This is a genomic window from Agromyces archimandritae (assembly GCF_018024495.1).
In the GTDB taxonomy this organism is placed as follows: domain Bacteria; phylum Actinomycetota; class Actinomycetes; order Actinomycetales; family Microbacteriaceae; genus Agromyces; species Agromyces archimandritae.
The window spans coordinates 1,599,367-1,656,718 of record NZ_CP071696.1 but is presented as its reverse complement, the minus strand read 5'-3'; the positions used below and the strand labels follow the sequence as shown (position 1 = coordinate 1,656,718).

47 protein-coding genes and 1 pseudogene (1 of these 48 cut by a window edge) are annotated in these 57,352 nt (G+C 72.9%); 22 read left to right on the top strand and 26 right to left on the bottom strand.

What is annotated here, in order from left to right:
* Positions 1-307, bottom strand: the 5' portion of a protein-coding gene (locus G127AT_RS07440) for a universal stress protein (RefSeq protein ID WP_210901528.1). The gene continues 194 nt to the left of window position 1, outside the view; the window shows 307 of its 501 coding nt (coding positions 1-307); the start codon lies at positions 305-307; its stop codon lies off the left edge, out of view.
* Between the two features lie 37 nt (positions 308-344).
* On the bottom strand, positions 345-2,831 hold the full coding sequence (locus tag G127AT_RS07435; RefSeq protein WP_210901526.1) for an MMPL family transporter: 2,487 nt from the start codon (positions 2,829-2,831) through the stop codon (positions 345-347).
* Between the two features lie 110 nt (positions 2,832-2,941).
* Here G127AT_RS07435 and G127AT_RS07430 point away from each other — a divergent pair, with 110 nt between their 5' ends.
* Positions 2,942-3,508 (top strand): TetR/AcrR family transcriptional regulator, encoded by a 567-nt coding sequence (locus G127AT_RS07430; protein ID WP_210901524.1) that lies wholly within the window; start codon positions 2,942-2,944, stop codon positions 3,506-3,508.
* On the opposite strand, the gene G127AT_RS07425 is transcribed toward G127AT_RS07430, so the two are convergent.
* Positions 3,509-4,078 carry an IclR family transcriptional regulator gene (locus tag G127AT_RS07425; RefSeq protein ID WP_210901521.1) on the bottom strand — a complete coding sequence of 190 codons (570 nt, stop codon included), beginning with the start codon at positions 4,076-4,078 and terminating at the stop codon, positions 3,509-3,511.
* Here G127AT_RS07425 and G127AT_RS07420 point away from each other — a divergent pair.
* The 3 genes from G127AT_RS07420 to G127AT_RS07410 are packed head-to-tail and all read left to right on the top strand — an operon-like array spanning position 4,061 to position 5,766.
* Positions 4,061-5,080, top strand: coding sequence for an amidohydrolase family protein (locus G127AT_RS07420; RefSeq protein WP_210901519.1), 1,020 nt, complete (start codon positions 4,061-4,063; stop codon positions 5,078-5,080). The genes G127AT_RS07425 and G127AT_RS07420 overlap by 18 nt on opposite strands.
* A gap of 60 nt (positions 5,081-5,140) precedes the next feature.
* Entirely contained in the window at positions 5,141-5,392 is a 252-nt protein-coding gene (locus G127AT_RS07415; RefSeq protein WP_210901517.1) for a ribbon-helix-helix domain-containing protein, read from the top strand.
* On the top strand, positions 5,389-5,766 hold the full coding sequence (locus G127AT_RS07410) for a type II toxin-antitoxin system VapC family toxin (RefSeq protein ID WP_210901515.1): 378 nt from the start codon (positions 5,389-5,391) through the stop codon (positions 5,764-5,766). The genes G127AT_RS07415 and G127AT_RS07410 overlap by 4 nt, the downstream gene beginning before the upstream one ends.
* A 43-nt stretch (positions 5,767-5,809) precedes the next feature.
* On the opposite strand, the gene G127AT_RS07405 is transcribed toward G127AT_RS07410, so the two are convergent.
* Complete coding sequence (locus G127AT_RS07405) at positions 5,810-7,039, bottom strand: acetyl-CoA C-acetyltransferase (RefSeq protein WP_210901513.1); 1,230 nt, start codon at positions 7,037-7,039, stop codon at positions 5,810-5,812.
* A gap of 138 nt (positions 7,040-7,177) precedes the next feature.
* Between G127AT_RS07405 and G127AT_RS07400 the strand changes: the two genes are divergently transcribed.
* Complete coding sequence (locus tag G127AT_RS07400; protein ID WP_425305876.1) at positions 7,178-8,533, top strand: ISL3 family transposase; 1,356 nt, start codon at positions 7,178-7,180, stop codon at positions 8,531-8,533.
* Positions 8,534-8,764: 231 nt separating this feature from the next.
* Here the strand turns inward: G127AT_RS07400 and G127AT_RS07395 are convergent, their stop codons facing one another.
* Entirely contained in the window at positions 8,765-9,991 is a 1,227-nt protein-coding gene (locus tag G127AT_RS07395; RefSeq protein WP_210901511.1) for an acyl-CoA dehydrogenase family protein, read from the bottom strand.
* Positions 9,992-10,084: 93 nt separating this feature from the next.
* On the opposite strand from G127AT_RS07395, the gene G127AT_RS07390 reads away from it, so the two are divergent.
* The 5 genes from G127AT_RS07390 (at position 10,085) to G127AT_RS07370 (ending at position 15,819) form a co-directional block, all read left to right on the top strand.
* The gene (locus tag G127AT_RS07390; protein ID WP_210901509.1) at positions 10,085-10,807 is read left to right on the top strand and encodes a QsdR family transcriptional regulator; all 723 of its coding nucleotides are present in this window, start codon (positions 10,085-10,087) and stop codon (positions 10,805-10,807) included.
* A gap of 28 nt (positions 10,808-10,835) precedes the next feature.
* The gene (locus G127AT_RS07385) at positions 10,836-11,312 is read left to right on the top strand and encodes an acyl-CoA thioesterase (RefSeq protein WP_210901507.1); all 477 of its coding nucleotides are present in this window, start codon (positions 10,836-10,838) and stop codon (positions 11,310-11,312) included.
* A gap of 361 nt (positions 11,313-11,673) precedes the next feature.
* The gene (locus G127AT_RS07380) at positions 11,674-12,876 is read left to right on the top strand and encodes a phosphotransferase family protein (RefSeq protein WP_210901503.1); all 1,203 of its coding nucleotides are present in this window, start codon (positions 11,674-11,676) and stop codon (positions 12,874-12,876) included.
* Positions 12,876-14,078, top strand: a complete 1,203-nt coding sequence (locus G127AT_RS07375) for an acyl-CoA dehydrogenase family protein (RefSeq protein ID WP_210901501.1) — start codon at positions 12,876-12,878, stop codon at positions 14,076-14,078. Before G127AT_RS07380 ends, G127AT_RS07375 begins: the two co-directional genes overlap by 1 nt.
* Positions 14,079-14,172: 94 nt before the next feature.
* Positions 14,173-15,819 carry an AMP-binding protein gene (locus G127AT_RS07370; RefSeq protein WP_210901500.1) on the top strand — a complete coding sequence of 549 codons (1,647 nt, stop codon included), beginning with the start codon at positions 14,173-14,175 and terminating at the stop codon, positions 15,817-15,819.
* 489 nt (positions 15,820-16,308) lie between these two features.
* On the opposite strand, the gene G127AT_RS07365 is transcribed toward G127AT_RS07370, so the two are convergent.
* The 13 genes from G127AT_RS07365 to G127AT_RS07305 all read right to left on the bottom strand — a co-directional run bounded on the left by G127AT_RS07365 (position 16,309) and on the right by G127AT_RS07305 (position 30,363).
* Entirely contained in the window at positions 16,309-17,736 is a 1,428-nt protein-coding gene (locus G127AT_RS07365; protein WP_210901497.1) for a GntP family transporter, read from the bottom strand.
* A gap of 82 nt (positions 17,737-17,818) precedes the next feature.
* Positions 17,819-18,709, bottom strand: a complete 891-nt coding sequence (locus G127AT_RS07360; protein ID WP_210901496.1) for an NAD(P)-dependent oxidoreductase — start codon at positions 18,707-18,709, stop codon at positions 17,819-17,821.
* 80 nt (positions 18,710-18,789) lie between these two features.
* The gene (locus tag G127AT_RS07355; protein WP_210901495.1) at positions 18,790-20,250 is read right to left on the bottom strand and encodes a four-carbon acid sugar kinase family protein; all 1,461 of its coding nucleotides are present in this window, start codon (positions 20,248-20,250) and stop codon (positions 18,790-18,792) included.
* Between the two features lie 410 nt (positions 20,251-20,660).
* Complete coding sequence (locus G127AT_RS07350) at positions 20,661-21,470, bottom strand: FadR/GntR family transcriptional regulator (RefSeq protein ID WP_210901492.1); 810 nt, start codon at positions 21,468-21,470, stop codon at positions 20,661-20,663.
* Positions 21,471-21,813: 343 nt separating this feature from the next.
* Positions 21,814-23,094, bottom strand: coding sequence for an ABC transporter substrate-binding protein (locus G127AT_RS07345; RefSeq protein WP_210901491.1), 1,281 nt, complete (start codon positions 23,092-23,094; stop codon positions 21,814-21,816).
* A 5-nt stretch (positions 23,095-23,099) separates the two neighbouring features.
* Positions 23,100-24,377 carry a branched-chain amino acid ABC transporter permease gene (locus tag G127AT_RS07340; protein WP_210901490.1) on the bottom strand — a complete coding sequence of 426 codons (1,278 nt, stop codon included), beginning with the start codon at positions 24,375-24,377 and terminating at the stop codon, positions 23,100-23,102.
* Positions 24,374-25,252: a branched-chain amino acid ABC transporter permease gene (locus tag G127AT_RS07335; RefSeq protein ID WP_210901488.1), complete on the bottom strand. Its 879-nt coding sequence runs from the start codon at positions 25,250-25,252 to the stop codon at positions 24,374-24,376. Before G127AT_RS07335 ends, G127AT_RS07340 begins: the two co-directional genes overlap by 4 nt.
* Entirely contained in the window at positions 25,252-25,989 is a 738-nt protein-coding gene (locus G127AT_RS07330; protein WP_210901486.1) for an ABC transporter ATP-binding protein, read from the bottom strand. The genes G127AT_RS07335 and G127AT_RS07330 overlap by 1 nt, the downstream gene beginning before the upstream one ends.
* Positions 25,986-26,816 (bottom strand): ABC transporter ATP-binding protein, encoded by an 831-nt coding sequence (locus G127AT_RS07325; RefSeq protein WP_210901485.1) that lies wholly within the window; start codon positions 26,814-26,816, stop codon positions 25,986-25,988. Before G127AT_RS07325 ends, G127AT_RS07330 begins: the two co-directional genes overlap by 4 nt.
* A gap of 383 nt (positions 26,817-27,199) precedes the next feature.
* The gene (locus tag G127AT_RS07320) at positions 27,200-27,934 is read right to left on the bottom strand and encodes a glucose 1-dehydrogenase (RefSeq protein ID WP_210901483.1); all 735 of its coding nucleotides are present in this window, start codon (positions 27,932-27,934) and stop codon (positions 27,200-27,202) included.
* Complete coding sequence (locus tag G127AT_RS07315) at positions 27,931-29,022, bottom strand: NADPH:quinone oxidoreductase family protein (RefSeq protein WP_244857827.1); 1,092 nt, start codon at positions 29,020-29,022, stop codon at positions 27,931-27,933. Before G127AT_RS07315 ends, G127AT_RS07320 begins: the two co-directional genes overlap by 4 nt.
* Positions 29,015-29,599: a TetR/AcrR family transcriptional regulator gene (locus G127AT_RS07310; RefSeq protein WP_210901481.1), complete on the bottom strand. Its 585-nt coding sequence runs from the start codon at positions 29,597-29,599 to the stop codon at positions 29,015-29,017. The genes G127AT_RS07315 and G127AT_RS07310 overlap by 8 nt, the downstream gene beginning before the upstream one ends.
* A gap of 26 nt (positions 29,600-29,625) precedes the next feature.
* Positions 29,626-30,363 carry an SDR family oxidoreductase gene (locus G127AT_RS07305; RefSeq protein ID WP_210901477.1) on the bottom strand — a complete coding sequence of 246 codons (738 nt, stop codon included), beginning with the start codon at positions 30,361-30,363 and terminating at the stop codon, positions 29,626-29,628.
* A gap of 148 nt (positions 30,364-30,511) precedes the next feature.
* Between G127AT_RS07305 and G127AT_RS07300 the strand changes: the two genes are divergently transcribed.
* Positions 30,512-31,342: an LLM class F420-dependent oxidoreductase gene (locus G127AT_RS07300; RefSeq protein ID WP_210901475.1), complete on the top strand. Its 831-nt coding sequence runs from the start codon at positions 30,512-30,514 to the stop codon at positions 31,340-31,342.
* Here G127AT_RS07300 and G127AT_RS07295 read toward each other — a convergent pair.
* The 4 genes from G127AT_RS07295 to G127AT_RS16300 form a co-directional block, all read right to left on the bottom strand.
* On the bottom strand, positions 31,339-31,572 hold the full coding sequence (locus G127AT_RS07295; RefSeq protein ID WP_210901473.1) for a hypothetical protein: 234 nt from the start codon (positions 31,570-31,572) through the stop codon (positions 31,339-31,341). The two genes, G127AT_RS07300 and G127AT_RS07295, sit on opposite strands and share 4 nt — an antisense overlap.
* Positions 31,569-32,657: an ATP-binding protein gene (locus G127AT_RS07290; protein WP_210901471.1), complete on the bottom strand. Its 1,089-nt coding sequence runs from the start codon at positions 32,655-32,657 to the stop codon at positions 31,569-31,571. Before G127AT_RS07290 ends, G127AT_RS07295 begins: the two co-directional genes overlap by 4 nt.
* Before the next feature lie 118 nt (positions 32,658-32,775).
* A complete protein-coding gene (locus G127AT_RS07285) occupies positions 32,776-33,705 on the bottom strand; it encodes an ROK family protein (RefSeq protein WP_342344063.1) in 930 nt (309 codons plus the stop codon).
* Positions 33,654-33,935, bottom strand: coding sequence for a helix-turn-helix domain-containing protein (locus G127AT_RS16300; RefSeq protein ID WP_342344062.1), 282 nt, complete (start codon positions 33,933-33,935; stop codon positions 33,654-33,656). Before G127AT_RS16300 ends, G127AT_RS07285 begins: the two co-directional genes overlap by 52 nt.
* Before the next feature lie 59 nt (positions 33,936-33,994).
* On the opposite strand from G127AT_RS16300, the gene G127AT_RS07280 reads away from it, so the two are divergent.
* From G127AT_RS07280 to G127AT_RS07270, 3 genes are read left to right on the top strand one after another with little or no spacing between them, the layout of a single operon-like run.
* Complete coding sequence (locus tag G127AT_RS07280; protein ID WP_342344061.1) at positions 33,995-35,104, top strand: carbohydrate ABC transporter permease; 1,110 nt, start codon at positions 33,995-33,997, stop codon at positions 35,102-35,104.
* On the top strand, positions 35,101-35,973 hold the full coding sequence (locus tag G127AT_RS07275; RefSeq protein ID WP_210901469.1) for a carbohydrate ABC transporter permease: 873 nt from the start codon (positions 35,101-35,103) through the stop codon (positions 35,971-35,973). The genes G127AT_RS07280 and G127AT_RS07275 overlap by 4 nt, the downstream gene beginning before the upstream one ends.
* Positions 35,970-38,426 (top strand): beta-xylosidase/alpha-l-arabinosidase, encoded by a 2,457-nt coding sequence (locus G127AT_RS07270; protein ID WP_210901466.1) that lies wholly within the window; start codon positions 35,970-35,972, stop codon positions 38,424-38,426. The genes G127AT_RS07275 and G127AT_RS07270 overlap by 4 nt, the downstream gene beginning before the upstream one ends.
* A gap of 523 nt (positions 38,427-38,949) precedes the next feature.
* On the opposite strand, the gene G127AT_RS07265 is transcribed toward G127AT_RS07270, so the two are convergent.
* Positions 38,950-39,981 carry a LacI family DNA-binding transcriptional regulator gene (locus G127AT_RS07265; protein ID WP_244857825.1) on the bottom strand — a complete coding sequence of 344 codons (1,032 nt, stop codon included), beginning with the start codon at positions 39,979-39,981 and terminating at the stop codon, positions 38,950-38,952.
* 405 nt (positions 39,982-40,386) lie between these two features.
* A complete protein-coding gene (gdhA, locus tag G127AT_RS07260) occupies positions 40,387-41,736 on the bottom strand; it encodes an NADP-specific glutamate dehydrogenase (RefSeq protein WP_210901922.1) in 1,350 nt (449 codons plus the stop codon).
* A gap of 376 nt (positions 41,737-42,112) precedes the next feature.
* Here gdhA and G127AT_RS07255 point away from each other — a divergent pair, with 376 nt between their 5' ends.
* The 3 genes and pseudogenes from G127AT_RS07255 (at position 42,113) to G127AT_RS16070 (ending at position 46,054) form a co-directional block, all read left to right on the top strand.
* The gene (locus G127AT_RS07255) at positions 42,113-43,126 is read left to right on the top strand and encodes an acetylxylan esterase (protein ID WP_210901465.1); all 1,014 of its coding nucleotides are present in this window, start codon (positions 42,113-42,115) and stop codon (positions 43,124-43,126) included.
* 158 nt (positions 43,127-43,284) lie between these two features.
* On the top strand, positions 43,285-44,472 hold the full coding sequence (gene xylA / locus G127AT_RS07250; protein WP_210901463.1) for a xylose isomerase: 1,188 nt from the start codon (positions 43,285-43,287) through the stop codon (positions 44,470-44,472).
* 11 nt (positions 44,473-44,483) lie between these two features.
* A pseudogene (locus G127AT_RS16070) lies at positions 44,484-46,054 on the top strand (xylulokinase).
* A 1,010-nt stretch (positions 46,055-47,064) separates the two neighbouring features.
* Here G127AT_RS16070 and G127AT_RS07240 read toward each other — a convergent pair.
* Positions 47,065-48,972 (bottom strand): FAD-binding protein, encoded by a 1,908-nt coding sequence (locus G127AT_RS07240; RefSeq protein ID WP_280527613.1) that lies wholly within the window; start codon positions 48,970-48,972, stop codon positions 47,065-47,067.
* Between the two features lie 52 nt (positions 48,973-49,024).
* Here G127AT_RS07240 and G127AT_RS07235 point away from each other — a divergent pair, with 52 nt between their 5' ends.
* Complete coding sequence (locus G127AT_RS07235) at positions 49,025-49,588, top strand: TetR/AcrR family transcriptional regulator (protein ID WP_244857824.1); 564 nt, start codon at positions 49,025-49,027, stop codon at positions 49,586-49,588.
* Between the two features lie 530 nt (positions 49,589-50,118).
* Here the strand turns inward: G127AT_RS07235 and G127AT_RS07230 are convergent.
* Positions 50,119-50,916 carry an SDR family NAD(P)-dependent oxidoreductase gene (locus G127AT_RS07230; RefSeq protein ID WP_210901459.1) on the bottom strand — a complete coding sequence of 266 codons (798 nt, stop codon included), beginning with the start codon at positions 50,914-50,916 and terminating at the stop codon, positions 50,119-50,121.
* 82 nt (positions 50,917-50,998) lie between these two features.
* Here G127AT_RS07230 and G127AT_RS07225 point away from each other — a divergent pair, with 82 nt between their 5' ends.
* From G127AT_RS07225 to G127AT_RS07210, 4 genes are all read left to right on the top strand, one after another.
* Positions 50,999-51,697 carry a TetR/AcrR family transcriptional regulator gene (locus tag G127AT_RS07225; protein ID WP_244857822.1) on the top strand — a complete coding sequence of 233 codons (699 nt, stop codon included), beginning with the start codon at positions 50,999-51,001 and terminating at the stop codon, positions 51,695-51,697.
* Positions 51,698-52,108: 411 nt separating this feature from the next.
* Complete coding sequence (locus G127AT_RS07220; protein ID WP_210901457.1) at positions 52,109-53,662, top strand: hypothetical protein; 1,554 nt, start codon at positions 52,109-52,111, stop codon at positions 53,660-53,662.
* A 268-nt stretch (positions 53,663-53,930) separates the two neighbouring features.
* Positions 53,931-56,417, top strand: coding sequence for an LLM class flavin-dependent oxidoreductase (locus G127AT_RS07215; RefSeq protein ID WP_210901455.1), 2,487 nt, complete (start codon positions 53,931-53,933; stop codon positions 56,415-56,417).
* Between the two features lie 416 nt (positions 56,418-56,833).
* On the top strand, positions 56,834-57,235 hold the full coding sequence (locus tag G127AT_RS07210) for an arsenate reductase ArsC (protein WP_210901454.1): 402 nt from the start codon (positions 56,834-56,836) through the stop codon (positions 57,233-57,235).
* The last annotated feature ends 117 nt before the right edge of the window (positions 57,236-57,352 follow it).

The window sequence follows — 57,352 nt, the reverse complement described above, 5'->3', positions numbered from 1 at the left end:
CGAGCGCATGGGCCGGCTCGCCGACGAGGGCGCGCGCCTCGGCATCCACCCCGCCCGCGAGCTCGCGGACATGCTCGGCGTATGCGGCATCCGGGGTCTCTTCGCGCTCGTCGGGCAGGTCGGGGTCGACGGATGCCGAACGCACCGAGCCGTCGGGGTGCTCGTCGACGGCGTACCGGGCCGGGTCGACCGTCGCGACGACGAGCGCGGCGTCGAAACGGCGGGCGAACTCCGCGGCGCGGACGACGACGGGGTCGTGCCGCTCGCCGGCGAGGACGCCGACGACCACGGGGCCGGATGCCGTCATACCCTCATTCTGCCCCCGGCTGCCGGATCCTGCGCCGCTATGCCGCGGGCGTCGCGTGGTGCCGCCGCTCGAGGGCTGCACCCTCGACATCCACATCGGGCAGGATGCGATCCAGCCACTTCGGGATCCACCACGCCGACCGGCCCAGCAGGTGCATGAGCGCCGGCATCAGCAGCATCCGCACGACGAACGCATCCACGAGCACGCCGAACGCGAGGCCGAAGCCGATCGAGCGGATCATCGTCGACTCGGCGAACACGAACCCGCCGAACACCGAGATCATGATGAGACCCGCCGCGATCACCACCGACCGCCCCGCGCGGAAGCCGCGCGCGACCGCGAGCCTGGCCGGAGCCCCGTGCACGTACGCCTCGCGCATGCCGGTCGCGAGGAACAACTGGTAGTCCATCGCGAGGCCGAAGAGGATGCCGACGAGGATGACGGGCAGGAAGCTCAGGATCGGGCCGGTGTGGATGCCCAGGGCATCCGCCCCCCACCCGAACTGGAACAGAGCGACGACCGCGCCGTACGTCGCGAACAGCGACAGCACGAAGCCGCCGGTCGCGATGAGCGGCACCAGGATCGAGCGGAACACGAGGATCATGATGAGCAGCGAGATGCCGACGACGACCGCGAGATAGAGGGGCAGCACGTCGAGCAGGTTCTCGGAGATGTCGATGTTGATCGCCGCCTGGCCGGCGACGCCGAGCTCGATGTCGCCGTCGATCGCGGGCAGCTCCCGCAGCTCCCGCACGAGGGCGTCGGTGGATGCCGCGTTCGGCCCCTCCGCCGGGATCACCTGGAAGGCGGCGAGCTCGCCGTCCTCCGACACGGCGATCGGGGCGACGGCCGTCACATCCGGCTGCTCGGACAGGGTGCGGGCCACCTCGAGCTGCGCGGCATCCACCGCGTCGTCGTCGAGACCGGACGGCAGGGACGCCGTCACCAGCAGCGGGCCGTTCGCACCGGCCCCGAACGACTCCTCGGTCGTCATGAACGCCCGGTAGGAGGCGGAATCGGCCGGCTCGGAAGACCCGTCGGGAAGGCCGACGCGCATGTCGAGGGCCGGCACCGCGATCGCCAGCAGCGCCGCCGCCGACACCAGCACCGTGCCGATCGCACGCCAGGTGCGCATCGGCTTCGCCTTCGCATCCTCGTGATGCACCTGCCCGATGCGGGCGCGGGCGCGCTTGCCGAGCACGCGGATGCCGAGGAGCCCCAGGATCGCCGGCGTCATGGTGACCGCGATGAGGACGGCGATGAGCACGCTGATCGCACCGACCGTGCCCATCAGGCCGAGGAACGGCACCCCGGTGACGTTCAGGGCGAGGAGGGCGACGATCACCGTGGTGCCGGCGAAGACGACCGCGTTGCCGGCGGTGCCGTTCGCGAGCCCGATCGACTCGATCGGTTCGGCGCCCTCGAGCAGCTGCTTGCGATGCCGGTTGATGATGAACAGCGAATAGTCGATGCCGACGGCCAGGCCCAGCATGACCCCGAGGATCGGGGTGACGGATGCCATCTGCACCACCCCCGAGAACGCCAGCGCACCGAGGGCGCCGATGGCGACGCCGACGAGCGCGGTGACGATCGGCAGGGCGGCGGCGATGATCGAGCCGAGCATGACGAGCAGCACGACGGCGGCGAAGGCGACGCCGACGACCTCGCCGACGCCGATGATCTTCGGCACGCCCTGGGCGATGTCGGTCGAGAACGACACGGTCACCCCGTCGATCGGCTCGGATTCGAAGTGGTCGATGACCGCATCCTTCGAGGCCTGCTCGAGTTCGAGGCGGGGTTCGGTGAAGGCGACGTTCACGAGCGCGGCCGAGCCGTCTTCGGAGACCATGCGGATGCCGTCGGCGAAGCCGAGCAGTTCTGCGCCGTCGTCCAGGCGCTGCTGCTGCGTCTCGAGCTCGGCGCGAGCATCGTCCAGCTCGGCCTGCTGGCCGGCGACGGCCTCGCGCTGCGCGTCGAGCGCGGCCTGCTGGGCGTCGAGCTCGTCGGTGGGGAAGCCGGCGGCCGTGGCCTGCTCGCGCCCGGCGTCGAGCTGCGCCTGCGCGTCGTCGAGCTGGGCGAGGCCCGCGTCGAGCTGTGCCTGCCCGGCATCCAGCTGCGCCTCGCCGTCGGCGATCTGCGTGCGGCCGTCGGCGAGCTTCGCAGCCTGCTCGGCCCGCTCCGCCTCGGTGTCGAAGGGGTCGACGACCCCCGAGACGTCCGGCAGCCCGTCGGCGTCGTCGACGAGTGCGCCGATCGCGTCCTTCTGCGCCTCGGTGAACGCTTCGCCGTCCTCCGTCTCGAACACGACGGTTCCGGATGCCCCGGCGAAGTCGGGCAGCTGCTCCTCGAGCTCGGCGATGACCTCGCCCGAGGCGGTGCCGGGGATGTCGAAGCTCGTCGCGAGCCCCTTGAACCCGATGAGGAAGCCGCCGGCGGCGATCGCGAGCACCGCGATCCACGACCCGATCACGACCCAGCCGCGGCGTGCCGCGAAGGTGCCGAGCCGGTAGAGCAGTTCCGCCATTGGGGGGTCCTTCCGAAAAGGTCGGGTGTGGATGCCGTGGGTCGCGCAGCCGCGAGCGCAATCAGAATACGAAACGTCGCGTCTCGTTGACTGAACGTAGGATGTGAGGCATGGCGGAGGGACGGCGCGGTGCCGCGCGGAGCGAGACGGCTCGCCTCGCGATCCTCGAAGCGACCGCCCGCCAATTCGCCGGCAGCGGCTTCGACCACCTCACCATGGAGGGCATCGCCGCCGACGCCGGCGTCGGCAAACAGACCATCTACCGGTGGTGGCCCTCCAAGGCCGCGCTCGTGGCCGAGGCCCTCATCGAGGGCATGCTGCTGCCCGACCGCTTCGTGCCCGCCGACACCGGAGACATCCGCCGCGACCTCGCCGACTGGCTCGACGACCTCTTCGCCTTCGTCGGCGACCCCGCCCACGACACCCTCGTGCGATCCCTCTTCGCCGTCGCCATCGAACACGCCGACGTCGGCACCCGGCTCCGCGAGAACCTCGGCACCTCCCTCGTCGCCGCCCGCATGGACTCCGCCGTCGCCGCCGGCCAGATCCCGCCCGACGCCCCCCGCACAGAGATCGTCGAACTCCTCGTCGGCGGCGTCGTGTTCCGCATCCTGAACCGCACCCCGATCACCCCCGACACCTCCGGACGCCTCGTCGCGGCGGTGCTGGGAGCCTGATCAGGCGGCGGCCTCGCCGATGAGCCGGGCCGCCTCCTTCACCGCCCGGCCGGCGTCCGCCGGCGTCGGCGCCAGCGCATCCGCGAAGAGCAGCGATACCGCACCCGTCCAGTCGTGCGAGGCGAGGCTCAACGGGGCGGACGCCGCGACCGTGCCCGGCGCAACCTCGGCGTGGCTGACGGCATAGCCCACATGCCGGGCGGCGGTCACCGCCCGCCGCTCCCCGGGCCGGTGCGGCAGGGCGGCCGCCGCGGCGATCCCCGACGCGCCCCGGCTCAGCGCATGCCGCTGGCCCTCCCTGTGGGCGACGCGCACCCCCGAACTCGTCGGTTCGACCGACACCAGGCAGACGACCTCCTCGCCGTCGACGACATTCAGGATCGCCGTGCAGCGCAGCTCCTCCGCGAAGCGCCCGAGGATCGGCTTCGCGATTCCGCGGACCTCGATGCCGACGCGCCGCGAGAGCGAAAGCAGCCGGATATCGGAATGCTGTTCCCGAATGCGGAACGTCGCTCCTAGGGTCGGGCGCAAGCCGAACAGAAAGCAGACGACATGCGCATCGACCTCCACTCGCACTTCTACCCGAAGGAATTCTTCGACATCATCGAGGAGGCGGACTCCGACTTCTCGTTCGGCGTCGGAACCGACGGGATGCGGTTCATCGCCTACCAGGGAGCCCGGTTCTTCGGGCTGACCGAGCCGATGTCGCGCATGGACCTCCGGCTCGAGGCGATGGATCGCGCCGGCGTCGACGTGGCCGTCATGTCGGTCGGGCCCCTGCCGCAGTTCATCAAGGACCGCGACCAGCAGATCCGCGCGGCCAAGTTCCTGAACGACCGCTACGCCGAACTCATCGCGGAGAACCCCGACCGGCTCGGCGCCTACGCGACCGTGCCGATGGCGGATCCGAAGGCCGCGCTCGCCGAGGTCGATCGCATGGTCGACGGCGCCGGGTTCAACGGCGTCATCCTGCCGAGCAACATCGCCGGCGACTACTACGACGATCCCCGATTCGAGCCCTTCCTCAGCGAGGCGAACGATCGCGGGCTCACCCTCTTCATGCATCCGCTGCTCGCGCCCGCGAACAACACCCTGCGCGACTTCGTGATGGGCCCGATCCTCGGTTTCATGTTCGACACGACGATCTCGGTCGCGAGGCTCGCCTACTCGGGAACCCTCGACCGGTACCCGAACATCACATGGCACATCGGGCACGCCGGCGGCGCCGTCGCCTGGCTCATGGAGCGGATCGACAACGGCTACCGCGACTACGCCGAAGACCGCAAGCACATCGACCACCTGCCGAGCGAGTCGATCAAACGCCTCTACTTCGACACCGTCACCTTCAACCCGCACAACCTGCGCTTCCTCCGCGACATCGTCGGCACCGACCACATGGTGCTCGGCACCGACTTCCCGCACCCGCTCGGCGGCATCGAGAAGGGCGTCGCCTCGATCGAGGCGATGGAGGTGCCCCGGCACGAGAAGGAGCAGATCTTCTCGGGCACCGCGCTCAGCATCCTGAACAACGCCGAACGGCTGGGGCAGGCGCAGCTCGTCGCCGCGGTCTGACGGTTCACGGACGGCGGGCCGCTCGGGTGTGCGCGGCCCGCCGTGATGTAGGATTACATCATGTTGCGCACGCAGATCTCGCTCACGGATGAGGACCGCGCCCTGCTCGACGCCGAGGCGGCCCGGACCGGCCGATCCATCTCCGCGCTGATCCGCGACGCCGTCGAGCGCACGTACGGGTCGGCGAGCGATGTCGACGAAGACATCGAGGCGATCGACCGGGCGTTCGGAGCCTGGCAGGACCGCGATATCGACGGCGCGGCATACGTCGAAGGCCTGCGTTCGGGAGATCGCCTGGCCGGCGCCCGATGAGCATCCTCGTCGACACCTCCGTGCTCATCGACGTGCTCCGGGGCATCCCCGAGGCGGCGGGCGTGCTGCGCGATGCGCGGGCCGATGGGCCCCTGCACGCGAGCGAGATCACCCGACTCGAAGTGCTCGCCGGGATGCGCCCGCGCGAAGAGGCGGCGACCCGCGAACTGCTCGACGTGCTGAACTGGCGCCCTGTGGACGACCGGATCGCCGAAGTCGCCGGCGAACTCGGCCGCGCGTGGCTTCCCGGCAACCGCGGCATCGATTCCGCAGACCTCGCGATCGCCGCCACCGCCATCGTGCTCGATGCCCGGTTGTTCACGCGGAACGTCAAGCACTTCCCGATGTTCCACGGCCTGACCGCCCCGTACTGACGCAGCCGACCCGTCTACCCGCGCTCTGCGCCGCTTCGCTCGGTCACACCCGCTCGAGCACCAGCGCCATGCCCTGCCCGCCGCCGACGCACATCGTCTCGAGGCCGTAGCGGCCGCCGCCCTCGCCGAGCGCGTTGATGAGCGTCGAGGTGATGCGCGCCCCGGTCATGCCGAACGGATGCCCGACGGCGATCGCCCCTCCGTGCACGTTCAGGCGCTCCGGGTCGATGCCGAGCTGCCTGGCCGAGGGCACGACCTGGGCGGCGAACGCCTCGTTGATCTCGACGAGGTCGACGTCGTCGATGCTGAGGCCGGCCCGCTCGAGCGCCTGCCGCGACGCCTCGACGGGGCCGAGGCCCATGATCTCGGGGGAGAGGCCGCTGACCCCGGTCGAGACGATCCGGGCCAGCGGCTGCAGCCCGAGCTCGTCGACGATGCGATCGCTGACGACGACCACGGCGGCCGCGCCGTCGTTCAGGGGGCAGGCGTTGCCGGCGGTGACCGTGCCGCCGGGGCGGAACACGGGATCCAGGGCGGCGAGGGTTTCGACGGTGACGCCGGCGCGCGGGCCGTCGTCGGCCGCGACGACGGTGCCGTCGGCGAGCGTCACCGGGGTGATGTCGCGGCCCCAGAATCCGCTCGCGATGGATGCTTCGGCGCGCTGCTGGCTGCGTGCGGCGAACGCGTCCTGCTCGTCGCGGCCGACGCCGGTGAGCTCGGCGACGTTCTCGGCGGTCTGCCCCATCGCGATGTACGCGTCGGGCAGCTCGCCGGCCTCGCGGGGGTCGCGCCACGGCATCCGCCCCGGCTCGCTCGCGGCTCGCGCCTCGGTGCGTGCGAGGGCGTCGGCGAAGCGCGGATTCCGCACATCCTCGCCCGGGATGAAGTCGCTGGAGCCCCGCATCGTGTGCGTCACCGATTCGACGCCGGCCGACACGAACACCTCGCCCTCGCCCGCCTTGATCGCGTGGAACGCCATCCGCGTCGTCTGCAGGCTCGACGAGCAGTACCGGTTCACGGTCGTGCCCGGCACCCCGTCGAGGCCGAGGAGCACGGCGACGATGCGCGCCATGTTCATGCCCTGCTCGCCGCCGGGCAGGCCGCAGCCGAGCATGAGGTCTTCGACGCGGGCCGGGTCGAGGCCGGGCACCTTCGCGAGGGCGGCATCGACCATCTGCGCGGCGAGGTCGTCGGGGCGGATGCCGGCGAGGGACCCTTTGCGGGCGCGGCCGATGGGGGAGCGGGCGGTGGCGACGATGTACGCCTCGGGCATGGTCGGTCCTTTCAGGGCTCTGCGCAGTCTGGGTGGGGGCGGGTGAGTTTGGCGGGCGTGTTGTGGCGTGGTGAGGCGGGTCGAGGTCCGGAGGATCGGTAGCGACCAAACTGCCTGTCTGTCCGGAGACCTCGACCCGTGCCCGATGCTACCCACTGCGCTGATGCGCGCCCAGGTTCCTCTGCTGCTTACTGTGATCGTTGCGACCTGCTCGTCGGGCTCGACGGGCTCCGCGTCACCGGGGTCGAGCACCGCAGTGACGGTGTACTCGTCATCGATGTCGAGTCGCCGCCGGGGCCGGTGGGCTGCCCGGGGTGCGGGGTGGTCGCGGAATCGGCGGGACGGAAGGCACTTGTTCTGAAGGACGCCCCGATGGGCACTCGGCCGGTGCGGGTGAGGTGGCGAAAGCGCCGCTGGCGGTGTCGCCAGGACGGATGCGAGGTGCGCGCGTTCACGGAGCAGAACCCGGCTGTTGCCGCCCCGAACGCGATCTTGACGGCCCGCGCGGTGGCCTGGGCGGTGACGCAGATGCGACGTGAGAACGCGTCGGTGCGCGGTGTCGCTCGGCAGCTGCGGGTCGCGTGGGGCACCGTCTGGACGCACGTGGAAGCCGAGTTGCAGCGGCGCGAGAAAGACCCGGGCCGGTTCGATGGCGTCGAGGTGCTCGGCGTGGACGAGCACCTCTGGCACCACGTCTCCACCAAGCCCGTCGCCGAGGGCGGCCGAGGCCCGAAAGAACTGACCGGGATGGTCGATCTCACCCGCGACGCGTCCGGTCACGTCAGGGCGCGGCTGCTCGATCTGGTGCCGGGCCGGTCCTCGAAGGCATACGCCGACTGGATCAAGGAACGCACGCCGGAGTTCCGGACCGGCGTCAAGATCGCCGCTCTTGACCCGTTCGCCGGATACAAGAAGGCCCTCGACGACGAGCTCGACGATGCCACCGCTGTGCTGGATGCGTTCCACGTCGTCAAGCTCGGCACCGCTGCGGTTGACGAGGTCCGCCGCCGAGTCCAGCAGGACACCCTCGGACACCGCGGCCGCAAGGGCGACCCGCTCTACGGGATCCGCAACATCCTCCGCGCCGGAAGAGACCGACTCACCGACAAGCAAAGGAGCCGACTCGAAACCGCGTTCGCCCGACAGGAAGAGCACATCGAGGTCGAAGTCGCCTGGCACGCCGCTCAGCAACTCCGCGACGCCTACAAGCACCCAGACCTCACGGAGGGACGCAAGATCGCGCTGGCCGTTCTCGGATCATTCCCCTCGTGCCCGATCCCGGAGATCGCCCGGCTCGGGAAGACACTGAACCAGTGGCGTGACGCATTCCTCGCGTACTGGGCGACGAACCGGTCATCCAACGGTGGCACCGAAGCCGTGAACGGACTCATCGAGCTCGCCCGCCGGGTCGCCCGCGGATTCCGCAACTACGACAACTACAGACTCAGAATGCTCCTCATCGCCGGCGGCCTCGATACCCCCGCCCCCACCTAAAATCCGAAGAGCCCCTTTCAGGGGTGGATGCAGGGGTGTGGATGCGGGTGGGCGGGGTCTCGATACGGCGCTGCGCGCCTACTCGACCGGCGGGTGTGCGGAGGTGGGCGGGGTCTCGATACGGCGCTTCGCGCCTACTCGACCGGCGGGTGCGCGGGGGCGGGGGGCTCGATACGGCGCTGCGCGCCTACTCGACCGGCGGCGCTTCGCCGGGTGTCGCGACGCTCGCGCTCAGACGAACGCGGCGTGCCCGGTGATCGCCCGGCCGACGATGAGGGTGTTCATGTCGTAGGTGCCCTCGAAGGTGTACACGGCTTCGGCGTCGGCGAAGTAGCGGGCGACGCCGTGGTCGAGCTGGATCCCGTTGCCGCCGAGGATCTCGCGGCACCAGGCGACGACTTCGCGCATCCGGGCGGTCACGAACGCCTTCGCCATCGCCGAGTGGTGGTCGCGCTGCGCGCCCTCGTCCTGCATCGCCGACACCCGTACGCACAGGGCGATCGAGGCGGTGATGTTCGACAGGGCGTTCGCGAGCTTCTCCTGCACCAGCTGGAACGATGCGATCGGTCTGCCGAACTGGGTGCGCTCCTTCGCATAGGCGAGGGCGGCCTCGTAGGCGCCGACGGCGACGCCGATGCCCTGCCAGGCGACCTCGGCGCGGGTGAGGCGCAGCACGATCGCGACATCGCGGAACGAGTGGATGCCGGGCAGGCGGTCCGACTCGGGCACGACGACGTCCTGCAGGGTGATGTCGGCGTTCTCGACGCCGCGCAGCGACTGCTTGCGTTCGATCTTCGTCGCCGTGAAGCCGGCGGCCGGCTGCCGCACGAGGAAGCCCTTCACCTGCTCGTCGGCGGTGTCGCGCGCCCAGATGACGACGACGTCGGCGAAGGTCGCGTTGCCGATCCACCGCTTGGCGCCGTTCAGCACCCACTCCTCGGTGCCGTCGGCCGCCGTGCGGCGGGTCGCGGTGGTCTCGAGGCCCTTGGCGGTGTCGGATCCGTGCCCAGGCTCGGTGAGGCCGAAAGCGCCGATGAGTTCGCCGCGGGCCATCACGGGCAGCCATTCGGCTTTCTGCTCGGGCGAGCCGCCGACCTCGATCGCGTTCATCGCGAGGCCGGAGTGCACGCCGATGAAGGTCGCCGTGGAGGGGTCGGCGCGGGCGATCTCGAGGGCGATCCAGCCGCGGGCGACCGAACTCGAGGCGAAGCGGGCGACCTCGGGGATCGCGGAGCCGAACAGGCCGAGCTCGGCCAGCTGCGGGATGAGGTGGCGGGGGCTTCGCGCCTCCTCCCAGAGCCGGTCGGCGTCGGGGCGCACCTCGGCGTCGAGGAAGGCGCGGATGCGGCCGATCTGAGCCTGCTCTTCGGGTGTGAGCTGCTGCTGGAATGCGTAGAAGTCGGCGTCGAGCAGGGGCGCGGGTGCGCCGATGCCGGCGAGGGTGTCGGTGAGCGTCATCGGTCTTCCTCCGATCGTCGGTGATCACGACGAGTATGCAACACTTTCGGAAATGATGCACCCCTGAGCGGATGCCGGGATACGATGTGCGGCATGGCCGAACCCGCCGCATCGCCCGCCGCCGAGGAGCGCGCCGCGGCATCCACCCCCGGCGGCACGCGCCGACCCGCCGGCCCGCCCACCGGCCGGCCCGGCCGCGAAATCGCACGCATCGGCCTCGAACAAGCACCCTCCTGGCTCTCCGAACGGCTCGCGAGCGGCACCCACGCCGACGCCGTCCGCGCGTTCGACGCCGCCCGTGCCGCCTTCATCGAGGGGCGCCGCATCGACATGAGCGCGCTCGCGGCATCCCTCGGCGTCGACCGCAGCTCCCTGTTCCGCTGGGTCGGCAACCGCGACGCGCTGCTGTCGGAAGTGCTCTGGTCGCTCGCCGCCCCCACCCTCGTGCAGGCCGAAACCGCAGCCGCCGGCCTCACCGGCGCCGAACGCGTCGCCGCCGTCCTCACCCGCTTCGTCGACGACCTCATCGGCGCCGACTACTTCCGCGACTTCCTGCGCCGCGAACCCGCCCGCGCCCTCCGCCTCCTCACCACCAAGGAGAGCCAGATCCAGCGCCGCTACGTCGCCACCGCCGACTGGCTCGTGCGCCGCGAACTCGGCGACGCGCCCCTCGGCGGCGCCATCGACCCGCCCGCGCTCGCCTACCTGCTCGTGCGCGTCTCGGAATCGTTCAGCTACGCCGACCTCATCGCCGGCGACCCGCCGAGCACCGAACGCGCCCGCACCGCGTTCCGCGTGCTGCTGCGGGTCGACTGACGGCATCCACCCCGCCCGGAAGGCCACCGTGACCGACTACCCCGTCCGCATCCCCTTCGAGACCCGCTGGCGCGATAACGACCAGTACGGGCACGTCAACAACGTCGTCTACTACGAGGCCATGGACACCGCCGTGAACGCCTGGATGATCCGGCACGCCGGCCTCGACCCCGCAGGCGGCGGCCCCATCGCCCTCGTCGTCGCCTCGAACTGCCGCTACCTCGCGCCAGCCTCGTTCCCCGAGCCGCTCGAGGTCGGCGTCTCGGTCGGCCGGCTCGGCACGACGAGCGTGACCTGGGCGCTCGGGATCCTGCGCGCGGCCGGCGGGGTGCCGCACGGTGCGGTGCCGGGCGTTTCGTCGGACGGTTCGGATGCGTCGGGCGAGACGATCGCGACGGGCGAATTCGTGCACGTCTTCGTGGATGCCGCCACGCGCCGCCCCGTGCCGGTGCCCGCCGGGGTGCGCGAGGCCTTCGCCGCCTACGGGATGCTCGACCGGGCGTAGCGGCCGGGCCGGCGCTCCGGCGCCGCGGCTGCTGCGCACCGGGTCCGCGCACCGGGTCTGCGAGTGCGGCGGCCTCTGCGCACCGGGTCTGCGCACCGGGTCTGCGAGTGCGGCGGCCTCTGCGCACCGGGTCTGTGAGCGCGGTGGCTTCTGCGCAATGCAGGAACTCGCTCGGCGTGTCGCGCCGCCCATGCGGCGGAGTCGGCCGCGACACGATCGCGTTCCTGCATTGCGCAGGGGTGCAGGGGTGCAGGGGGTGCCGGGGTGCCGGGGTGCGGGTGGCGGCGGTCGCGGGCATACCGACCGCGCGGTATGCTGTGGGGCGAGAGGCGCGCCGCCGGCGCGGGAGAGGTGGTCGAGGATGACCGAAGTGCCCGGACTCGACGTCGATGGGCTCGCGCGCTGGCTCGACAGCGCGCACCCGGAGTTGGTCGACGGCGCAGGGCCGAAGCCCGCGGAGGCCGACGGTGCGGCGGGAGCGGCCGACCTCGCGGAGGCCGGGGCCGGGGCGAGCGACGGGGGCGCGGCGCCCCACGGCATCCGCACCCTGCGGGCGAGCGTCATCGCCGGGGGCCGGTCGAACCTCACCTACCGCATCGACGGGGCGCGCATCCCGCTCGTGCTGCGGCGGCCGCCGCTCGGGCACGTGCTCTCGAGCGCGCACGACATGGCTCGCGAACACCGCGTCATCACGGCGCTCGCCGGCACGGCGGTGCCCGTTCCGCGCACGGTCGACCTCGTCGACGACACGGCGGCCGGCGAGGTCACCGGCACCCCCTTCTTCCTCATGGAGCGCGTCGACGGAACCGTCCTGAATGACCCCGCGCAGAACGCCGCATACACCCCGGCGGGCCTGCACACCCTCGGCATCGAGCTGGCCGAGACCCTCGCCGAACTGCACGGCATCGACCCCGCGAGCGTGGGCCTGGCCGACTTCGGCCGGCCCGCCGGCTACCTCGCCCGGCAGCTGTCGACGTGGCGGCGCCAATACGACGCCTCGCGCTCGCGCGAGCTGCCCGGCCTCGACCGTCTGCAGGAGCGGCTCGGCGAGACCGTTCCCGATGAGGGTGCGGGTGCGGATGCCGCGGGCTCCGGCATCCGCTCGGGCATCGTGCACGGCGACTACCGCCTCGACAACGCGATCGTCGCCGGCCCCGCAGGCGCGCCGCGCATCGCCGCCGTCCTGGACTGGGAGATGGCGACCCTCGGCGACCCGCTCGTCGACCTCGGCATGCTCGGCCTGTACTGGAACATCGCCGACATCCCGGGCGGCGCATCCGTCGCTGCGAGCTCCGTCGACCCGGCCGCCGGGTACCCCGTCTTCGACGAACTCGTCGACGCGTATGCGGCGCGCGCCGGCATCCGCACCCCCGACCTCGGGTGGTATCGGGCGTTCGCGGCATACAAGCTCGCCGTCATCCTCGAGGGCATCCACGTCCGGTTCCGGGCAGGCGAGACCGTCGGGGCCGGGTTCGACCGGATCGGGGAGCTCGTCGCACCGCTCGCCGAAGAGGGGCTCGCGCATGCGGCGAAGCTCCCGGCATCCACCGCGGGGAGGATCTGATGGACTTCGCACCCGACGCCCGCACCGAGGAGCTCACCGAACGCCTGCGCGCGTTCATCGAGGACCGCGTCACGCCCGCCGAGGCCGAGCTCGACGCCGAACTCGCCGCGACGCCCGGCGAATGGGGCCTCCGGCCCGTCGTCGGCCGGCTGCAGGCCGAGGCCCGCGCCGCCGGGCTCTGGAACCTCTTCCTTCCCGGCGACCGCGGCGCCGGCCTCACGAACCTGCAATACGCGCCCCTGGCCGAACTCACCGGCCGCAGCCCCCGCCTCGGGCCCGTCGCCGTCAACTGCGCAGCCCCCGACACCGGCAACATGGAACTCCTCGCCGAATTCGGCACACCCGCCCAGCAGGCCGAATGGCTGGAACCCCTGCTCGACGCGCGCATCCGCTCCGCGTTCTGCATGACCGAACCCGCCGTCGCCTCCTCCGACGCGACGAACATCGCCACCCGCATCCGCCGCGACGGCGACGAATACGTCATCACCGGCCGCAAATGGTGGTCGACGGGCGCGATGAACCCCGACGCGCGCCTCTTCATCGTCATGGGCAAAACCGACCCCGACGCCCCGCGGCACCGGCAGCAGTCGATGATCCTCGTGCCGCGCGACACCCCCGGCGTGCGGATCGTGCGCCCCCTCACCGTCTTCGGCTACGACGACCGCGACCACGGCGGCCACGCCGAGATCGACTTCGACGAGGTGCGCGTGCCGGCCGCGAACCTGCTCGGCGGCGAAGGCGAGGGCTTCGCGATCGCGCAGGCGCGCCTCGGGCCGGGGCGGATCCACCACTGCATGCGCGCCATCGGCATGGGCGAACGCGCCCTCGACCTCGTCCGCGACCGCGCCGGCGAACGGGTCGCGTTCGGGCGGCCCCTGGCCGAACAGGGCGTCGTGCGCGAGTGGATCGCCGAAGCCCGCATCGAGCTCGAAGCCCTCAGGCTGCTCGTGCTGAAGACCGCCTGGCTCATGGACACCGTCGGCAACCGCGCCGCGATGACCGAGATCCAGGCGATCAAGATCGCCGTGCCGCGGGCCGTGCAGCGCATCCTCGACCGCGCCATCCAGGTCTTCGGCGCCGCCGGCCTCTCCGACGACACCCCGCTCGCCGAGATGTTCGCCGGCGCTCGGGCGCTGCGCCTGGCCGACGGACCCGACGAAGTGCACCTCTCCGCGCTCGGGAAGGCCGAGCTCCGACGCTAGACCGTGCACGGGCATCCACCCGGCCGCCGACGCGCCCCCGCAGCGCACGCATCACGCACCACCCCACATCAACGACGATGGAAGGAACACCGAGATGACCCACCGACCAGACCAGGCCATCGACGGCGACGGCTACGGAACCCTCTCGGCGGCGAGCATCCTCGCCGAGACCGCCCGCCGCACCCCCGCCGCCCCGGCGCTGCACTTCATGGGCGCCACCATCCCCTACGGGCGGCTGTGGGACGAGGCCCGCGCCTACGCCGGCGCCCTGCAGGCCCGCGGCATCGGGCCCGGCGACCGCGTCGCGATGATCGTGCCGAACGTGCCCGACTTCGCCCGCGTCTACTACGCCGCCCTCGCGCTCGGCGCGATCGTGGTGCCCGTGCACCTGCTGTTCAAGGCCGAGGAGATCGAGTTCGTGCTGCGCGACTCGGGCGCCGACCTCGTCGTCGTCGCAGCGCCCATGCTCGCCGAGGCGGCTCCGGCGGCTGCGGCGGCGGGCGTTCCGCTCGTCACAGTGCTGCTGCCGGTGGATGCCGCGGGCGCCGCGCCCGGCGGCGCAGGCGCAGACGGGGGCGCTCCGGCATCCACTGCGGCCGGCGCCCTGCCCCGCCTCGAAGCCGAAGCCGCCGCCGCGACCCCCATCGCCCGGATCGTGCCGACGCGGCCCACCGACGCCGCGACGATCCTCTACACGAGCGGCACCACCGGCACGCCCAAGGGCGCCGTCGGCTCGCACCTCGCGATCGTCGAACAGGTGCACACCGCCCTCATCGACTCCTTCGACATGCGTGCCGACGATGTCGTCTTCGGCGGGCTGCCGCTCTTCCACGCCTTCGGGCAGACGTCGGTGATGAACATCTCGTTCCGCCGCGGCGCATCCGTCATCCTGCTGCCGAAGTTCGACCCCGACGCTGCGCTCGAACTGCTGAACGCCCACCGCGCGACCGTGTTCACCGGCGTTCCCACCATGTTCGTCGGCATGCTCGAAGCCGCCGGCCGTTCGGAGGCCCGCCCGCCGTTGCGCTTCGCCGTCTCGGGCGGGGCGGCCCTGCCCGTCGCCGTGCTCGAAGCGTTCGCCGCCGCCTACGGCGCCGAAGTGCACGAAGGCTACGGCCTCACCGAAACCGCCCCGACCGTATCCTTCAACACCGTCGCCGAACCCATCCGCCCCGGCACGGTCGGCCGGCCCCTCTGGGGCGTCGACGTCGCCGTGGCCGACGACGCCGTCGAAGGGCGCATCGCGCTGCTCGAGGAACCCGGCGCCCTCGGCGAGATCGTCGTGCGCGGGCATAACCTCATGAAGGGGTATCTCGGCCGGCCCGATGCCTCTGCCGAGACCGTCGTCGACGGATGGTTCCGCACCGGCGACCTCGGCAGTGTCGACGCCGACGGCATCGTCACGATCACCGACCGCAAGAAGGACATGATCGTCCGCAACGGCTACAACGTGTACCCCACCGAGGTCGAAGCGGTGCTCGCCCGCCACCCCGACGTCGCCATGGCGGCCGTCTTCGGCATCGCCGACGCCGTGCACGGCCAGGAGGTGCACGTCGCCGTCGTCGCCCGCGAAGGCCGCGCCGTCGACGCGGACGCCGTGATCGCGTTCGCGAAGGAACGCATCGCCGCCTACAAGTACCCCCGCGTCGTGCACCTCGTCGAGGAGCTGCCCATCGGGGCGAGCGGCAAGGTGCTGAAGCGCGCGCTCGTCGAGCGCTTCGCGGCGGTGCCGGCGGAGTAGGGGCTGGGGGGTCCGGTACCCGGGGCCGCCGCGTAGGAGTGCCGACCTCCCGTTCGGTGCCGCGTAGGAGTGCCGACCTCCCGCTGGAGTGCCGGGAGGTTGTCACTCCCGCGGGAGATCGGCACTCCTAGCGGGGTGGATGCCGCGGCGGCGCCCCGCGGCATCCACCGCCCCACGGCATCCACCGCCCCACGGCATCCACCGCCCCACGGCATCCACCGCCCCGCGGCATCCACCGCCCCGCGGCATCCACCGCCCCGCGGCATCCACTGCGCCGCAGCATCCACCGTGCTCTCTCGTTCCGGGGGTCGAACCCTGCCATCAACGCGCGGAAAACCCTCGGAACGTGGCGGGATATGACCCCCGGAAGCAGGGGTCGAACGCGGAACGGGCGCCGCGGCCGCGCGCCGCAGCGAGCGCGGAAACAGAGGCCGAACGCGAACGGGCGCGCCCCGCCGAAGCGGAGGCGCGCCCGTCATGCGCGAGCGGTCAGCTCATCGGGATGACCGCGTACAGCAGCCACGTCAGCAGGAAGCCGGCGACGCCGAGCACGGTCGTCAGCGGCGTCCAGGTGCGCAGACCGTCCTTGACCGAGAGGCCGAGGTAGCGGGTCACGACCCAGAAGCCCGAGTCGTTCACGTGGCTGAGGCCGAGGCCGCCGTAACCGATCGCGACCGCGACGAGGGCGGTGTGGATCGGGTCCAGGCCGAGCACCGCGACCGTCGGCAGCATGAGGCCCGCCGTCGTCGCGATCGCGACCGTCGCCGAACCCTGCGCGGCGCGCATGATGAGCGAGATGAGGAACGCGGCCAGCAGGATCGGCATGCCGCTGGAGGCGAGGACCTCGGCGACCGCACCGCCGATGCCGGTCTCGGTGAGGATGCGGCCGAACGCGCCGCCGGCACCCGTGACGAGGATGATGACCGCAGCACCGGGCAGCGCCGACTCCATGACCTCGCCGAGCTTGCCGGCCGACCAGCCGCGGCGCACGCCGAGGAAGAACATCGCCGCGGCGATCGCGACCATGAGCGCGAAGATCGGCTGGCCGATCATCGACAGGAAGCCGTGCCAGAACGAGCCGGTCTCGAACGCCGGCGCGACGGCCGTGCCGAGCATGATGAGGACGAGCGGCAGCAGGATGAGCAGCAGCACCGTCCAGGCGCTCGCCGGCTTCTCGCCGTCGCGGAGGCCCGCGTTCGGGGAGGCCGCCTCTTCGGTGCCGAAGGCGTCGAACATCGCCTTCGTGGCCGGCAGCATCGCGTACTCGCGGCGGTTGACGACCTTCGCGGCATAAAACGACAGCACCGCGAGCGGCACCGAGATCGCCAGCGACAGGATCGTGACCCAGCCGATGTCGGCGCCGAGGATGGTGGATCCGCCGACGATGCCGGGGTGCGGCGGCACGGCCACGTGCACGGCGAGCATGATGCCCGCGACCGGCAGGCCGAACTTGATCGGGTTCAGGCCGGCGACCTTCGAGAACGCGAACACGATCGGCACGAGGATGATGAAGCCGGCGTCGAAGAACACCGGGATCGCGAGGATGCCGGCGGCGATCACGAGCGCGATGCCGACCCGCTTCGGGCCGAGCCATCCGGTGAACTTGCCCGCGAGCGCATCCGCCCCGCCGGAGAGTTCGATGATCTTGCCGAGCATCGATCCGAGCGCCACGAGCACGGCGACCGAGCCGAGCGTTCCGCCGACGCCGGCGATGATCGCCTGGATGATGCCGAGCTGCTCGGGTGCGTCGTCCGTGGCCGGGATCGTCGTCATCGGCAGGCCCGCGGCCAGGCCGACGAGGATCGACACGAGGATCAGGGCGTAGAACGCCTGCATTTTGAACCTGATGATGAGCAGGAGCAGCAGGCCGAGGCCGGCGAGCCCGATCAGGATCAGGGCGGGAAGAGGAAGCGTCATCGGCTCGTCTCTTTCTCTTTCGGGTTGTGGGGGTGGGGTGTGGATGCCGGGGCGCGATGCCCGGGCGGGTGCGCCGAAGCGCCTACGGGCGCCGCTCGGGAGCGACGACGCGGATCACGGCGGAGTCGTCCTGGGCGCCGAGGCCCTGGGCTTCTCCGAGGAGGAAGAGCTGCTCGGCGGCGGCGGCCACCGGCGTCGACAGGTGCGCACGGCGTGCGGCGTCGCCGACGATGCCGAGGTCCTTGACGAAGATGTCGAGGCGGCTGAGCACCTCGGCGCCGCCCTCGTCGTAGGCCTGCAGGGCGCGGGGGCCGCGGTTGCCGAGCATGAACGAGTTCGCGGCACCGGCCGTCAGTGCCTCGAGGGTCTTCTCGCGGTCGAGCCCGAGGGCGTCGGCGAGGGCGAGGGCCTCGGCGGCGGCGGCGATGTGCACGCCGCACAGCAGCTGGTTGACGGTCTTCAGCGCCTGCCCGTCGCCGGGCTTGTCGCCGACGATCGAGAGGGTGGATGCCAGCTGCTCGAGCACGGGCCGCGCCGCCTCCAGCGCGGTTGGGCGGGCGCCGACGACGATGAGCAGGTCGCCCTCGCGCGCACGGAGCGGTCCGCCCGAGAGCGGGGCGTCGACGAGGTCGGCACCGTGCTCGGCGAGCCGGGCGGCGATGTCGGCGATGCCGTCGGTGCCGACGGTGCTCGTGAGGATGACGACGGATCCCCGGTCGAGATGGTCGGCGAGGCCGCCCTCGCCGAAGAGCAGCGCGTCGAGCTGGGCGCCGTTGCGCACGGCGACGAGCACGGCATCCGCACCCGAGATCGCCTCGACGGCCGAGGCGGCGGGCGCGACGCCCGACTCGGCGGCGAGGGCGACGCGTTCGGCGGCGATGTCGAAACCGCGCACCTCGAAGCGCTCGGCGAGGCGGGCGGCCATCGGCAGCCCCATGGCGCCGAGACCGATGACGGCGACGGTGGAGGTCATGGTGTTCCTTTCGGGGGTGGATCCGGGATGGTGCGGCCGGTCGTGTTCGTCGCGGCGGGTGCGGCGGCGCGGCCGGCGGGTCAGCGTTCTTCGGCGCCGGGTTCCGTGCCGGTGCCGGGGTCAGCGTCGGCGCCGGCCGTGTCGGCCGGGCCGGCGAGCTTCGCGACGACCGCCGCGAGCGAACCCTCGTCGCCGACGTTGCCGGCGAAGACGATGTACGGGATGCCGACCGCCGGGCCGGTCTCCGGCTGCCACAGTGACACGATGCCCGGCAGCATCGGGCCGAGCACCGTGGCGCGGCGGATCTCGAGGGCTTCGCTGGCGACATCGCTCGACGTGATCCCGCCCTTGGCGATCACGAAGCGCGGTGGGGCGAGTTCCAGCACGCGCCGCACCAGTTCGACGACGCCGCTCGAGACGCGGCGGGCGATGTCGAGGCTCGCGGCGCCGTCGGCGCCGGTGATGAGTTCGCGGCTCGTGTGCACGATGACGGTGCCCTGCTCGAGGGCGGCCGCGGTCGCCCGGGCCTGCTCGTCGAGGTGCGCCTCGCGGCGCTCGTCGATGAGGCGGCGCACGTCGAGCTCGATCGTCGCCGTGCCCGGGCGGGCCCGCTTCAGTTCAGCGAGCTGCGCCGTCGTCAGCGGCACATGGCTGCCGACGACGACCAGGCCGCCGCGTTCATGCGCGAACGGGATGTCGGCGGGCTCCACGGGGCGCGCGATGTCCTGCCCGATGTGGGCGCGCGCATACGGCGGGCCGACGCGCAGCAGCACCTCGGCGTCCAGCCGGTGCAGGGCGAGGGCGACGACGCGCAGATCGGACTCCTCCACGGCATCCACCGCGACGATCGTGCCCGGCGCGAGCGCACCCAGGAACGCCTCGACATCGTCGACGCCGCCGCGGATGATGTCGATCGTGAGGGGCGCCACGGCATCCGCCGCGATGCGCCCGTGCGTCTTCTCGGCCACCCACTCGTCGAGGCTGCTCGCGGCGAAACCGAACGTCGCATCCGCCGCGAACGGGGTCTCGCCGACCGGCGTCGCCTCGCCGTCGACGACCCAGTAGTGCACCGAATCGACCGTGATGCGCCCCGCATCGGGGAACGCCGGCACGAGCAGCGTCAGCGCCGGCCGCTCGCCGCCGTGCGCGACGATCTCCTCGGCGAGCACATCGGTCTCGAGGGGGAAGTGGCCGCGCAGCGTCGAATCGCTGCGGGAGACGAAGGTGACCTGCTTGCCGGCCGCGCGGGCCGCGGCCAGGGCGACGGCGACGACCTCGCGATTGCGGCGGGCGGCCTGGCGCTCGCCGAGGGAACGGCTGTTCGTCAGCACGTAGACCGCCGGTGCACCGGTCGCGAAGGCGCCGTCGAGGTCGGCGCGTTCCCAGCGGGTGAGCACGGGCAGACCGGCCACGGACTGCGTGCCGGTGGGGTCGTCGTCGAGCACGACGAGCACGGCATCGGGATGCTGGGCGGCACGCACCTCGGCGGCCGTGACGGCCACGGGCTCGGGGAGGGGTGCGAGCAGGGTGTCGAGGCGCATGGAGCACTCCTTCGTCACTCGGGGTCTTCGGGGTGTGGATGCCGTGGCGCGCGGTGCGGGCGGGTGCTCGCGCCGGTCGCGGGCGGTTCGCGCGACGTTCGCGCTCGGCAGAAATCCGATATCAGATATCGAGTGTACCCGACGCGCGGCGCGCCGCCCTCGCTCCCTCCCTCCGTCCGTCCGTCCCTCCCTCCCTCCCTCCTCCGTCATGTACGCGGAACGCGCCGTGCTCTTGCGCAATGCAGGAACGCACACGTGTCGCGGCCGGTTCCGCCGCATCAGCGCCGCGACACGCCGAGTGCGTTCCTGCATTGCGCAAGAGACGGAAGGAGGAGGGGGTGAGGGACGGGGAGAAAGAGCGAAGGGTGGCGGGATGCCGGGTGCCGCGCGGACCTGGAGCGCGCGCCCGCTCAGCGGGCGGTGGAGGAAGCCGCGGCGCGGCCGTGGATGTAGGTGAGGAGGTCGTCGCGGGTCTGGCGCATGTGGCTCGCCATGGCATCGCGGGCGGCATCCGTCGACCCCGACCGGAGCGCCTCGAGCACCGCGCCGTGCTCGAAGATCGCGTGCTCGCGGATCTCGGCGACGGCGCTGGTCTCGCTGCGGGTCGCCTCGAGCATGCTCGTGAGCGGCCGCATCGAGGCGATGAGGATGCGGTTGTCGGCCGCGGCGAAGACGACGTCGTGGAACGCGAGGTCGGCGGCGACGAACGCGGGAACGTCGGTCGCGGCGTGGCCGGCGCGCATGAGGCCGAGGAGTTCCTCGAGCCGGGCGAGGTCGTCGTCGCTGCGACGGGATGCCGCGAGCTCGGCCGCCCCGGTCTCGAGCATCACGCGCAGCTCGAGCAGCTCGAGCGAGGAACGCTCGCGCGCCCCGGCGCTGCGGGCGTGGCGGACGACGGCTTCGAGGCCGGTCCATTCCTCGACGGGCGCGATGCGGTGCCGGCTGCCGGGCACGCGCACGATGACGCCCTGCGCCTGCAGCAGGCGCACGCCCTCGCGCATGGTGAGGCGCGAGACGCCGAACTCCTCGGCCAGCTCGGCCTCGGGCGGCAGGGGCGCCCCGGCGACGAGGCGCCCGGCGATGATCGCGTCGAGCAGCCCGTCGACGACGGATTCGGTGCGGGTGATGCGTTCGGCCATCGTCACCGACCGGCTGCCGTCGCGCCGGCCGATGGATGCCGCGGGCCCGCCACCGGGTGCGCGGTCGTCGCCGTGCACCACCGTGGGACGGGGGAGGCGGGCACGGTCACAGGCACTCCGCCATTCTACCGAGCGCCGGTGCCGGCGCCTTGCCCGCTGCATGGCCTGCGTCGCGATGGCATTCGTGCGCAATGCAGGAACGCGCTCGGCGTGTCGTGCTGCGCATGCGGGAGTCGGGGCCGCGACACGGGAGCGTTCCTGCATTGCGCAGAGACGCGAGCCGGGGGCGGTGGATGCCGGGGGCGGTGGATGCCGGGGAGGGGGTGGATGCCGGGGGCGGTGGATGCCGGGGCGCCCCGGGCAATGCGCTGCGCCCCGGCATCCACCGACCGGGCAGGAGCCGGGCCCCCCGGCATCCACTCGCTCAGGCGGCGGGCACGCCCGCGTTCTCGAGCGGCACCGGCGCCGGATCCACCGCGGAGACCTCGCCGCCCTCCACCTCGTAGGCGGCGTCGACGAAGTCCTGCACGCCGGCATCCACGATCGTGATGCCCGCGCCGTTCCAGGCGGCGTGCGAGGTCTTCGAGAAACCGAGCGGCAGGATGCCGTTGCCGGCGAGATCGCCGGATTCGAGGGCGGCGACGAGGGCCTCGCGGGTCGGGTCGTCGCCGGCGGCGGCGAGGGCTTCGGCGAAGAGGTAGCCGACGCTCATGCCGTAGACGGTGTTGCCGTCGAAGTCGGCGCCGCCGTTGTAGTCGTCGTTGATCTGCCGGAACAGTTCCACCCATTCGCCGTCGGGGCCGAACGGCAGGTAGTTCGCGCTGACGAAGCCCTGCAGCAGTTGCGGTGCGGCCTCGCCGAGGAAGCCGGCGAGCGTCGGATAGTCGCCGCCGGACGACGACGAGAACCACATCGGGAACCAGCCGAGCTTCGCGGCGGTGCCGATCGCGAGCGCCGAGAAGCCGTTCACCGTGGCGAGCATGTTGATCTCGCAGCCGGCGGCCTGCATGGCGCCGATCTGCGCGCTCACGTCCTGGTTCGATACCGAGTACTCCTGCACTTCGGCGACGCCGCCGACCCCGAGCGCGAGCTCGACGCCCTCGAGGAACTCCTCGCCGAAGTCGTCGTCCTGCCCGAGCACGCACACCTTCGCACCCGGGTGCTCGTCGGCGGCGTACTGCGCGAGCACGGCCCCCTCGACGACGTAGTCGACGTTGAACGCGAACGTCATCGGGTACGTCTCGGGGTCGTTCCAGCTCGTCGACCCCGAGGCGACGAAGAGGTCGGGCACGGCGTTCTGGTCGAGGTAGTCGAGCACGGCGGAGTGCGTCGGCGTGCCGAGCCCGTTCAGGATCGCGAACACCTCGTCCTCCTGCACGAGCTCGCGCACCACGGTCTGGGTGTTCGCGGGGTTGTAGCCGTCGTCCTTCACGAGGTATTCGATGGTGCGGCCGTTGATGCCGCCCTGGTCGTTGACGTAGTCGAAGTACGCCTTCGTCGCGGCCGAGATCGTCGAGTATCCGGCGGCGGCCGGGCCCGTGAGCGGGTGGTGGGTGCCGACGGTGACGGTGTCGTCGGTGACGCCGGGGGTGTCGGCGGCGCCGGCGCCGGGCGTGCTGCAGGCGGTGAGGGCGAGGAGCAGGGCGGTCGCCCCGGCTGCCCCTCCGAGCCCGGCGAGGCGCCGGGCGGTGCGGTGCTGTGACATGGGATTCACCTCTCGATGTGGGTGGGTTCGGTGGTGCGGGGTGCGGATGCTTCGGGAGCGGTGGATGCTTCGGGCTCGGTGGATGCTTCGGGTTCGGGTGCGGATGCCGCCGGTCGCGGCCCGCCGGCGGGCACCGCGGCACTGCGCGGTCGGCGGCGGCGCGCCAGGGCATCCACTGCGCGCCGTGCGACGCCCGCGAGCCCTGCGGGCCGCCACGCGACGACGACGATGAGGATCGCGCCGAACACGAGCACGGCGAGGTTTCCGTTCAGGCGCTGCCCGAGGTCGGCGGGCAGATCGAGGGCGGCGGTGAGGGCCCCGACCGCCCACGGCAGCAGCACGATGATCGCCGAGCCGGACGCGGCGCCGCCGAGGCTGCCGAGGCCGCCGACGACGACCGCGACGACGAGCAGCAGCGAGAACGCGAGCGTGTACGCCCCGGGGCTGACCGCCTGCGTGACGAAGCACAGCACGGCGCCGCCGGCACCGGCGGTCACGGCGCTCCACGCGAACGCGGCGACCTTCACCCGCCCGGTCGCGACGCCCGCGAGGCGTGCGGCGGTCTCGTCGCCGTGGCCGGCGCGCATCCGCAGCCCGAGCCGGCCGTGCCTGACGAGCGCGAGCGCGGTCGCGCACACCGCCGCGACGAGGATCGCGACCCACGCCTGCCACTGCTCGACCGCGATGAGCGCCCGCAGGGCTTCGGGAACGCCGTCGAAGGCGATCCGCACACCCTGGTCGCCGCCGAGCACCGGTGCGAACACCGCCGCGAACGCGGGCAGCGCGATCACGAGCACGAGCGTGACGCCGGCCAGGTATGGCCCGCGCAACCGGGCCGCGGCCAGGCCGAGCGCGAGCCCGAGCGCCGCCGACACGGCGACGGCCCCGAGCATCCCGAGCCCGAACCGGGCGGCGCCCTCGATGCCGGCCTCCGTCGCGGCGTTCGTCGTGATCGCATAGCCGTAGCCGCCGGCGGCCATCAGCGCGGCGTGCCCCAGCGAGAGCTGCCCCGTGAGGCCGATGAGCAGGGTCAGCCCGGCCGTCGCGCAGAAGTACGCGGCGATCAGCGCGAGTTGGTAGTTGCGGTACGGGTCGAGGAGGAAGGTGCCCGCGATCGCGAGCACGGTGAGGCCCGCGGCGGTCAGCAGCAGTCGGCGAGTGGATGCCCTGGGGCGCCGCTCCGGGCGGACCGCGGAACCGGCATCCACCGCGGGCGTCGCCGTGGCGGCATCCGCACCCGAGGTCGCCGCCCCGGCATCCACTCTCGTGTCGTGCTCGCTCATGCCGCCCGCACCTCCCGCGCCGAGAACACGCCGCCGGGCCGCACGAGCAGCACCGTCACGAGCTGCACCAGCACCGCGATGGGCGCGACGGTCGCGCCGAGCGTTCCGGTCACGACCGTCATCACCACCCCCACGACGAGGCCGCCGATGAGCGCGCCGGCCGGCGAATCGAGCCCGCCGACCACGGCGACCGTGAACGCGTACACGAACAGCAGATCCGCCGAATGCGGGGTCAGCCCGAGCTCCGTGGGCACGAGCAGCAGGGCCGCGAGGCCGGCGACGGCGGCCGCGAGCATCCACCCGATGGTGAGCATGCGCCCCACCCGCACCCCGAGCAGGCGCGACACCTCGGGCGCCAGCGCCGACGCCCGCAACTGCAGACCGAGCGAGGTGCGCGTGAACAGCACCAGCAGCCCCGCCATCACCCCGAGCGCGACGAGCAGCACGAACAGGTCGTACGGGCTCAGCACCGGCACCCCGCCGACCACGATCGGCCGCGTGTCGAACGGCGCCGGCATCGGCCGCGCCTGCGGGCCGAACGCGATGCCGAGGGCCGACTGGATCACCATCACCAGCCCGATCGCCATGATGACGCCGGCCAGGGGTGCGGATGCCGGGGCGAACCGCATCACGCCCCGCTCGACCGCGAACCCCGTGAGCGCTCCGGCGGCGATCGCGGCCGCCAGGCCCACCCAGTACGAACCGCTGAGCGCCGTCGCCGCGAACGCGACGTAACAGGCGACGACCGCCATCGCACCCTGTGCGAAGTTCACGATGCGCGCCGCCCGCCAGATCAGCACGAGCGACAGCGCGAACAGCGCGAACACGGCGCCGCGGGCGAGGCCGGTGGCGAGGAGGAAGAGGAGTCGGTCCATCAGAATCCCAGGTAGGCGTGGCGGAGGGCGGGGTCGGCGGCGAGCTCGGACGCCGGGCGGTCGGCGACGATCTCGCCGAGTCCGAGGACGATGCCGCGGTCGGCGATCGCGAGGGCGCTCGCCGCATTCTGCTCGGCGAGGAGCACCGTGAGGCCCGTGCGATCGGCCGTCTCGCGGAGCACACCGAGCAGCTCGGCGACCACGAGCGGCGCGAGGCCGAGGCTCGGCTCGTCGAGCAGCAGCAGCCGGGGGCGCGCGACGAGGGCGCGGGCGAGGGCGAGCATCTGGCGCTCGCCGCCCGACAGTTCGTGGCCGGCGGCGCGACGACGCCGGGCGAGGGGTTCGAACAGCGCGTACATCGCCGCCGTCGCCGCGCGCCGCTCGCGGGGCGGCAGGCGCAGCGCGCCGAGCCGCAGGTTCTCGTCGACGGTGAGCTCGGCGACGACGCTGCGCCCCTCGGGCACGAGGGCGAGGCCGGCGCGGGTGCGATCCTCGACGGGGAGGGCGTCGATCGGGCGGCCGGCGAACCGCACGGCACCGCCGCTCGGTCGGAGCTGGCCTGCGACGGTGCGCAGCAGGGTCGTCTTGCCGGCGCCGTTCGCGCCCAGCAGGGCGACGAGCTGCCCCTCGTGGATGCCGAGGCTCAGCGCCTCCAGCACCGGCGCCGCCCCGTAGCCGACGGTCACGGCGTCGAGCTCGAGGAGCGGGGCGGGGGTGTTGCGGGTGTCGGCGTTCATGCGCGCACCGCCGTTCCGGGTGCCGGTGTTTCGGGTGTCGGCGTTCCGGGTGCCGCCGTTCCTGACGTCGGCGGTCCTGGCGTCGGCGGCACGCCGAGGTAGGCGGCCTCGACCGCCGGATCGCGCTGCACCTCGGCCGGCGCCCCGCTCGCGATCACGCGCCCGAAGTCGAGCACGACGACGCGATCGGCGAGCCCCATGACGAAATCGACGTGGTGCTCGACGAGCAGCACGGCGCATCCACCCGCCGACACCCGCCGCACCGCCTCGGCGAGCTGCGCCATGTCCGCCCCGCCGAGCCCGCCGGCCGGCTCGTCGAGCAGCAGCAGGCTCGGCCGCGTGACGAGGGCGCGCGCGAGGGCGACGCGTTTGCGTTCGGGGTACGGCAGGGCGTCGGCGGGGCGGTGCGCATCGGCATCCATTCCGAGTTCGGCGAGCATCGTCATCGCGCGCTCGCGCTCGGAACCGCGCGCCGCGCGCACCCCCGCGAGCGGAACGAGCACCTGCTCGAGCACCGTCATGCCCGCGTAGAGGCCGAGGCCCTGCAGGGTGCGCGAGACGCCGCGGCGCAGGAGTCGGGTCGTGGATGCCGGTGCGGGCCGCCCCCCGATGCGGATCGTGCCGGCGCGCGGCCGCACGAGGCCGCTGATCGCGTTGAACACCGTCGTCTTGCCGGCGCCGTTCGGGCCGATGAGGGCGACGATCTCGCCGTCGGCGACCTCGAAGCCCACCCCGTCGAGGGCTCTCAGCCCGCCGAAGGCGACCGTGAGCCCCTCGACCGCGAGCCGCGGCGGGGTCGGGGTGGTTTCGTGTGGAGCGTCGGACATCGGCACCTCTTCGTGTCGGATTCACTGCCCAGGACTGCGAACGCTCCCCACAGTACCGCAAAAACCGACCAGACGGTATGTCGGTGTTGCGCACCATGATCGTCCCGCCGATCCACGTGCCCCTGCACCTCTGTCCCCGCGCAATCTCCCCGTGCGCAATGTCGCCGTGCGCAATCTGTCCTTGCGCAATGCAGGAACGCACCCGGCGTGTCGCCGGTGCCCATGCGGCAGCGCCGCCCGCGACACGGTTCCGTTCCTGCATTGCGCAAGGGAGGTTGCGTAGGAGAACGGGCTGCGAGCGGAGTCAGGGGCAGCGGCACGGAGAGCGCGGCGGGAGCGCGGGGGCGCGGCAGCGGGCGGACGGCCCGCGCCGCGGGCGCCCCTCAGCGGTGGGCGATCGCCGCCGTCATGCCGCCGTCGACGACGAACTCGGCGCCCGTCGTGTAGGCGGAATCGTCGCCGGCGAGGAAGCGGATCGTTCCGGCGACGTCGGCCGGCAGCGCCGCCCGGCCGAGCGGGATGACGAGGTCGTCGGGGTCGATGCGCGTCGTCATCTCGGTGAGGATGAGGCCCGGGTGCACCGAGTTCACGCGGATCCCGGCCGGCCCGAGCTCGACGGCGAGCGACTTCGTGAGGCCGCGCACGCCGAACTTCGAGGCGGTGTATCCGTGCAGGGCGGGGCTTCCGCGCAGGCCCTCGACCGAGGAGATGTTGATGATGGATCCGCGCCCGGCGGCCTTCATCGCCGGCACGACGGCGCGGCAACCGAGGAAGGTGCCGGTGAGGTTCACCTCGATCACCGCGCGCCACTTGGCGAGCGTGAAGTGCTCGATGGGTGCCGCGTTGGCGATGCCGGCGTTGTTCACGAGCACGTCGATCGCGCCGAAGGCGTCGAGTGCGGATGCCGTGACGCGCTCCCACTCCTCTTCCGAGGTCACGTCGAGGCGCTCGAAGCGCGCCCGGGCTCCGAGCTCGGCGGCGAGGGCCGCTCCTTCTTCTTCGAGGAGGTCGGCGATGACGACGTTCGCCCCGGCGTCGTGGAGGATGCGGGCGTACTCGGCGCCGAGCCCGCGGGCGGCGCCGGTGACGATGGCGGTGCGCCCGTCGAGCGCGCTCATGCAGCGCCCGCCCCGGTCGCGGCACCGGTGGCGGCGCCGGAAACCCCGCCGGCGGCATCCACCGCCGACGCGGCGGAGCCGGCCGAGCGAGCACCGGCATCCACCCCCGCCACATCGATGACGAGGCGGCCCGTCGTCGCCCCGCCCGCGAGGCGCTGGATCGCCGCAGGCGCTTCGGCGAACGGCACGAGCTCGACGAACGGGCGGATCGCACCGGCATCGGCGAGGCGGGCGAGTTCGGCGTGCGCGGCGTCCACGAGATCGGGCCGCCGCTGCTGGTAGAGCGCCCAGTGCAGGCCGAGCACGGCGTAGTTCTTCACGAGTGCATGCTCGGGGCGCACCTGCTGGATCGTTCCGCCGGCGAAGCCGACGACGACGATGCGGCCCTCGAAGGCGATCGTCTTCGTCGACGCGGCGAAGGCGTCGCCGCCGACCGGGTCGAAGACGACGTCGACGCCGCCGGGGGCGGCCGCCTTGATCGCGGCGACGAGGTCGCCGTCGCCGCGGACGATCACCGTGTCGGCCCCGGCCGCACGGGCGACCTCGGCCTTCGCGGCACTCCCGACGACGCCGATGACGCGTGCACCGGCGGCGGCGCCGAGCTGCACGGCCGCGGTGCCCACCCCGCCGGCGGCGGCGTGCACGAGCAGCGTCTCGCCGGCGGCGAGGCCGGCCCGCCGGTGCAGGCCGAACCAGGCCGTCTGGTACGCGATGGTGAGCGCGGCGGCCTCCGCGTCGGAGAGGGCGTCCGGTGCGGGGTGCACGGCCTCGGCCGGCAGCACCGCGAACTCCGAGAGCACCCCGATCGCCGAGCCGACGACCCGGTCGCCGGGCGCCACGGCATCCACACCCGAACCGACGCCGACGACCTCGCCCGCGAACTCGATGCCGGGCACGAACGGCACCTCGGGCCGCACCTGGTACTCGCCGCGGGCGAGGAGGACGTCGGGGAAGTTCACCGCGACCGCCCGCACGCGCACGGCGACCTCGCCGGCGGCCGGCACCGGCACGGGCACTTCGTGCAGTTCGAGGACGGACTCGGGTTCGCCGAGGCGGGCGACCCGCCAGGCGCGCATGGTGTCAGGCATCTGCACTCCTGATGCTCGTGAGGAACAGATCGGTCAGCTGCGCCGCGACCGTCTGCTTGGATTCGGGGCCGCTCGGGTCGTACCAGTGCGAGAGGTAGTGCACGTCGCTGAAGAAGTGCGCGATGAGCACCGGGCGAGGGATGTCGGTGCGGAACAGGCCTTCGCGCTGCCCGCGCTCGAGGATCGCGGCGAACTCGTCGTTGTACGCGCGGCGGCGGCGCGTGACCTCCTGCTGGCGGGGCGCAGTCAGCATGTTCAGGCTGCGGAAGAACACGGTGCCCTCGGGCAGGAAGTCGATCGAGGTCTCGATGACGTCGACGCACACGTCGCGCAGCACCTCATCGGGCCGGCCGCCGCGGGCGATGATCTCGTCGAGGTGCGTCTTCTGCAGGGCGAGCATGCGCTCGTAGATGCCGAAGAGCAGGTCGTCCTTCGACTCGAAGTAGTGGTACATCGCGCCCTTCGTCACGCCGGCGGCGGCCACGATCTGCTGCACGCTGGTGTTCGCGTAGCCTTGCGCGGCGAACAGTTCGACGGCGGCGCGGGTGACGGCTTCGGCGACGTTGGAGTCCTTCATGCGTCCATCCTTCACCAGCGCCCGCGTCATCCGAACGAGCGGATGCTCGCGCCGCCGTCGATGCGGAGCGTCTGCCCCGTGACCCAGGCCGCGTCGTCGGAGAGGAGGAACGCGACCGGGCCGGCGACATCGGCCGGCTCGCCGAGCCGTTGCAGCGGGTATTCGGCGGCGACGGATGCCTCGCGGCCCTCGTACAGCGCACGCGCGAGCTTGGTCTTCACGACGGCGGGGGCGACGGCGTTCACGCGGATGCCGGGGGCGAGCTCGGCGGCCAGCTGCATCGTGAGGTTGATGAGGGCCGCCTTCGAGACGCCGTAGAAGGCGATGTTCGGGCTGGAGGTCGTGCCGGCGAGGCTCGCCAGGTTCACGACCGAGCGGGCGAGGCCGGCGGCGACGGCGCCGCGCGTCCAGTCGAGGGCGGCGACGACGTTGACGTCGAGGATCTTGCGGACGACGGATGCTTCGAGCTCGAGCGCGGGCCCCCAGGCGGGGTTGATGCCGGCGTTGTTCACGAGGTGGTCGAGGCGGCCGTGGCGTTCGGCGATATGCGCGAAGACGCGTTCGCGGTGCTCGTCGTCGTCGGCACGGCCCGGGATGCCGCTCGCGGCCGGTCCGAGGCGTTCGGCCGCCGCCGCGAGGGTCTCGGGGTCGCGCCCGGTGATGACGACCTCGGCGCCCTCGGCGACGAGTCGTTCGGCGATCGCGTAGCCGATGCCGCGGCTCGCCCCGGTGATGAGGGCGACGCGGCCGTCGAATCTCTGCACGGCATCCACTCCGTCGTGTGCTCGGGTCGTCGGTGCGGCGGCTTCCACCGGTCCGTACCGTCTGGTCGGTATGCAGCGTAGCACGACCCGGAGGCATGGATTCCGCCGATCCGGCCGGGGGTGCCGCGATCCCGGGTAGCGTGGCGGGATGACGGTCGAACAACACGAACTCGGGACCTTCGGCGTCTGGGCACGCCGCACCGACGCCACCCCGGAGCTCGCACGCGAGGTCGAACGCCTCGGCTACGGCACCCTCTGGGTCGGCGGATCGCCGGGCGCCGAACTCGCCGAAGCCGAAGCCGCGCTCGACGCCACCGAACGCATCGTCGTCGCCACCGGCATCGTGAACATCTGGACGGCCGACGCCCGCGCCGCCGCGGCATCCTTCCGCCGCCTCGAGGCGCGCCACCCCGGCCGCTTCCTCCTCGGCATCGGCAGCGGGCATCCCGAATCCAACGCCGACCGCCGCACGCCGCTCACCGCGATGTCGGACTACCTCGACGTGCTCGACGCCGAAGGCGTGCCCGCCGGCCGCCGCGTGCTCTCCGCGCTCGGCCCGAAAATGCTGGAGCTCGCCGCCGCCCGCAGCCTCGGTAGCCACCCCTACCTCACCCCGCCCGCCCACACCGCATGGGCGCGCGAGGTCCTCGGCGCCGGCAAGCTGCTCGCCCCCGAGGTCATGGTGCTCGCCGACGACGACGCCGAGCACGCCCGCGCGATCGGCCGCAAGGCGCTGGACCGCTACCTGAAGCTGTCGAACTACACGAAGACGATGCTCCGCTGGGGCTTCACCGAAGACGACATCGCCAACGGCGGCAGCGACCGCCTCATCGACGAACTCGCCGTCTGGGGAACCCCCGCGCACCTCGCCGCCGCGCTCCGGAAGCACCTCGACGCGGGCGCCTCGCACGTGTGCGCGCAGGTGCTCCGCAGCGACCCCGTGCCGACCCTCGAGGCCCTCGCCGACGAGCTGTTCTAGGGCGTGTTGCGGAACTCCGCACGCGCTGCGGCGCACGACGGGCGGCCGTTTGCGGCGTTGTCGTCGTCGGCCTCACCTCCAGTGAGGCTCTCCTCCTCCGCCTTGCATCCGGTCGCCCGTCGCACGTCCTCGCCGCGCACGGAGTTCCGCAACACTCCCGAGGTCGTGGTGCGGATGCCGCCGGGCATCCGCACCTGTGGACGCCCTCGGGCATCCGCACCCGAGGTCATGCGCGCATGCGCTCCCGTAGCCCGGGCACCGCGAAGTCCACCAGCCCGCGCCCGGCCGACTCGATGAGACCGGCATCGATGAGGCGGGCCCGGTAGTTGCCGATCGCGTTCGACGGATCGCCGAGGCGTTTGCCGAGGTCCGCGGTCTTCGAAGGGCCGTCGTCGACGGCCATTGCGCGCAAGAACGCGAGATCCTTCTGCGACGCAGAGGCGAGGGCGGCGTCGATGACGACCCGCGAGTTCCTCCGGCGCGCGGCCGCGATGGCGACACCGACTTCCGCCGCCGAAAGCGGCCCAGGAGTCGTTTCGGCCACCTGCCACAGGTGGTAGCCGACGAGCTGGATCAAAAAGGGGAACCCGCCCGTGGCTTCCGCCGCCTCGCGCACGAGGGTCGGAGGAAGGGGATGCTCGAAGGTGCCGAACGTCTCGAGGTACGAGGCCGCGACGTCGTCGACGGTCGCAGCATGGAGGTCGATGCGGTCTGCGCGGCGGAGGAACGTCGCGACGCCCTCGTCGAGGAGATCCGACACCGCCGCCGGGAGGCCGGCGAAGACCAGTGCGATCGGCAGACCCGCCCGGATGAAGTGCTGCACCGAGGCGGCCAGTTGCGCGAGCTCGTCGCGGTCGGCGCCATGGATCTCGTCGAGCGTGATCACGAGCCCGGTTCCGCGCTCGTCGAGCAGACGCAGGAGCTCCTCGCCCAACTGTCGCCATCCGGCCTGCTGCTCGGGGGCGAGCTCGGTCTGCACCGAGAATCCGCCGAAGCCGATGCCCGTGATGCGTCGGATGCTCGGCCCTGCGCCGAGTTCTTCGATGAGGCGCTTCATCTCAGCGCCGATACGACCCAGGAAGCCGCGCGTCGCCGTCTCGGAGATGACCGCCCAACCCGCTCGCCGGGCGGCATCTTCCGCCTCGCCGAGCATGACGGTCTTCCCGACGCCCCGCGCACCGGTGAAGATCGTCAGCAGACCGGGTGCGCCCGACCTGATGCGCAGACCGTACTCGAACTCATCGAGCACGCCGGCGCGGCCGATCAGCTGCGGCGGCTCGGCACCGGCGGTCGGGCGGAACGGATTGAGCGTCATCGCGCCTCCGATGAGTTCTGTGAGTATCAGTGTATTCGATGAGTACCGATGAGTTCTGTGAGTAGCGGTGAGTTCTGTGAACTCGCCGCACCGGGGCGCGGGGCGCGGCGGCGCCGCCTCAGCCCAGCGGGTCGGCGAGCAGGGGGGCGAGGGCGAGTTCGGCGGCGCCGATGAGCAGGCGGTCTTCGCCGAGGGCGGCGGTGCGGATGGCCAGGTCTTCGGAGGCGGCCGAGAAGGCCTGGGCGGCGACGGATGCCTCGAGCCCGGCGAGGTCGTGCTCGGCGAGGGTGGCGAGGAACCCGCCGAGGACGACGAGCGAGGGGTTCAGCACGTTGACGGCGTTCGCGAGCGCGGTCGCGAGGATGCGGCGCTGGCGGTCGAGTTCGGCGGCGACGGCGGGGTCGGCGGATGCCGCGAGGGCGGCGGCGAGGGCGGGTTCGTCGGCGGCGCGGAGCCCCACGGCATCCAGGAGCCGGGCCCGGCTCACCTCGTCTTCGAGCACGCCGCCGTCGGCGCGGCGGTCGCCGGCGGCGGCGCCGGGGCGATTCTGCCCGAACTCGCCGGCGTAGCCGTGCGCGCCGCCGACGGGGGTGCCGCCGATGACGAGACCGCCGCCGATGCCGCTGGCGCCGCCGTTCAGGTAGATGAGGTTGGCGATGCCGCGGCCGGCGCCGAAGCGGTGTTCGGCGATGACGCCGAGGCTCGCGTCGTTGCCGACGTATGCGGGCAGTCCGGTGGCGTCTGCGACCATGCGGGCGAGCGGCGCATCCGCCCATTCGAGGTGCGGCGCCAGGCGCACGAGGCCGTCTTCGGCGCGCACGAGCCCGGGCACGGCGAGGCCGATGCCGGCGATGCGGTGCCCGCCGAGGGGCCCGGTGCGCCAGCGTTCGACGGTGTCGGCGACGAGGGCGGCGGTGGATGCCGGGGTGGGCAGCGCATCGGCGTCGATGCGGGTGCGCACGGGGATCTCGCCGCCGAGGCCGACGGCGGCGAGGGTCACGGCATCCACTTCGGGATTGACGGCGATCGCGACGGTCTCGGGTCGCACGGCGACGACGGGGAGGGGCGTCCGACGCGGTTGGTGGGGTCGGGGGCCCGCTCGGCGACGAGGCCGGCGCCGTCGAGTTCGGCGACGAGGCTCGCGATGGTGGATCGGTTCAGGCCGGTGAGGGCGGTGAGGCGTGCGCGGGAGAGGGGGCCGTCGTCGTGGAGGAGGCCGAGTACTTTCGAGAGGTTTCGGCGGTGCACCCCGTCGAAGGTTCCTGGTCGGTCGGTCACCGCCTCAGCCTAGGGTTGCGGGGGCCTCGCCGCTCGGTGCCGCGCCGGATATGTTGCGCTTGACCCCATATCGGGCGCGCCGTATATTCGAAGCGTCCAGATCACTTTCGACGCAGGCGTCGAAACTTTCGAGAGACCGAACCGCGCGGCCGGCATCGCCCCCGGCCGGCCGCGCGGCCGGCGCCCCGCCGACCGGTGCCGCAGACACGCGCGGCACCGGCCGGCCCGGTCGGGGCCGCGATCGGCGCGCCACGGCATCCACTCGCCGCGACTGGGTCAAAACGGCCGAGATCGCCCTGCTCGTCGGCCCGGCGCTCATCGTCTTCCTCGCGTTCGTGATCTTCCCGGTCGTGATGGCGGCGTACTACGGCTTCTTCCGCTGGAAGGGCTTCGGCGCCCCGACCGACTTCATCGGCCTGCAGAACTACGTCACCATCCTGCAGGACCCCGAGTTCCACGAAGCCCTCTGGCACAACGGCGTCATCGTCGTCATGTCGCTCGTGCTGCAGGGCCCGGCGGCCCTGCTCATCGCGCTGCTGCTGAACCGGCGCATGCGCGGGCAGTCGATCATCCGCGTCCTCATCTTCGTGCCCTACGTCATCTCCGAAGTCGTCGTCGGCACCGGGCTCAGCCTCATGCTGCAGAGCGAAGGCGCCCTGAACGGCCTCCTCGAACGCATCGGCCTCGGCTTCCTCGCCGCCGACTGGCTCGCCGACCCCGACGCGGCCATCTGGACGCTGCTCGTCATCCTCACCTGGAAATACCTGGGCTTCGCCGTCATCCTCTTCCTCGCAGGCCTGCAGGGCATCCCCGACGAACTCACCGAGGCCGCCCAGATCGACGGCGCCTCGTACTGGCAGATCCAGCGCCGCATCACGCTGCCGCTGCTCGGGCCAACCACCCGCATCTGGGCGTTCCTGTCGATCATCGGATCGCTGCAGCTCTTCGACCTCGTCTACATCATCTGGGGGCAGTACGTGGCATCCACCGCGGGCACCTCGACCATGGCGACCTACATGGTGGCCAACGGCCGCAACGCCGGCAACTACGGCTACGGCAACGCGGTCGCCGTCGTCCTCTTCCTCATCTCGCTCATCGTCGCGCTCGTCTACCAGCGCTACGTGCTGCGCCGCGACACCGCCGGCGCCCTGACGGAGGGACGGCGATGAGCGCGCTTCCGGCATCCGCACCCCGCCTCGCAGGCCGTTCGCGCCGTGAGCGGATGCCGTGGGGCAACCCGATCGTGTACTTCGTCGCGCTCGTCGTCATCGCCCTCATGCTCGCGCCGATCGCGTACATCATCGCCGGCGGCTTCCGCACGAACGCGCAGATCACCGAAGACCCCTCGGGCCTGCCCGCCCCGTGGGTGCCGGAGAACTACCTGAACGTGCTGACCAGCGGCACCTTCTGGACCGAGGTCGGCAACTCGGCGATCGCCGCCGTCGTCACCACCGTCGGCGTCGTCGCCCTCGGGCTCATGGCCGGCTACGTGCTCGCGCGCTACCGGTTCCGGGCCCGCGGGTTCCTCTACGCCCTCTTCGCCGCCGGCCTCATGTTCCCCATGACGGTCGCGATCACCCCGCTCTACCTCGTCGTGCGGCAGATCGGGCTGATGAACTCGCCGGCCGGCGTCATCCTGCCGCAGATCGCCTTCGCCCTGCCGACGACGATCATCATCCTCGTGCCGTTCCTCAAGGCCATCCCCGACGAACTCGAAGAGGCCGCCGCGATCGACGGCACCGGCCGGCTCGGGTTCTTCTGGCGCATGGTGCTGCCGTTGTCGCTGCCCGGCGTCATCACCGTCGGCATCCTCGCCTTCATCGCCAGCTGGAACAGCTACCTGCTGCCGCTGTTCGTGCTGAGCCACGAAAGCACCTACACGCTGCCGCTCGGCGTGCAGGCCTTCGCCTCGCAATACTCCGTCGACACGGCGAAGGTGCTCGCCTTCACCTCCCTGTCGATGATCCCCGCGCTCGTGTTCTTCAGCGTGTTCGAACGCCGCATCGTCGGCGGACTGACGGGAGCCGTCAAAGGATGACCAACACCACCCCGCCGGGCGGAAGCCCGGCCTGGCGCGACCCCGCGCTGCCCGCCGCAGACCGCGCCGCCGCGCTCGCCGCCGCGATGACCCTCGACGAGAAGCTCGGCCAGCTCATCGGCGTCTGGGTCGGCGCATCCGCCGACGGCGGCGACGTCGCCCCGCACCAGCACGACCTCGAAGAGGCCGTCGACCTCGACGGCCTGTTGCCGGCCGGGCTCGGCCAGCTCACGAGGCCGTTCGGGTCTGCGCCGGTGGATGCGGCGGCCGGCGCCCTCTCGCTGCAGCGCACCCAGGAACGCATCGTCGCCGCGAACCGCTTCGGCATCCCCGCGATCGCCCACGAGGAATGCCTCGCCGGCTTCGCCGCCTGGGGCGCGACCGCCTACCCGGTTCCGCTGTCGTGGGGGGCCGCGTTCGACCCGGGACTCGTCGAGCGCATGGCCGCCCGCATCGGCGGCGACCTCCGCAGCGTCGGCGTGCACCAGGGGCTCGCGCCCGTGCTCGACGTCGTGCGCGACGCCCGCTGGGGCCGCGTCGAAGAGACCATCGGCGAAGACCCCTACCTCGTCGCCACCGTCGGCACCGCCTACGTCCGCGGCCTCGAACGGGCCGGCGTCGTCGCGACCCTGAAGCATTTCGCCGGGTACTCCGCCTCGCGCGCCGGCCGCAACCTCGCGCCCGTCTCGATCGGACCCCGCGAACTGGCCGACGTGATCCTGCCCCCGTTCGAGATGGCCGTGCGCGAGGGCGGGGCCCGCAGCGTCATGAACGCCTACACCGAACTCGACGGCGTGCCCTCGGCGGCCTCGCGGGAGCTGCTGACCGGGCTGCTGCGCGAGACCTGGGGGTTCGAGGGAACCGTCGTCGCCGACTACTTCGCCGTCGCCTTCCTGCACACGCTGCACGGCGTCGCCGCCGACTGGGCCTCCGCCGCAGGCGCCGCCCTCGCTGGCGGCCTCGACGTCGAGCTGCCCACCGTGAAGGCCTTCGGCGAGCCGCTTCGCCGTGCCGTCGAGGCGGGCGCCGTCGACGAGGCCCTCGTCGACACCGCCGTGCGGCGGGTGCTGCGGCAGAAGATCGAGCTCGGGCTCCTCGACGAGGGGTGGTCGCCGGTGTCGGCCGTGCTCGCGGCGTCGGGTGCGGATGCCGGGGCTGGTTCGGCTGCTGCTCCGCGTGACGGCGGGGCGGTGGATGCCGCGGCGCCCGGTGCGCCCGGTGCCGATGCCGTGCGCGGCAGCGTCGACCTCGACCCGGCCGGCAACCGCGCCCTCGCACGCGAGCTCGCCGAGCGGGCGATCGTGCTGCTCTCCAATGACGGCGTGCTGCCGCTGGCCGGCGGGGCGGCATCCACACGCCCGGCCCCCGCGCGCATCGCCGTCGTCGGGCCGAACGCCGACGACCCCTACGCGATGCTCGGCTGCTACTCGTTCCCGACGCACGTCGTCACCCAGCACCCGGGCACCGAGATGGGCATTCGCATCCCGACCCTGCTCGAGGCGATCCGCGAGGAGTTCCCCGGCGCGAGCGTCGAGCATGTGCGCGGCACCGGGGTCGACGACGGCGACACGGCATCCATCGCGGATGCCGTGCGCGTCGCCCGATCCGCCGACGTCGTCGTCGCAGCCCTCGGCGACCGCGCCGGGCTCTTCGGCCGCGGCACGAGCGGCGAGGGCTGCGACGCCGAATCGCTCGCGCTGCCGGGGGCCCAGCAGGCGCTGCTGGACGCGGTGCTGGATGCCGGAACGCCCGTCATCGTCACGATGCTCGCCGGGAGGCCATACGCCCTCGGCCGGGCGATCGGCGAGGCGGCGGCGATCGTGCAGACCTTCTTCCCGGGCGAGGAGGGCGCAGGCGCGATCGCCGGCGTGCTCTCGGGGCGCGTGAACCCGGGCGGCCGGCTGCCCGTGAGCGTGCCGGCCCGCCCCGGCGTGCAGCCGAGCACCTACCTCGCCGCGCCGCTCGGACGCAAGAGCGACGTGTCGAACCTCGACCCGACCGCGGCGTTCCCCTTCGGGCACGGCCTCGGCTACGGCACCTTCGTCTGGGAGGCCCTCACGGCCGACGTCGACGCGATCGCCCCCGACGGCGAGGTGCGCCTCACGGTGCGCGTCCGCAACCCCGGCGACCGCGCCGGATCCGACGTCGTGCAGCTCTACCTGCACGACCCCGTCGCCCAGGTCACCAGGCCCGTGCAGCGCCTCGTCGGGTACGCGCGCGTCGACCTCGCCCCCGGCTCGGCCGCCGAGCTGCGCTTCACCGTGCCGGCCGAGGCCGCCTCCTTCACGGGCCGCGACGGGAAGCGCATCGTCGAACCCGGCGAGATCGTGCTCGCCCTCGGCCGCTCGAGCGCCGACCTCGTCCACGAGCACGCCGTGCGCATCGTCGGCGCCGCGCGCCGCGTCGACCACACCCGGCGCCTCCGCACCGAGGTGGAGGCGGTGCCGCTGTAGGCGCCGCCCGCCGCCCCCGCCGGTCGAGTAGGCGCGCAGCGCCCCCGCGCCGGTCGAGTAGGCGCGCAGCGCCATATCGAGACCCCGCCCCGCCGCCCCGCGCCGGTCGAGTAGGCGCGCAGCGCCGTATCGAGACCCCGCCCCGCCGCCCCGCGCCGGTCGAGTAGGCGCGCAGCGCCGTATTGAGACCCCGCCCCGCCGCCCCGCGCCGCCCCCGCGCTTGGAGTGCCGAACTCCCGTGGGAGTGCCGACTTCCCTGCACTCCGGCGGGAGATCCGCACTCCTGCGATGCGCTATTTGGGAGATCCGCACTCCTGCGGGAGATCGGCACTTCTCCGGTCGGGCGCCTGCGTGAGTGGATGCGCGGCGGCATCCATTCGCGGTCGGCCGGCTCGGGGCGGGTCTCGATACGCGAGCTGCGCTCGCTACTCGGCCGGCTCGGGGCGGGTCTCGATACGGCGCTGCGCGCCTACTCGACCGGCGGCAGGAGTGTCGGCGGGGTCTCGATACGCGAGCTGCGCGCCTACTCGACCGGCGGGGGCGCCGTGCTTTCGCGCACGACGAGGCTCGTGGCGAGATCCATGCGGGGGGTGGATGCCGCAGGCTCCCGGTTCAGGCGGATCGCGAGCCGCGCCGCCTCCTCGCCCATGCGCCGCAGCGGCTGGTGCACGGTCGTCAGCGGCGGCGTCACCCAGCGGGTGAACGGGATGTCGTCGTAGCCGACGATCGACAGCTCGGCCGGCACCGCGAGCCCGGCGGCGCGGGCGGCATCCATCACCCCGAGGGCCTGCAGGTCGCTTCCGGCGAAGATCGCCGTCGGCCGTTGCGCTTCGGGCAGGGCGAGGAGTTCGCGCGCCCGGTCGCGGCCGCCGTCGAGGTGGAAGTCGCCCCAGCGCACCCAGTCCGGGTCGATCGGCAGCCCGGCGGAGGTCATCGCCGAACGGTACCCGTCGAGTCGCGCATGCGAGCACATCATGTCGTCGGGCCCGGTGATCGCGGCGATGCGGCGATGGCCGAGCTCGATGAGGTGCCGGGTGGCGGCGAGACCGCCCGACCAGTTCGCCGATCCGACGCTCGGGACCTCGGGGGAGGGGTCGCCGGCCGGGTCGACGATGACGAACGGGATCGCGCGCGCCTGCAACCGTTCCCGGTACTCGAGGGCGAGCTCGGAGAAGACCAGCACGACGCCGACGGGGCGGCGACGGATGACGCCGTCGATCCAGTCCGGATCGGGTTCGTGGCGGCTGCCGTTGACGGTGAGCACGACGCTCAGGCCGTGCTCCTTGGCGACGGCCTCGACGCCGCCGATGAGGGCCATCGACCAGATCGGGTCGAGCTCGTGGAAGACGAGTTCGATGAGTTCGGCGTGCGCTTCGGCGCGACCGGTTCCGCGGCGCACGTAGCCGCGTTCGTGCAGCAGCCGCTCGACCCGGTCGCGGGTGTCGGGCGAGACGTCGGCGCGCCCGTTCAGCACCTTCGAGATGGTCGAGAGCGAGACGCCGGCCTCGTCGGCGACGGAGGCGAGCGTCACCCGCTCGCTCATGCCGTTCACCATGTTTCGTATCCTAGGCGGAAAGTTGCGGAGCCTCGGCCCCGAGGCTTCCGGGGGTCAAATCCCGCCGCTTTTGCGCGGAGATCACCGTCGCGGTGGCGGGATATGACCCCCGGAAGTGAATGGGGTGCGGGGGTGGATGCGTGCGGGGGTGGATGCGCGGGGCGGGGTGCGCGCAGAGTGAGCGCGTGCGGGGTGGGTGCGTGCGGGGGTGGATGCGCGGGGGCTGCCGTTCCGGGGCAGGGTCTCGATACGGCGCTTCGCGCCTACTCGACCGGCGGGCGGCGGCGCTTCGCGCCTACTCGACCGGCGGGCGGCGCTTCGCGCCTACTCGACCGGCGGGCGGCGCTTCGCGCCTACTCGACCGGCGGGCGGGGGTGGATGCCCCGGGGCATCCACTCGGGGAATCTAGATCAGCCCGAGCGCGAGCATCGCGTCGGCCACACGGGTGAAGCCGGTGATGTTCGCACCGGCGACGTAATCGCCGGGCTGGCCGTACTCCTCGGCCGTCTCGAGGCAGCGGTCGTGGATGGACCGCATGATCTCGGCGAGGCGCTCCTCGGTGTACTCGAAGCTCCACGAATCGCGCGAGGCGTTCTGCTGCATCTCGAGGGCGCTCGTCGCGACGCCTCCGGCGTTCACCGCCTTGCCGGGGGCGAAGCGCACGCCGGCATCCCGAAGCAGCCGGATCGCGTCGGGCGTCGTCGGCATGTTCGCGCCCTCGGCGACGACCGTGCAGCCGTTCCGCACGAGGCGCTCCGCGCCATCCACGCCCAGCTCGTTCTGCGTCGCGCACGGCAGCGCGATATCGCACGGCACATCCCAGATCGAGCCGCCCGCGACGTACCGGGCGCTGCCGCCGCGCACCGCGGCATAGTCGCTCACGCGCCCGCGCTGCTCGGTCTTGACCTCGTGCAGCAGCTCGAAATCGATGCCGGCCTCGTCGACGACGTACCCGTCCGAGTCGGAGCAGGCGATCACGAGGCCGCCGAGCTGGTGCACCTTCTCGGTCGCGTGGATCGCGACGTTGCCGGACCCCGACACGACGACCCGTTTGCCGTCGAAGGAGTCGCCGGCGGCCTTCAGGATCTCGTCGACGAAGAACACGGTGCCGTACCCGGTCGCCTCGGTGCGCACCTGCGAGCCGCCCCAGCTGAGACCCTTGCCGGTGAGCGTGCCCGACTCGTAGCGGTTCGTGATCCGCTTGTACTGGCCGAAGAGGTAGCCGATCTCGCGGCCGCCGACGCCGATGTCGCCCGCGGGCACATCCGTGTACTCGCCGAGGTGGCGGTACAGCTCCGTCATGAACGACTGGGAGAAACGCATCACCTCGGCGGCGGATCGGCCGCGCGGGTTGAAGTCGCTGCCGCCCTTGCCGCCGCCGATCGGCAGGCCCGTCAGGGAGTTCTTGAAGATCTGTTCGAAGCCGAGGAACTTCACGATCCCGAGGTAGACGCTCGGGTGGAAGCGCAGGCCCCCCTTGAACGGCCCGAGCGCCGAGTTGAACTCGACCCGGAACCCGCGGTTGATCTGCACCCGGCCAGCGTCGTCCTGCCACGGCACGCGGAAGATGATCTGCCGCTCCGGCTCGCACAGGCGCCGGATCACCTCCGCGTCGGTGTACTCGGGGTGCTTCGCGACGACGCCGCCGAGGCTTTCGAGCACCTCGCGCACCGCCTGGTGGAACTCGCGTTCCCCGGGGTTCCTGGCGACGACCTCCTCGAAGACGGGGACGAGGGTCTCATGGAGCTGTGGCACGGTGCTTCCTTCTCGACGCGCGGGCGCGGGACCTCTCGACGTTAGTCCCGTTCCCTGTGCGTCGGGAATCGTGTGACGCGCGGTGGATGCCGTGGGCCCGGCGGATGGCCCGGCACCGCTCGCGCAGGCGCGGGTGGTGTCGGCGTAGGAGAAGTCGTAGCCGGCCTGCGAGGAGGTCACGACCGCCTCCCAGCTGTGCCCGGTCGACTTGTCGAGTGTGAGGGTGAGGGTGAGGTCGAAGTCCGTCGTGAAATCGCCGTCGTACCGCACCTCGCCGTCGACGGTGACGCGCAGGTGGTTCGGTTCGTCGGAGCCGATCACCGGGGCGGGGAAGTCGCCGGCGCCCGCGCTGCCCGGCCCGCGCTAACGTTCCTGCATGCCACTGATCGACCTCCCCCTCGAGACGCTCCGCGAGTACCGCCCCGACATCGACGAGCCCGCCGACTTCGACGCGTTCTGGGCCGAGACCATCGCCGAGTCGCGGGCTGCGGCGCGCACCGGCATCCACTGCGAACCGGCCGAGACGCCCATCCGCGAACTCGCGATCGACGACGTCACCTTCCCCGGCTTCGGCGGCGAGCCCGTGCGCGCCTGGCTCACCCGCCCGCGCGGCCACGGCGATCCGCTGCCCGTCGTCGTCGAGTTCGTCGGGTACGGCGGCGGGCGGGCGCAGCCGGGCGAACGGCTGCAGTGGGCCGCGGCCGGCTACGCGCACCTGCTCATGGACACGCGCGGTCAGGGCGGCACCTGGGGCGGCGGGCACACCCCCGACCCGCACGGCTCCGACTCGGCGACGCCCGGGTTCATGACCCGCGGCATCGCCGACCCCCACGACTACTACTACCGGCGCGTGTTCACCGACGGCGTGCGGCTCATCGACGCGGTCGGCGACATCCCGGGTGCGGATGCCTCGCGCATCGCCGTGACGGGCGGCAGCCAGGGCGGGGGCATCTCGATCGCCGTCGCGGCGCTGTCGCCGGCGGTGCGCGCGGTGATGCCCGACGTGCCGTTCCTCAGCCATTTCCGGCGTGCGGTGGAGGCGACGCCGGCCGCCCCCTTCACCGAGATCACGAAGTACCTCTCGGTGCACCGCGACCGCATCGAGGCGACGTTCCGCACCCTCTCCTACTTCGACGGGGCGAACTTCACGCCGCGCATCCACGCGCCCGCGCTGTTCTCGGTCGGGCTGATGGACGAGATCGTGCTGCCCTCGACCGTGTTCGCCGCCTACAACCGGCTCGGCTCTGCGGACCGCTCCATCGAGGTGTACCCGTACAACGGGCACGAGGGCGGGCAGATGCACCAGTGGGTGCGGCAGGCGCGCTGGCTCGCCGAGCGGCTGGCGGCGGTGCCGTCGGGCGAGCGGATGCCGGTGGCCGCCGACACCTGAGCCCGCGCGCACCGGTGGGGCGGCGCGGAGCGCCGATCCGGGAAGGGCGCCCCGCGGCATCCACTCGGGGGAAGGAAGGTGCTGGACGGGGCCGGGATCCCGGTATAGGTTGTGTTTGGCAACATTTCCGTCCGGTTCACCGACGAACGAGGAGCACCATGACCACCCCGACCCCCGCCGACAGGTTCTCCTTCGGGCTCTGGACGATCGGCTATTCCGGCAGCGATCCCTTCGGCGGCCCCACCCGCGCACCCCTCGACGTCGTGCACGCCGTCGAGAAGCTCGCCGAACTCGGCGCCTGGGGCCTGACGTTCCACGACGACGACCTCTTCGCGTTCGGCTCCACCGACGCCGAACGCCAGAAGCAGATCGACCGACTGAAGGGCGCCCTCGACGCCACCGGCCTCGTCGTGCCGATGGTGACCACGAACCTCTTCAGCGCCCCCGTCTTCAAAGACGGCGGCTTCACCTCGAACGACCGCGGCGTGCGGCGCTTCGCCCTGCGCAAGGCGCTCCGCCAACTCGACCTCGGCGCCGAGCTCGGGGCGAAGACCTTCGTCATGTGGGGCGGCCGCGAAGGCGCCGAATACGACTCCGCGAAAGACGTGCGCCAGGCCCTCGAACGCTACCGCGAGGCCGTGAACCTGCTCGGCGACCACGTCGTCGAACGCGGCTACGACATCCGCTTCGCCATCGAACCGAAGCCCAACGAACCGCGCGGCGACATCCTGCTGCCCACCGTCGGCCACGCCCTCGCGTTCATCGAGACGCTCGAACGCCCCGAACTCGTCGGCCTGAACCCCGAGGTCGGCCACGAGCAGATGGCCGGCCTGAACTTCGCCGCCGGCATCGCCCAGGCCCTGTACCACGGCAAGCTCTTCCACATCGACCTGAACGGCCAGCGCGGCATCAAATACGACCAGGACCTCGTCTTCGGCCACGGCGACCTGCACAACGCCTTCGCCCTCGTCGACCTGCTCGAGCACGGCGGCCCCGGCGGCGGCCCCGCCTACGACGGGCCGCGCCACTTCGACTACAAGCCCTCGCGAACCGAGGACGAGCGCGGCGTCTGGGAGTCGGCCGCGGCGAACATGCGCACCTACCTGCTGCTGAAGGAGCGCACCGACGCGTTCCGGGCCGACCCCGAGGTGCAGGAGGCGCTCGCCGAGGCCCGCGTCGCCGAGCTCGCCGAACCGACGCTCGCCCCGGGCGAGACGGCAGCGGGCCTGCTGGCCGACCGCAGCGCCTTCGAGGACTTCGACGCCGACTCCTACTTCAACGCCCGCGGCTTCGGGTTCGTGCGCCTGCAGCAGCTCGCGACCGAGCACCTGATGGCTGCTCGCTGAGCGGAGGCCCCATGCTCGTCGCCGGCATCGACTCGTCCACCCAGTCGTGCAAGGTCGTCATCCGCGATGCGGAGACCGGCCGCCTCGTCCGCGAGGGCCGCGCCGCCCACCCCGACGGAACCGAGGTCGACCCCGAAGCGTGGTGGCAGGCGCTGCGGCTCGCGCTCGCCGAGGCGGGCGGGCTCGCCGATGTCGCGGCCGTGTCGATCGCGGGGCAGCAGCACGGCATGGTCGCGATGGATGCCGAGGGCCGTGTCATCCGCCCGGCCCTGCTCTGGAACGACACCCGCTCGGCCGATGCGGCCCGCGACCTCACCGAGGAGCTCGGCGCCGAGGCGTGGGCCCGGCGCACCGGGTCGGTTCCGGTGGCATCGTTCACGGCGGCGAAGCTCCGCTGGCTGCGGGATGCCGAGCCGGAGCATGCGGCGCGGGTGGCGGCGGTCGGGCTTCCGCACGACTGGCTGAGCTGGCGGCTGCGCGGGTACGGGCCGGCGGATGCCGGTGGGCCGGTGCCGGCCGGGGGCGGCTCGGGCGGGGGTGCCGCGGGGGTGCCGCTGCGGCATCCACCACCGGGATGCCGGGCCCTGCGGCATCCGCACCCCTCGGGCCCGAGCTGGCCGCGCTCGCGACCGACCGCTCCGACGCGAGCGGCACCGCGTACTGGGGGGCGGCCGGCTACGACCGCGAACTGTTCGCGCGCGCCCTCGGGCACGACGCCGTGCTGCCGCGCGTGCTCGGCCCGGCCGAACGCGCCGGAACCGTGCACCCCGACTTCGCCGACGGCGCCGACGGCGTCATCGTGGGGCCGGGCGCGGGCGACAACGCCGCCGCGGCCCTCGGCCTCGACGCCCGGCCCGGCGATGTCGTCGTCTCGATCGGCACCAGCGGAACCGTCTTCGCCGTCACCGGCTCCCCGACGGCGGATGCCTCGGGCACCGTCGCCGGGTTCGCCGACGCCTCCGGCGCGTTCCTGCCGCTCATCGCGACCCTGAACGCCGCCCGCGTGCTCGACGCGATCGCCGGACTCCTCGGCGTCGACCACGCCGAACTCGGCCGCCTCGCCCTCGAAGCGCCGCCCGCCGGCCCCGTGCTCGTGCCGTACTTCGAAGGGGAACGCACCCCGAATCTGCCGCGCGCCACGGCATCCGTCAGCGGCCTCACCCTCGCCAACACGACCCGCCCGGGCCTCGCGCGCGCTGCGATCGAGGGCATGCTGTGCGGGCTCGCCGACGGCCTCGACGCCGTGCGCGGGCAGGGGGTGGATGCCGCACGCATCCTGCTCATCGGCGGCGCCGCGAAGAACGAGGCGGTGCAGCGCATCGCCGCGGGGGTGTTCGACGTCCCCGTCGCGGTGCCCGCCGCGGGCGAGTACGTGGCCGACGGAGCGGCCCGCCAGGCCGCCTGGGTGCTCACCGGGCAGCGGCCCGGGTGGGCCCTCGAGTTCGAGGCGACGCTCGAGCCGGCCCCGGTGGGCGCGATCCGGGCGCGCTACGCGCGCGCGGCGGCGGCGGCCGCGGCCGGTGCCGGTCCCGGTGGCCCCGCTGTGCCCGCCGCGCCCGCTGTGCCCGCTGTGCCCGCCTGAGCGGGCGCTCCGCCCTGTGGGGCGCCGGTCTCTGCGCAATGCAGGAGTGCGATCGTGTCGCGGGCACTTCTGCCGCATGGCGGCGGCGACACGCCGTGCGTGTTCCTGCATTGCGCAGAAGAAGCCGGTGTGGGTCTGCGGTGCGGGTGGGGGCCTGCGCGGGTGCGCACATCGGGCGCTCCCCGCGCAGGGGTGCCGGTCTCTGCGCAATGCAGGAGTGCGATCGTGTCGCGGGCACTTCTGCCGCATGGCGGCGGCGACACGCCGTGCGTGTTCCTGCATTGCGCAGAAAGCAGGGCGGCTCTGGCGGCTCATCGAGCGCGGGGATGCTGTGGGGCAGCGGTTCGGTCGACTGCGCAGCGGCATCCACTCCTGGGCTCGGTCGCGCGCGGCATCCACCCGCAACCCTGGCTGTTCTCTGCGCAATGCAGGAATGTGATCGTGTCGCGGGGGGTTCTGCCGCATGGCGGGGGCGACACGCCGTGCGTGTTCCTGCATTGCGCAGAAAGCAGGGCGGCTCTGGTGGCTCATCGAGCGTGGGGATGCTGTGGGGGGCACCCGGCTCGGTCGACTGCGCAGCGGCATCCACTCCTGGGCTCGGTCGCGCGCGGCATCCACCCGCAACCCCGGCTGTTCTCTGCGCAATGCAGGAGTGCGATCGTGTCGCGGGCACTTCTGCCGCGTGGCGGCGGCGACACGCCGTGCGCGTTCCTGCATTGCGCAGAGAGCGGGTGGCTCATCGAGCGCGGGGATGCTGTGGGGCACCGGTTCGGTCGACTGCGCCGCGGCATCCACTCCTGGGCTCGGTCGCGCGCGGTATCCACCCGAAACCCTGGCTGTTCTCTGCGCAATGCAGGAGTGTGATCGTGTCGCGGGGGGTTCTGCCGCATGGCGGGGGCGACACGCCGTGCGTGTTCCTGCATTGCGCAGAGAAAGAGAGCGCGTCGGCGCCGGCTCGGCTGCGGTGGATGCCGTGGGGCGTCCGGTCCGCCGGTCGGAGACGAGTGCGGCTACTCGGCGGTGCGGGCGGCGGGCTCGATTACAGGCTGCGCCTCGGCCTCGGCACCCGAAGGTTGCGCCTCGGCCTCGGCACCCGAAGGTTGCGCCCCGGCCTCGGCACCCGAGGGCTGCGCCTCGGCCTCGGCACCCGAACTCGGCTGCGACGCGGCATCCACCACCGTGGTCGTGCGCGGCACCGCACCGGAACGCTGCGCCCCGGCATCCGCACCCGCCCCCGACGCACCCGCCCCCGACGCCCCCGCCCCCGACGCACCCGCCGCCGCGTGGCGCGCGGCGAGCATGCCGAACACCGCGGCCGGCCCGATCGTCGAGCCCGGACCGGGGTAGGTGTGACCCATGACCGAGGCGGTCGTGTTGCCGGCGGCGTAGAGGCCGTCGATGACCGAGCCGTCGGCGCGGACGACGCGGGAGTGCTCGTCGGTGAGCAGCCCGCCCTTGGTGCCGAGGTCGCCGGGAACGAGCTTGATGGCGCGGAACGGTCCCTTCTCGAGCGGCCCGAGGTTCGGGTTCGGCTTCACGCGCGGGTCGCTGTAGTAGCGGTCGTAGGCGGTGCGGCCGCGGCCGAAGTCCTCGTCGACGCCGGTCTTGCAGAAGCCGTTGAAGCGTTCGACGGTCGCGCGGAACGTGTCGCGGTCGAACCCGAGCTTCGCGGCGAGTTCGTCGAGGGTCGCCGCCTCGACGATGATCCCCTGCTCTCTCATCGCCTTGCCGCCGAGGAGCGCTCCCGAGAACATGTAGCGGCGCGCGTGCCGGCGGTCGGTGATGAGCCACGACGGGTTCGCGGGAACGGTCTCGTCGCGCTCCAGCAGGTGGTGGCCGAAGTCGATGTAGCTCTCCGACTCGTTCAGGTATCGCCGACCGGACTGGTCGACGACGATCGAGAACGGGTCGCTGCGTTCGTTCAGCACGAACGAGGCCTGCTTGCCCGGGATCGGCACGGATGCGCCCCACCAGGCGTCGTCCATGAGGGCGAGCGCACCGCCGGCCGCGGCGCCGGCCTCGATCGCGGTGCCGAGGTCGCCGTCGGCCGCCGAGGTGTAGCCGGGGATGCCGTGGTACTTCTGGCGCCACTCGGTGCGCTGCGCGAAGCCGCCGGCGCCGAGGATGACGCCGCGTCGCGCGTGGATGCGCTGTGTGCCGGCCGGGGTGGATACGACGGCCCCGGTGACGCGGCCGTCGGCGGCCGTGATGAGTTCGGTGAGCGGCGAGTTCAGCAGGATCTCGGTGCCCTGCTTCTTGACGATGTTCCCGAGGCTCAGCATGAGGCCGCCGCCCATGCCGACGAGTTTGCGGCCCATGATCAGGCCGCCGAGGGTGCGGAACACGAACCGCGCGCCGCGCACGAACCCCGACGGCGTCGACCACGCCCGCGACAGCAGCCAGACGTCGTCGTTCTTCAGCGGCACCGGGATCGCGTCGCCGATGCGCGAGGTCGCCAGCCCGTCGCCGAGCTTGCGCGCGTCGAACGGTTTCACCTCGATGGATCGGCCGATCCGCCCGCCCGCCCGGTCGGGGTAGTAGTCGGGGTAGTCCTTGCCGACCGACCAGACGACCCCGAGGCGTTCGGTGAGTTCGACGAACGGCGCGACGCCGTCGACGAAGGCCTCGCGGCGGGCCTGCGAGGAGGCGGGGCCGATGGATGCCACGGGGCCGATGGATGCCTCGAGGTACTCGAGGGCGGCTTCGCGCGAATCGTGGATGCCCCGCCGCCGCATCACGGGGTTGTTCGGCAGCCAGAGGCCGCCGCCGGATCGCATCGTGGTGCCGCCCCAGCGGTCGGTGCTCTCGGTGACGAGGACGTCGAGCCCCGCGTCCTTCGCGGTGATCGCGGCGGTGAGCGCCGCGGCGCCCGAGCCTGCGACGAGGATGTCGACCTCGCGGTCCCATGTTTCGCTCATGATGGTGCTCCCCTCCATCCGGACAACGCTGTCCGGTTGTACGCTAGCAGCCGTGCCGACGACGCGGAAGACGAATCGCGGACCGAGTGCCGGCCCCGCCAACCGGGCCGCCCTCATCGCCGCCGCCCGTGAGATCTTCGCCAGCGAGGGGCTGAACGCCCCGCTGAACGCCGTCGCCCGCCGCGCCGGCGTCGGGCAGGGCAGCCTCTACCGGCACTTCCCCGAACGCATCGACCTCGCCGTCGCCGTCTTCGACGAGAACCTCGACGCCCTCGAAACCGCCTCGGCCGCGGTGGATGCCGGGCTCGACGAACTGCTCGACCGCGTCATCGAACGCACCCTCGTCTCGACCGCCTTCATCGACATGGTCAGCGGCAACCAGCACGACGCCCGCGTCGCGCACCTCGGCGAACGGATGCAGGCGATCGTCGCCGCCGTCGTCGATCGCGAGCGCGCCGCCGGCCGCATCGGCGACCACGTCGCCACCGAAGACGTCCTCCTCGCGATCACGATGCTCGCCGAAGTGCTCGCCCGCACCGACGCCGCCGACCGCGACGCAGTCGGCCGCCGCGCCTGGTCGATCTTCCACGCCGCGTTCGCCCCGCGGGGGGAGTAGGGGCTGGGGCGCACGCCGGGGCGCGGGCGCGCCTCCCCAGCCGCCCCGCGCCCGGCATCCACCCCGGCCGGGCGCCCCGCCCCGGCATCCACCCCGGCCGGCCGCGCCCGGCATCCACCCCGGCCAGCCGCTCCGTGCCCGGCATCCACCCCGGCCAGCCGCTCCGTGCCCGGCATCCACCCCAGCCGGCCGCGCCGTGCCCGCCGCCCCGCGCCCGGCATCCACTCGTGTCGAGATGCCGCCGGTCGCGGCGTGCCGCCCCGCCGCGGCACAGGAGTGCCGATCTCCCGCCGGAGTTCCGACTTCCCGGCACTCCCGCGGGAGATCGGCACTCCTACGCGTCGCTGCGCGGGAGATCGGCACTTCTGCAGGCGATGGAGGTCCCGGTTCCGTTGGAGGGCGCGGATTCGGGACCTCCATCGGGAGGGCGATCTCCAACGGGCGAGTGGATGCCGGGGCGCGCCGCCGCGGCGCGGGCGCGCCAGGGCATCCACGCGGGGCGCCCCGGCATCCACTCGCCGAAGCACGCCTCAGGGGTGGGTGGTGACCGCCGTCATGATGCTCATGCCGCCGTCGACGTTGAACTCGGCGCCGGTGATGTACGAGGCTTCGTCGCTTGCGAGGAACAGCGCCATGTCGGCGATGTCGCCGGGCTGGCCGAAGCGGCCGAGCACCGAGAACTGCCGCGAGGCGACCGACTCGTCGGGGATCTCGACGCCGCGGGCGCGCAGTTCCTCGGCCTGCTGGTAGGCCATCGGGGTCATGGTGGCGCCGGGGTTCAGCCCGTTCACGCGGATGCCGAAGCGGCCGAGTTCGGCGGCGGCGACGCGGGTCATGGCGAGCAGGCCGCCCTTCGAGGCGCAGTAGACGGCCGTCGAGGCCGCGCGGATCGCACCGATCGAGCCGGTGTTGATGATGGATCCGCCGCCGGCCTCGGTCATCGCGGGTACGACGGCCTTCATGAGCAGCCACGGCCCCTTGAGGTTCACGGCGATGATCTTGTCGAAGACGTCTTCGCCGGTCTCGGTCATGGGCAGTTTGTTCTCGAGGTCGACGCCGGCGTTGTTGTACAGCACGGTCGGCAGGCCGAGTTCGGCGCTCGTGCGCTCGACGATGCGTTGCACGTCGGCGGCGTTCGAGACGTCGGCGCCGATCGCGAGGGCGGTGCCGCCGGCGGCGACGATCTCGTCGACCGCGGATCGGGCGGCCTCTTCCTGCAGGTCGACGACGGCGACCTTCGCGCCCTCGGCGGCGAATCGCAGGGCGGCGGACTTGCCCATGCCGCCGGCGGCTCCGGTGATGATGGCGACTTTGCCTTCGAGCCTCATGTGTTCCTCCAGGTTTCGCGCGTTCCGTGTTTCGGAACGATTCGTCTCAGAATGCTACGCCCACCGCGTTAGGATCGCCCCTGTGACGAGACCACCGGGCAGGCCGCGCAGCCAGGCATCCCGCGAGCGCATCCTCGCCGCCACCCGCGAACTGCTCCCCGGCGGGGTCGACCGCCTCTCGATGGACGGCATCGCCGCCCGCGCAGGCGTCGGAAAACAGACCCTGTACCGCTGGTGGCCGTCGAAGTCCGCGATCATCGCCGAGGCCGTCATCGAAGGATTCGAACCTCCCAGCCCCGCCACCGTCGTCCACACCGGCGATCGCGACGCCGACATCGCCGGGTGGATCGACCGCTCCGCTCTGGCCCTCTCCGACCCCGACGTCGTCGCCTCCCTGCGCGCAGCGCTCTCGGCCATCGCCGGCGACGACGACGCGGCCGCCCGCTTCGCCGAACGCACTCTCGGGCCCGCGCGCCGTGCGGTCGCGGAGCTGCTGCAGGGCGACGGGGGTGTGGATGCCGCAGGCAACGGTTCGGGCGCCGGTGCAGCCGGCCCGGGCAGGGGTGCGGGTGCTGCAGCGGCTCGGGGTGCGGATGCCGCGGGCGGTGTTGCGGACGGATCCGTTCGCGCGGGCGGTGCTGCGGACGGATCCGTTCGCGCGGACGCCGCCGCCGACCTCGCGATCTCGGCGCTCCTCTTCCAGGTCCTCGTCGGCCGCGATTTCGACGCCGCCCACCGCGACGCGCTGCGGGCCATGCTCGCGGGCATCGACGCCTCCTGACACCATCCCTCCTTGTACTGCGCACCATCCCTCCTTGTACTGCGCACCGGCATCCACACCGCGCACCGGCATCCACCGCCGCGCCTGCCCGTGCCCCGCAGTATCCACTGCCCCGCAGCATCACTGCGCCTCGCCGCCCCTTGGAGTACCGATCTCCCGCCGGAGTTCCGACTTCCCGGCACTCCCACGGGAGATCGGCACTCCTACGCGTCGCTGCGCGGGAGATCGGCACTTCTGCAGGCGATGGAGGTTCGAGTGCCCGTTGGAGGGCGCGGATTCGGCGCCTCCATCGGGAGAGGCGACCTCCAACAGCGCGTGGATGCCGGGGCGCACGCCTCGACGCGGGGGCGCGGGCGGGGCACAATCGAGGGAGGGGCGCTCGCGGCGCCCGGCTGAGCCGAGGGGGACGGCATGGCGCACGATGACACGGGGCACGACAGCGCGCGGGATGCGGCGCGCGGATCCGGCGATGCGGGGGACGCGGCGCGCGGAACCGGCGACGCCGCGAACAGCATCGCCGGGGGCGAGGCGGCGCCCGACGGCGCGGGGGATGAGGGGCGCGATGCCGCGCACGGCACCGCCGCTTCGGTGGGCGAAGCCGGAACCGGCGCCGCCGCGGACACCCCACACGGCGACGCCGGTTCCGCCGGCGAGCGGCTCGCCTCGCTCGAGGCGGAGAACGCGCGACTGCGCGCGGAGCTCGGGAACGGGCGGGCCGGGGCATCCACCGGCGAACCCGGCCGGCGCAAGCCGCGCCGCACCGCCGGAGGGGTGATCCGCAGCATCCTCTCGGCGGTGTGCCTGGTGCTCGCGGGCGTGCTCACTCCGGTGGCGATCGTCGGGGCGTGGGCGGCGACGCAGCTGACCGACACCGAGGCGTTCGTCGGCACCTTCGCCCCGCTCGCCGACGACCCGGCGGTGCAGCGCCTCGTCGCCGCGCAGACCGTCGCCGCCACCGAGGAAGCGCTCGACGTCGAAGGCCTCACCTCCGACGTCATCGACGGCATCATCGACCTCGGCACCGGCGAGCGGGCGAGCGACGCGCTCCGGGCGCTCGAGGAACCGGCCGCGGCCGGCATCCGCGCCCTCATCCGCAACACCGTCGAGGACTTCGTCGCCTCCGACGCGTTCTCCGACATCTGGCGCGAGGCGTTGCGCGCGAGCCACGCCGAGGCCCTCGCCGCACTCCGGCACGAACCGGGCGCCGCAGTCTCGCTGGAGGGCGACGAACTCGGCATCCAGCTCGGGCCCATCGTAGAACGGGCCGCCGACGCCCTCGCCGACGCCGGCCTCGACTTCGCCGCGGCGATCCCCGCCGTCGACCGCACGATCGTCGTCGCCGAGGGCGATTCGGTCGCGGCCGTGCAGCTCGGATACGCGGTCGCGACGATCGCCGGGGTGTGGATGCCGTGGCTCGTCCTCGCCCTCGCGGCAGCCGGGGTGCTGCTCGCGCACAAGCGCGCGCGGGCGCTGATCTGGGCCGGCGTCGCACTGGCGATCGGCGCGATCGTGCTCGCCATCGGGCTCGGGGTCGGCGGCATGGTCGCCGGCGGGGCGCTGGACGACGCGGGGGTTCCGGCGGATGCCGCCGCGGCGCTCTACGGCGGGGTGACGGCGCGCATGCTCGATACGGCGGTCGTCGTCGCCGTGCTGGGGGCGGCGGTCGCGCTCGTCGCGTGGCTCGCGGGGCCCTTCGAGGTGCCGCGACGGATGCGCGGGGCCGCGTCGGACGCGGCGGCGAGCCTCCGCGAGGCGGCCGGGCAGCGCGGGCTCGGCACGGGCGCCTTCGGCGTCTGGGTGGAGCGGTGGCGGCCGTGGCTGCTCGCCGCCGTCGGGCTCGCGGCGGCGCTCGTGGTGGTGTTCGCACGGCCGCTCTCCGTCGCGCTCATCGTGTGGACGCTCGTGCTCGCGGCGCTCGCCGTGGCGGCGATCGAGCTCGTGCGGCGCCCGCCTGCGGTCGAGTAGAGCGGCCGCGCCCGCCGGGCGGGCGGCGCCACGGCATCCGCTCGCCGGCCGGGCGGTCGGCGCCGCGGCATCCACTCGCCGGCCGGGCGGTCGGCGCCGCGGCATCCGCTCGCCCGCCGGGCGTGCTGCGCCCCGGCATCCACCCCGCGCTCGTGCGCCTCGCCCGCGCCGCCGCACCCGGCGCATCCATCCCGCGGAACGCCGCGCGAGAACGCCCCGCGGAACGCCGCGCGGGAATGCGGCGACCCGCGCAACGTTATGTGTATGCATGGACCCCGCTCGTCTGCAGTTCGGCACCTTCATCACCCCGCGGAACGACCCGCCGCAGGCGCCCGTGCGTCTCGCCGAGCTCGCCGAGCAGGCCGGTTTCGACCTCGTCACCTTCCAGGACCACCCGTACCAGCCGGCGTTCCACGACACCTCGACGCTGCTGACCTGGGTCGCGGCCCGCACCGAACGCATCCACGTCGCCGCGAACGTCACGAACCTGCCGCTGCGGCCGCCGGCGGTGCTGGCCCGTGCCGCCGCGAGCCTCGACCTGCTGTCGGGCGGCCGGTTCGCGCTCGGCATCGGCGCCGGCGGCTTCTGGGATCCGATCGCCGCGATGGGCGGCCGCCGCCTCACGCCCGGGCAGTCGGTCGATGCGCTCGCCGAGGCGATCGGCGTCATCCGCGGCGTCTGGGACGTCGAGGATCGCAGTCGATTCGTCGTCGACGGCGAGCACTACCGCATCGACGGCGCGAAGCGCGGCCCGGCTCCGGCGCACAACATCCCGATCTGGGTGGGCGGGTACAAGCCGCGCATGCTGCGGCTGATCGGCCGCCTCGCCGACGGGTGGATGCCCTCGCTCGGCTACATGCAGCCGGGCGACTTCGAGCGCGCGACCCGAACCCTCGACGACGCGGCGCGCGAGACGGGCCGCGACCCGCGCGAGATCCGCCGGCTCGTGAACATCGGCGGGCGGTTCGCCGGCGGCGCGGGCGGGTTCCTCGACGGCCCCGCCGAGCAGTGGATCGACCAGCTGCTGCCGTACGTGCTCGATTTCGGGGTCGACACCTTCATCCTCGCCAGCGACGACCCGGCGACGATGCAGCGCTTCGCCGCGGAGGTCGCGCCGGGGCTGCGCGAGGCCGTCGCCCGCGAATCGGGGGTGGATGCCGTGGGCGCAGCCCGCGCGGCCGGCGCCGCGGCATCCACTGCACCCGCCGGTCGAGGAGGCGCGCAGCGCCGTCTCGAGACCCCGCACGGCACTACCGCACCCGCCGGTCGAGTAGGCGCGCAGCGCCGTATCGAGACCCTGCCCGGCACTACTGCACCCGCCGGTCGAGTAGGCGCGCAGCGCCGTATCGAGACCCTGCGCAGCACCCCCTCCGTCGCCCGCCCCGCGGCATCCGCACCCGCCCCGATCCGCAGCACCGCCGTGCGCGCCAAGCGCCGCGAGGGCATCGACTACGACGCGGTCCCGGCATCCCTCGCCGCCCACGCCGTCGAACCCGGCGACGCCGGCTTCTCGCGCGTGCGCTCCACGTACATGCGCGGCGGGCGCCCGGGCCTGGTGCTGCGCCCCGGCACCGCCGTCGAGGTCGCCGACGCCGTCGCGTTCGCGCGCGCGAACCGGGCGGTGCCGCTCGGCATCCGTAGCGGCGGGCACGGCATCTCCGGCCGCTCGACGAACGACGGCGGCATCGTCATAGATCTCGGCCGCATGGATGCGATGGAGGTGCTCGACGCATCCGCCCGCCTCGTGCGCATCGAGGCCGGCGCACGCTGGCAGGACGTGGCGGCGTTCCTCGCCCCGCACGGCTGGGCGCTCTCGTCCGGCGACTACGGCGGTGTCGGCGTCGGCGGTCTCGCCACGGCCGGCGGCATCGGCTGGCTCGTCCGCGAGCACGGCCTGACCATCGACCACGTCCGTGCGGTGGAGCTCGTCCTCGCCGACGGCTCGATCGTGCGCGCGAGCGCCGATGAGCACCCGGAACTCTTCTGGGGCGTACGCGGCGCCGGCGCGCAGCTCGGCATCGCGACCGCGTTCGAGTTCGAGGTCGACGAGGTCGGCGAGCTCGGGTTCGCGCAGCTCGCGTTCGACGCGAGCGACACGGCGGCGTTCCTGCAGGCCTGGGGCGACTGGGTGGTGGATGCCCCGCGCGACCTCACCAGCTTCCTCATCCTCGGCGCCGCCCGGCCCGGGCAGCCGCCGATCGCGCAGGTGCTCGCCACCGTCGGCTCCGCCGATCCCGAGACGATCATCGCCCGCCTGCAGCCCCTCGCCGAGGCGGCGCCCCTCGTCGGCCAGCAGGTGAGCCTCACGACGTATCCGGCGATCATCGCGAACGCGGCGGACGGCGCGCATTCCGCCGAGGGCGAGCCGACGTCCCGCAGCGGACTGATCGGCCGCATCACCCCCGAGTTCGCCCGCGACGCCGCACGGTTCCTGGAGAGCGGGGCGACGTACTTCTTCCAGTTCCGCGCCGTCGGCGGAGCCGTGCACGACGTGCCGGCGGATGCGACCGCTTTCGCCCATCGTGACGCCGAATTCTCGGTCGTCGCCTTCGGTTCGGCACGGCACGGAACCGACGAGCGCTGGCGCGCCCTCCTCGCCCCGCACATGCGCGGCGCCTACCTCAGCTTCGACACCGAGCAGAGCCCCGAGCAGCTGGACGCCGTCTACCCGCCGGCCGTGCTCGAGCGCCTCCGCGCCCTGAAGCGCGAGGTCGACCCCGGCGGTCTCTTCCGCGACAACCTCCCCATCGCCTGACGCTGCGGCATCCCCGAGTGGATGCCGCGGCGCGCCGCCGCCCCCGCGCATCCACCCCCGCCCCGCGCCCCCGCATCCACCCGCGCCGCCGCCCCTGCTCCCCGCATCTCCCCGCATCCACCCGCGCCCCCGCGCTCCTGCATCCACCCGCGCCGCTCCTTCCCCTGCGCAATGCAGGAGTGCGCGCGTGTCGTGCGGCGTTCTGCCGCATGACGGGTGCGACACGCCGTGTGTGTTCCTGCATTGCGCAGGGGAAGAGCAGGGGAAGAGCAGTGGGCAGGAGCGGAGTGCGAGCCGGGGCGAGTCGGAGCGACCCGCGGCATCGACCCGCGGCAGCGACCCGCGGCATCGGCCCCGGGCATCCGCTCGCGGCCCCGGAAGGGTAGTCTCATGGCACCGTCGAAGTGGAGGGCCCCATGAGCGAACGCCCCAGCGTGCTGTTCGTGTGCGTGCACAATGCGGGCCGCTCGCAGATGGCCGCCGCATACCTGCGGGCGATCGCGCAGGAGCGCATCGAGGTGCGCTCCGCGGGGTCGATGCCGGCGGATGCCGTGAACCCCGTCGCCGTGCAGGCGATGGCCGAGGCGGGCATCGACATCTCCGGCGGCGTGCCCGTCGAGCTCGACGACGAGGCGCTCGGCGAGGCGAGCGTCGTCATCACGATGGGCTGCGGCGACGAGTGCCCGTACGTTCCCGGGAAGCGATACGAGGACTGGGTGCTCGACGACCCGGCCGGCCGGCCGATCGAGGAGGTGCGGCCGATCCGCGACGAGATCCGCCGCCGTGTCGAAGGGCTCGTCGGCGAGCTGCTCAACTGAGGCGCCGCGCGCCACGCTCGTGTGCCGGAAGAGAGCGCGCTTCGGCATGCACCGCCCTGCGGCATCCACCCCGGTCGCCCGCGCCATCTGCCATGCCGGACGGGCCTCGGGCCGCGC

Excerpts from the sequence above, each read along its gene's own strand:
- G127AT_RS07240 (WP_280527613.1), bottom strand. The coding sequence starts at position 48,972 with ATGAGCGAAACATGGGACCGCGAGGTCGACATCCTCGTCGCAGGCTCG.
- G127AT_RS07380 (WP_210901503.1), top strand. The coding sequence starts at position 11,674 with ATGACCGAAGTGCCCGGACTCGACGTCGATGGGCTCGCGCGCTGGCTC.
- G127AT_RS07295 (WP_210901473.1), bottom strand. The coding sequence starts at position 31,572 with ATGACCTCGGGTGCGGATGCCCGAGGGCGTCCACAGGTGCGGATGCCC.
- G127AT_RS07390 (WP_210901509.1), top strand. The coding sequence starts at position 10,085 with ATGGCCGAACCCGCCGCATCGCCCGCCGCCGAGGAGCGCGCCGCGGCA.
- G127AT_RS07310 (WP_210901481.1), bottom strand. The coding sequence starts at position 29,599 with ATGAAGGACTCCAACGTCGCCGAAGCCGTCACCCGCGCCGCCGTCGAA.
- G127AT_RS07210 (WP_210901454.1), top strand. The coding sequence starts at position 56,834 with ATGAGCGAACGCCCCAGCGTGCTGTTCGTGTGCGTGCACAATGCGGGC.
- G127AT_RS07415 (WP_210901517.1), top strand. The coding sequence starts at position 5,141 with ATGTTGCGCACGCAGATCTCGCTCACGGATGAGGACCGCGCCCTGCTC.
- G127AT_RS07330 (WP_210901486.1), bottom strand. The coding sequence starts at position 25,989 with ATGAACGCCGACACCCGCAACACCCCCGCCCCGCTCCTCGAGCTCGAC.
- G127AT_RS07395 (WP_210901511.1), bottom strand. The coding sequence starts at position 9,991 with ATGACGCTCACCGACACCCTCGCCGGCATCGGCGCACCCGCGCCCCTG.
- G127AT_RS07370 (WP_210901500.1), top strand. The coding sequence starts at position 14,173 with ATGACCCACCGACCAGACCAGGCCATCGACGGCGACGGCTACGGAACC.
- G127AT_RS07360 (WP_210901496.1), bottom strand. The coding sequence starts at position 18,709 with ATGACCTCCACCGTCGCCGTCATCGGTCTCGGCGCCATGGGGCTGCCG.
- G127AT_RS07405 (WP_210901513.1), bottom strand. The coding sequence starts at position 7,039 with ATGCCCGAGGCGTACATCGTCGCCACCGCCCGCTCCCCCATCGGCCGC.
- G127AT_RS07345 (WP_210901491.1), bottom strand. The coding sequence starts at position 23,094 with ATGTCACAGCACCGCACCGCCCGGCGCCTCGCCGGGCTCGGAGGGGCA.
- G127AT_RS07365 (WP_210901497.1), bottom strand. The coding sequence starts at position 17,736 with ATGACGCTTCCTCTTCCCGCCCTGATCCTGATCGGGCTCGCCGGCCTC.
- G127AT_RS07265 (WP_244857825.1), bottom strand. The coding sequence starts at position 39,981 with ATGGTGAACGGCATGAGCGAGCGGGTGACGCTCGCCTCCGTCGCCGAC.
- G127AT_RS07230 (WP_210901459.1), bottom strand. The coding sequence starts at position 50,916 with ATGAGGCTCGAAGGCAAAGTCGCCATCATCACCGGAGCCGCCGGCGGC.
- G127AT_RS07270 (WP_210901466.1), top strand. The coding sequence starts at position 35,970 with ATGACCAACACCACCCCGCCGGGCGGAAGCCCGGCCTGGCGCGACCCC.
- G127AT_RS07255 (WP_210901465.1), top strand. The coding sequence starts at position 42,113 with ATGCCACTGATCGACCTCCCCCTCGAGACGCTCCGCGAGTACCGCCCC.
- G127AT_RS07320 (WP_210901483.1), bottom strand. The coding sequence starts at position 27,934 with ATGAGCGCGCTCGACGGGCGCACCGCCATCGTCACCGGCGCCGCCCGC.
- G127AT_RS07340 (WP_210901490.1), bottom strand. The coding sequence starts at position 24,377 with ATGAGCGAGCACGACACGAGAGTGGATGCCGGGGCGGCGACCTCGGGT.
- G127AT_RS07315 (WP_244857827.1), bottom strand. The coding sequence starts at position 29,022 with ATGCCTGACACCATGCGCGCCTGGCGGGTCGCCCGCCTCGGCGAACCC.
- G127AT_RS07410 (WP_210901515.1), top strand. The coding sequence starts at position 5,389 with ATGAGCATCCTCGTCGACACCTCCGTGCTCATCGACGTGCTCCGGGGC.
- G127AT_RS07435 (WP_210901526.1), bottom strand. The coding sequence starts at position 2,831 with ATGGCGGAACTGCTCTACCGGCTCGGCACCTTCGCGGCACGCCGCGGC.
- xylA (WP_210901463.1), top strand. The coding sequence starts at position 43,285 with ATGACCACCCCGACCCCCGCCGACAGGTTCTCCTTCGGGCTCTGGACG.
- G127AT_RS07325 (WP_210901485.1), bottom strand. The coding sequence starts at position 26,816 with ATGTCCGACGCTCCACACGAAACCACCCCGACCCCGCCGCGGCTCGCG.
- G127AT_RS07275 (WP_210901469.1), top strand. The coding sequence starts at position 35,101 with ATGAGCGCGCTTCCGGCATCCGCACCCCGCCTCGCAGGCCGTTCGCGC.
- G127AT_RS07290 (WP_210901471.1), bottom strand. The coding sequence starts at position 32,657 with ATGACGCTCAATCCGTTCCGCCCGACCGCCGGTGCCGAGCCGCCGCAG.
- G127AT_RS07430 (WP_210901524.1), top strand. The coding sequence starts at position 2,942 with ATGGCGGAGGGACGGCGCGGTGCCGCGCGGAGCGAGACGGCTCGCCTC.
- G127AT_RS07300 (WP_210901475.1), top strand. The coding sequence starts at position 30,512 with ATGACGGTCGAACAACACGAACTCGGGACCTTCGGCGTCTGGGCACGC.
- G127AT_RS07355 (WP_210901495.1), bottom strand. The coding sequence starts at position 20,250 with ATGCGCCTCGACACCCTGCTCGCACCCCTCCCCGAGCCCGTGGCCGTC.
- G127AT_RS07215 (WP_210901455.1), top strand. The coding sequence starts at position 53,931 with ATGGACCCCGCTCGTCTGCAGTTCGGCACCTTCATCACCCCGCGGAAC.
- G127AT_RS07335 (WP_210901488.1), bottom strand. The coding sequence starts at position 25,252 with ATGGACCGACTCCTCTTCCTCCTCGCCACCGGCCTCGCCCGCGGCGCC.
- G127AT_RS07375 (WP_210901501.1), top strand. The coding sequence starts at position 12,876 with ATGGACTTCGCACCCGACGCCCGCACCGAGGAGCTCACCGAACGCCTG.
- G127AT_RS07220 (WP_210901457.1), top strand. The coding sequence starts at position 52,109 with ATGGCGCACGATGACACGGGGCACGACAGCGCGCGGGATGCGGCGCGC.
- G127AT_RS07420 (WP_210901519.1), top strand. The coding sequence starts at position 4,061 with ATGCGCATCGACCTCCACTCGCACTTCTACCCGAAGGAATTCTTCGAC.